Origin of the sequence: Pseudomonas sp. MWU12-3088, assembly GCF_023242405.1 — a bacterium.
Classification (GTDB): domain Bacteria; phylum Pseudomonadota; class Gammaproteobacteria; order Pseudomonadales; family Pseudomonadaceae; genus Aquipseudomonas; species Aquipseudomonas kribbensis.
Window position 1 is genome coordinate 1 of sequence record NZ_JALJEA010000006.1, and the last position, 57,013, is coordinate 57,013.

The following is a 57,013-nucleotide window of genomic DNA, read 5'->3' on the forward strand; positions in this document are numbered from 1 at the left end:
GGTTGGCGGGTGGGTTGAATCAGTACCGGTACGTGCCGAATCCGACGGGGTGGGTGGATCCGTTGGGGTTGAACTCCAATTGTCCGCCGCCGAATAGGCCGGGATGTTCGGTGCCGGATGATGCGAAGGTTGATGAAGGTGAACCTCAAAGTCCCGCACCGAATAGAACACAAAATTATCTTTATCGTGGAGACGAAAGAGATCCGTCAGATATTTTTGTAAACGGCTTCAAAAGTAAGGGAGACAGTAACGATCTACTGCTTCACTCAATAGATAGTGACGATCCCCCCAGCGGTTTTATTAGCACATCGCCATCCCGAGATGTAGCAAAGGCTTTCGCTACCGGTTACTACACAAAACCCGGTTTCTTGTACACTTTGAAAAACGTTCCTGGCTACGATCTAAAAAAAGAGCTAGGCCCACGTTACATATTTGGCAAAGAACAGGAAATTGCGATCCCTAAAATAATAAAAAGCGAGGATATTTTAGGCGCTACAATCATCATCGACGACGGCAGAGAACTCGGTTACTCAATTCCAAATCCGCACAGAAAGATAGACAGATGATCTCAAAATTTGAAATATCTATCGGCATTAATAACAAAATCAAAAAAGTCGAACTACGTTGCGACAACGAGGAAATTTCCATTACCGCAAGCTTTGAAAACAAGCCACCTAAAATATATATCGGAAAAAATTTCTACAATTGCTTCGGACTACTTCGTAAAGCCAATCCCCATATAACTTTTTTCTGTAAAGGCGCAAAAATTAATATTCACCCATCAAGCATGTCCACGCAAATGTCTCTAGGGCTTAAAGCATACGAGCTTGAAATAGGCAAGGAACCATCCATTGCCGATTTGGTTTTCATCTTTGATTATGAGGACCAACAATTGACTAACGACCCTGAGGAGCAGCGAGCTTTCTACCTAAACTGGATAAAATCTAGAATTGGAGAATAAACCTCGAAAGCAGCCTCTCCCTGCTAGAACCAATCAAAAAAAAACAGATGCAGTCCCAAAAAAACCATCCCAACCAACAACGAAAAATTTAAAACTGCACCGCCTCCTCTAGACACTTTCAGACTCTGCGCTTATGAAAACCATAACAATCGATATTGTCAAGAACCTAAAGCGAGAAAAAGCAAATATCGTTATCGATCGAAAAACAAAAAGCCTGACCCTAATCATGAAAAATTGCACACCCAGCACATATACCGCCGCCGACTTATATATTTGCTTCGGGCTAATTAGAGCGAGCTTCCCAAAAACTCAGTTTTTATGCAAAGGCGCCAAAATAAACGTCCACCCCTCCCGTATGAGCTCACAAATGTCAGCAGGTCTTGTCGCCTACGAAGTCAGGATAGGATGCCCGACCGACGGAGAAGACAGCGTTAATATTTTTGACTACGAAGAAAAAAATTTGACGAACGACATACAAGATCAAAAAAAACACTACCAACTGTGGATTGAGTCAATCGCCCCTACCCACAGATCACCGGCATGACACAATACCCACACTAAAAAGAAAAGCCCGGCAGCGCTACCGGGCTTTTTCATTCGATTACCGCTGACGGGCCATGTCGGCCATTGCGACATCTGGTACCTGCGTGGCTACCGCCACGCCATTGATCAGCGGTCCATAACGCCGGCTGAACTCCCAGTTGTACGGCACACGATCCTTGCTGGTGCCGTTGTCCCAGTTTACCGACCAGGTCATCAGGCCCTTGATCGGATGCCCTTTGACCGCCAGGCGTTTCATTGCGTTGCCGACCGCATTCTTGTCGATCACGTAACCGGTGGCAGCGGCGTCAACGTTGGCAGGCAGGCCGATGACGAACTTGTCCGCAGGGATCTTCGTGAACCCGCGAGTGCCGGTCACCAGACTTTCGGTCAGGTAATAGAGGAAGTCCTCTTTCATCGCATCGTTGTTCTGCGCGATCCATGCCCCATTCCCGTTATTGGCCTCGGGGACCCAGACACCGTCACCGCCCTGGTTGTAGAACTGCGGCGCGATGAAGTCGTAGTAGCCTTCCAGTGCCTGCAGGTAGCCGACGTATTTGCCGGAGGTGGTCAGGTATGGAAACTCCGGCGCCATGCTGATGATGAAATGCTTGCCCTGGCCGGCGTAGTGATCCTTGACCAGTTTCAGGGCGGCCGGCAGCACGGTCTTGTTGGCAGCGAAATCAATCGCGCTCTGCTCAAGATCGATGTCCAGCCCGTCGAAGCCGTAGGTCTCCACCAGACGGATGATTTCATTGGCCAGCGGTTGTTCCTGACCGGCACGCAATTCGATGTGCGCATCGGCGCCGCCGAGGGAAATCAGCACCGCCCGTCCCTGACTGTTGAGTACGCCGACCTGACGGCGGAACTCGGCATCGGAAACGTTGAACGGCTTGAAGGTCGGAATCCCGCTGCCCTTCATGAACGCGACCGCAACCACGTTGTAGTCCTTGGGTACGTTTTCCAGAGCGATATTGGCGAACTGACCGCGCTGATAGCCATCGCTCGGGCCCGCAGGCCAGTTGTGCCAGAAGCCCATGAGGATCTTCTTGCCGGCGATGCTCGGCATCAGCGAAGCCGCGTCGCTCGCCTGGTTTTGCATTAACGTGAAGTCGATATTTGACATGTTCTAATCCTTCAGAACGTGTAGGTAGGTGTTGCGGACTTATTTGAAGTCCACATCGAAGGCCTGATAGAAGGCGTTGCCGGTGTTGGCGACGATCCACATCAGGACGATGACGTGACGACCTTGCTTGTTGGCCGGGAGTTTCACCGCGTGATTGACCTTGGCCTTCAGCTCCGCCGAATGACTGTAGTACGGCACTTGCGGATAGAAGTCCTCGGCGAACGGTTTTGCTTCCAGTTGCGCACGGGTGATGCGTTGTTTCGGGTCCCAGCCATCCTTGGTGATCAGCCAGCGGTAACCGCGAGTGGTGTGCGGCGCGGTGTATTCCCATTTCACTTCGAGGGTCTGGCCAGGGGTGACGTTGAGCAGCGGCCAGGTGAACGGGCGACCGAGCTTCTTGCTCATTTCCTCGTCGGTGAAGTTCACACAATCACGGGCGTCGTCCTTGCCGCCGCTGAGAATGTGCCCGTCGGCCGGAGGCACGACACTCGGGTTGTCCGACTCGAAAGGCGCCGGGAACGGGCCGGCCACCAGTGCCGGGAAGTTCTTGCCGCCTTCCATCTCGTTGACCTGCCAGCCACCGAGCAATCCTTGTTCGATGGCCACCGCACCGCGGCTTGCAGGGGAAATGACGCGACCGTGTCGCAGTTGGGTTTGAGCTTGTGGTTGATTCATGTTTTTCACTCCATTGATTTAAGAACTCTCCTTTCCGGGGAGAGGTCTTCAAGCTAACGGAGGGGGATTTTTTGTCCATCGGCGGTTTTGTCGCAGCCCGCCGGGGCAATACCCGAAAAACACCGAAAATACTGGATATAAATACAGTACATTGCGACGACGCTCACCCAACGCATGGCAAAAAGCCTACACGGCGTCATTACAAAAACCTGCATTCAAGCCTTCAGGGCAGTTGCGCCTTGAACTCCTTTTCATACTGCCCGGCGAGCTGTTCTTTCTGCTTGTCGTCGAGCAGCTTGCCGGCCATCTGGAAGAACTTCTGCTCCTCTTCCTTCAAGTGGTGATGGACTTTGTCCGAGAGCTTTTTCGCCGTGGCCAGCCAGGCTGGACTGGACATTTCGGTCTCGTCGAGCTCCTCCATCATTTCGTCCATTTCATGGTGTTCGGCGATGGCGTGGCGACTGAGATCGACGCCGTTGTCGAACTCCATCAACGGGATGTAGAAGTGGCGCTCTTCGGCTGTCTCGTGGGCTTGCAGCTCGGCCTTCAGTTGCTTGTAGGCTTCAACGCGTTCCGGGGTGTCGCCGCTGGTCTTGATCAAGGTCTTGGCATAGCCGCGCTGGCGATCGTGGCTCTCGCGAAGGGCTTCGAAAATGTTCATGGATTCTCCCAGGCAAACGCATTCGGAATGAACGCCTTCAAAGGGCTAGACCCCAACGCTGGAGCGACGGTTCCAACTGTTCGATGCCGGGATGGATCAATTGACCGAGGCGCGATAGGCTGCCGGTTCACTGCCATAAGGATGTTGCACATGAGTTTACGGATCGAGCTGTCGCTGGAATCCACGGAAGAAGAACGCCTGGCCATTCTGGCGCCGCTGCACGCCTATAACGTCGCTCAGGCCGGGATTGCCAAATCGGAGCCGCTCACGCTGCTGGTACGCGATGAACACGACACCATTTTGGGTGGGCTCTATGGCCGGCTGGTCTGCCAATGGTTGTTCGTCGATCTGCTGTCGGTGCCGGAGCAAGGTCGCCATCAGGGGATCGGTTCGAAACTGATGCGCATGGCCGAAGACCTCGCGCGTGAAAAGGGTTGCATCGGGGCCTGGCTCGACACCTTCGATTTTCAGGCGCCTGAATTTTACAAAAAGTTGGGGTACAGCCAGTTTGGCGAGTTGGCGGATTACCCGCCGGGGCACAAACGAATGTTTTTCCAGAAACGTCTGGACGTCTGAGCCCCATGGATCGCCAGGTTTACAGACAGGTCGCCAACGCCGCCAACCGGCGCTTGGCGACAAAGTCGTCCTTCTGCGCGTAGTAGTTCAGCACGGTGCCGGAGGCATCAGTGGTCAAGTCGACGAACGACTCTGCCGAACGGGTATAGACCGTCGAGCCGCCCTTCTTGCCCGGTTGCAGATAGGCCGCCGCATCCACGCCGAACACCGCTTCGTCCTGCCAGGCGAACTGCACACATTCGGCCACGACTTTTTCAGGTTTGTCCGAATTCAGGACCTTGTAAGGAGTTTGAGTGCGGGCGTCTTCCATCACCGAACCCGCGCAACCGGCCAGCAGGGTTGCCGCCAGTGCCACCATCAGCATTCGCATTGCATTCGCTCATTCGGAAAAAAGCGGACTGTATCACCGCAACGGGCAAAATCGTTCTGCTTTACTGCATTTAGAGCGCGACACCCGCCGACAGCTGCGGCACATTAAGGTCATCAGCCCCACAAGGAACCCCCATGGCGCCTACCGACCAGCGACATGAACATGCCCTGAAACTGTTTCTCGACGCACGCCCCGAGCTGCGCGAAACCCTCGACCATCTCAATCCGTTACTGGCCCAGGCCAAGGGCGAAACCCCGGCACAGTACCGCGAGGAACGTCTGCACGAAGCCTTTGAAGCCGAGGCCGAAAGCCAGGGTCTGTTCGCCTGGGAGCTGACGCTGCAACTGACTGCGGCCACTCCCGAGGAATATCAGGCGCAACGCCTGGAAGTGCACCGCGAGGTGGCGGAGATGGCCGGGATGGACTGGTTGGAATATTGCGACCTTTATGGCATAGAACCCTGACCTCTACGCAAGGACCTCTGCGCCAATGCTGCCAACCGCCTCGACTCACCGCGCCAGCCCCGGCCACTTGCACACGCAAAAATGGCGCGGTCGCATAGGGCTGGCAATGGTGGCCGCGCTCTCGGTGCTGGCGGGGATGACCGATGCCATCGGCTTTATGGCCAGCGGCGACTTCGTTTCATTCATGAGCGGCAACACCACACGGCTGGCGGTGGCGATCAGTGATGGCGATGTGAGTCTGACGCTACGGCTGGTGATCCTCGTCGCCACGTTCATCCTGGGCAACGCCCTCGGTGTGGTGATCGGTCGCTTGGGCGGGCGCCGCGCACTGCCGTTGCTGCTGTGCATCGCGACGCTGCTCTGCGGGGCCGCCGCCTGGCCGTCCGATGTGCAACTCCCGGCACTGCTGGCGGCAATCATCGCCATGGGCATGCTCAATGCTGCGGTGGAGGAAGTAAACGGTCTGGCGGTCGGGCTGACCTATGTCACCGGTGCACTTTCACGGTTCGGCCGCGGCCTGGGGCGCTGGATCATGGGCGAGCGACGCAATGGCTGGCGCGTGCAACTGGTGCCGTGGAGCGGCATGTTCATCGGCGCCATCCTAGGTGCCGTGCTGGAGCATCACTTGGAGCTCAAAGCGCTGTACGCCAGCGGCTTGCTGGCTGCGTTGATCGGCCTGGTCTCACTGAAAATCCCTCGGCGCTGGCAGTTGGGTTACATGCCTCGCTGACCTCTGCGGCAACATCGACTTCGCCGCCCCGCCGAGAAAGCTTTATCATGGCCGCAGTTTTGCTGATCGAGTCCGTCATGAAGTTCGCCATCGCACTGTTTTCCGCCGCCCATGCGCCCTCCTCGCGCCGCGCCTTGCTGTTCGCGCAGGCTGCGCTGGCCGGCGGGCATGAAATTGTCCGGCTGTTTTTCTATCAGGACGGGGTCTACAACGCGTCCGACGCCGTGGTCACGCCCCAGGACGAACTGGACCTGCCCAAGCAATGGCGCAACTTCATCGCCGAACAAAACCTCGACGGCGTGGTGTGCATCGCCGCCGCCCTGCGTCGTGGCGTGCTGAATGCCGAGGAAGCCGGGCGTTATCAGCGTGATGTCGTGGCGGTCAGCGCGCCGTGGGAATTGTCAGGCCTCGGCCAGTTGCATGATGCGGTGCAAGACGCTGACCGTCTGATCTGTTTCGGAGGCGCATGACATGGCCAAATCCCTTTTGATCATCAGCCGTCAATCGCCATGGTCCGGCCCCGGTGCCCGTGAAGCGCTGGACATCGTGCTGGCCGGCGGCGCCTTCGATCTGCCAATCGGTTTGCTTTTTCTTGACGACGGCGTGTTGCAACTGGCTGCCGGGCAGAACGCCAAGGCCCTGCAACAGAAAGACCTGAGCGCCAACTTGCAAGCGCTGCCGATGTTCGGCGTCGAAGAGCTGTTCTACTGCGCCGACAGCGCCAGTGCCCGCGGCCTCGGCGATCGTTCACTGGACGAGGCGCAGCCTTTGGCCGCCGAGCAAATCACCGCCCTCATTGACCGTTACGACCAGGTGATCACCCTCTGATGTCGACTTTGCATGTGTTGTCTCATTCCCCGTTCGGCGACGAACGCCTGTCCAGTTGCCTGCGTCTGCTCGGCACTGCCGACGCGCTGCTGCTGTGCGGTGATGCCGCTTATGCGTTGCAACCCGGCACCGCGCCGTTCAATGCGCTGGAAACTCGCCGAGTGAAACTGTTCGTGCTGGCCGAAGATGCGCAAGCCCGCGCCGTGCAGGTTCCGGACTGGGCCGAGGCTATCGATTACCCGGCCTTCGTCGAGCTGTCGATCCACCACGACAAGGTCAATTCCTGGCTATGAATGCGCTGACCGTCGGCGCCCGCGCCATCGAACTGGACAAGGACGGCTTCCTGGTCGACCTCAACGACTGGTCGGCAGAAGTCGCCAGCGCCCTCGCCGCTGCCGAAGACATCGAACTGAGCCCGGAACACTGGGAAGTCCTCGAACTGCTGCGCAGCTTCTATGCCGAATTCCAGCTGTCACCGGCCACCCGGCCGCTGATCAAGTACACCGCGCTCAAGCTCGGCGCGGAGAAAGGCAACAGCCTGCACCTGAACCGACTGTTCAAAGGCACCCCTGCCAAACTCGCCGCGAAACTGGCGGGCCTGCCCAAACCGACGAATTGCCTATGACCGACTATCCAGCGCTGACCCTCGAAACGCCCGCCGAGCATCCGTTCGCCCAGTTCGTGCGCATCCTCGGCAAAGGCAAGCGCGGCGCCCGCGACCTGACCCGCGAGGAAGCCCGGGAAGCCATGGGCATGGTGCTCGACGAAGCCGTCGAAGAAACCCAGCTCGGCGCCTTCCTGATGTTGCTGCGGCACAAGGAAGAAAGCGCCGAAGAGATGGCCGGTTTCACCGAAGCCCTGCGCGAACGCCTGCAGGCGCCGGCGCTGAACGTGGATCTGGACTGGCCGACCTATGCCGGCAAGAAGCGTCACCTGCCGTGGTATCTGCTGGCGGCCAAGTGCCTGGCGCAGAACGGCGTGCGCATCTTCATGCACGGCGGCGGCGCGCACACCGCCGGGCGTTTGTATTCCGAACAACTGCTGGGCGAGCTGAACATCCCGCTGTGCCGCAACTGGCAACAGGTCGGAGCCGCGATGGACAACGGCGGCCTGGCGTTCATGCCGCTGATGGACTGGGCGCCGCAGCTGCAACGGATGATCGACCTGCGCAACACCCTCGGCCTGCGCTCGCCGATCCACTCGCTGGCGCGGATTCTCAATCCGTTGGGCGCACGTTGCGGCTTGCAGAGCATTTTCCACCCCGGCTACCAGGCGGTGCATCGCGATGCCAGCGGCATGCTGGGCGATACGGCGATCGTGATCAAGGGCGACGGCGGCGAAATCGAGATCAACCCGGATGCCGACAGTCACTTGTACGGCACCACTGGCGGCGAGAGCTGGGACGAGGAATGGCCGCAGCTGTCGGCGCAACGTCACGTTAAACCGGCGTCGCTGGATGTCGAGCATTTGAAAGCTGTCTGGCGCGGCGAAGTGGTCGACAGCTACCCGCAAATGGCGCTGATTTCGACCATGGCACTGGCGCTGCGTGGTCTTGGCCAAAGCCGGGAACAGGCGTTCGAAACCGCCGAGCAATACTGGGCTGCACGAAACAAATCGATTTAACCGATCATTAACGCCCGATCTTTGCGCTTTTTGTTCGAACTCATCGGAATAGACTCCACTCCAACGATTATTGGTTTCTGGAGTCTTGATCATGGGTTTACTCGTCGACGGCCGCTGGCAGGACAAGTGGTACGAAAGCAGCAAGGACGGCGCGTTCCAGCGCGAACAGGCGCAGCGCCGCAATTGGGTCACTCGTAACGGCGAGCCGGGCCCGAGCGGTGAAGGCGGTTTTGCCGCCGAAGCCGGGCGTTATCACCTTTACGTCTCCCTCGCCTGTCCATGGGCCCATCGCACGCTGATCCTGCGTAAGCTCAAGGGCCTGGAAAGCCTGATCGACGTTTCAGTCGTCAGCTGGCTGATGCTGGAAAACGGCTGGACCTTCGACCAGAACCTCGGCTCGACCGGCGACAAACTCGACCATTTCGACTTCATGCACCAGCGCTATACCGCTGACACCGCCGACTACACCGGGCGCGTCACCGTGCCGGTGCTGTGGGACAAGAAACTCAAGCGCATCGTCAGCAACGAATCGGCGGAAATCATCCGCATGTTCAACAGCGCCTTCGATGACTTGACCGGCAATGATCTGGACTTCTATCCGGCGCCATTGCGCAGCGAGATCGATGCGCTGAACGAGCGGATCTACCCCGCCGTGAACAACGGCGTATACCGCGCCGGGTTTGCCACCTCGCAGCAGGCCTATGAAGAGGCGTTCGATGATGTGTTCGCTGAACTCGATCATCTGGAACAGGTGCTGGGCGCCAACCGTTATCTCACGGGCGAATACCTGACCGAGGCGGACGTGCGGTTGTTCACCACGCTGATTCGTTTCGACGCGGTGTATCACGGGCACTTCAAATGCAATCTGCGGCGGATCAGCGATTATCCGAATCTGTCGAACTGGCTGCGTGAGATGTACCAGTGGCCGGGCATTGCCGAGACCGTGGATTTCCAGCACATCAAGAACCACTACTACGGCAGCCACAAGACCATCAACCCGACCGGGCTTGTGCCGAAGGGGCCGGAGCAGGACTTTACTGTTGCCCATGACCGGAACCGGTTGGGCGGGAAAGGAGTTTGGCGCAGAGGTTGATAGCAGGATCGTTCCCACCGCGTGGGAACGATCCCTTCAGAGTCAGACCTGACCCTGAGCGCCCTCGAACCACGCCAGTTTCTCGCGCAGTTGCACCACTTCGCCGACGATCACCAGTGTCGGCGCATGCACTTCATGCTCCGCCACCAGACGCGGCAGATCGGCCAGGGTGCCGGTGAAAACCCGCTGATTGACCGTGGTGCCCTGCTGGATCAACGCTGCCGGGGTATCGGCCGCACGACCATGCTTGATCAATTGCTCGCAGATGACCGGCAACCCCACCAGACCCATGTAGAACACCAGCGTCTGCGCCGGCGCGACGAGGTCGGCCCACGGCAGATCCGTGGAACCGTCCTTCAGGTGCCCGGTGACGAAACGTACCGACTGCGCGTAATCGCGATGGGTCAGCGGAATCCCGGCATACGCCGCACAACCGCTGGCTGCGGTGATGCCCGGCACCACCTGAAACGGGATGCCGTGAGCCGCCAGCTCCTCGATCTCTTCGCCGCCACGGCCGAAGATGAACGGATCTCCGCCCTTCAACCGCACCACGCGCTTGCCGGCCTTGGCCAGATCCACCAGTTGCTGGTTGATCTGATCCTGCGGCACGGCGTGATCGGCGCGACGCTTGCCGACGTAGACACGCTCGGCATCACGACGGCACAGCTCAAGAATCGCCGGAGCCACCAGGCGGTCATACAGCACCACATCGGCTTGCTGCATCAGGCGCAAGGCGCGGAAGGTCAGCAGATCCGGATCACCCGGCCCTGCGCCGACCAGATACACCTCGCCGGTGGCCACGGTCGCTTCGCCATCGATTTTCGCCTGCAACAGACGCTCGGCTTCGGCGCCCTGCCCGGCCAGTTGCCGGTCGGCAATCGGCCCTTGAAATACATCTTCCCAGAACGCGCGACGCTGCTGCACATCGGGAAACAGGCCTTTGACCTGATCGCGAAACCGCGCGGCCAGACCGGCCAGATGACCGAAGGTCGAGGGAATCCAGGTTTCGATCTTGGCGCGGATCAGCCGGGCCAGCACCGGCGCATCGCCGCCGCTGGACACCGCAATAATCAGTGGAGAGCGGTCGACGATCGCCGGGAAGATCACGCTGCACAGCGCTGGCGCATCCACCACATTGACCGGCACGCAACGCCGATGCGCATCGGCGGAGACTTGCGCGTTCAAGGCCTCATCGTCGGTGGCGGCAATGATCAGCCCGCAACCGTCCAGATCCGTCTCGGCGTAACCGCGCAACAGGCATTCGCCACCGCTGGTGGCAACCAGTTCGCGCAGTTGCGCTTCGATTTCAGGTGCGACCACCCGCAGCAGCGCACCGGCATCGGCCAGCAGGCGGGATTTGCGCAAGGCAATCTCCCCCCCACCGACAACCAACACACGACTGCCGCGCAGGTTGTGAAACAGCGGCAGATATTTCATTTAGCCGATGACCTCGAGGCCACCCATGTACGGCTTCAGCACGTCCGGTACGCGGATCGAACCGTCGGCCTGCTGGTAGTTTTCCAGCACGGCCACCAGGGTACGACCGACCGCGAGGCCGGAACCGTTCAGGGTATGCACCAGCTCAGGCTTGCCGGTTTCCGGGTTGCGGAAACGCGCCTGCATGCGGCGGGCCTGGAAGTCGCCGCAGTTGGAGCACGACGAGATTTCGCGGTATTTGTCCTGGCTCGGGATCCACACTTCCAGGTCGTAAGTCTTGACCGCGCTGAAGCCCATGTCGCCGGTGCACAGCGCCAGGGTACGGTAAGGCAGACCCAGCAGTTGCAGGACTTTCTCGGCGTTGGCGGTCAGGCCTTCCAGCGCTTCCATCGACTTCGAGGGCTCGACGATCTGCACCATCTCAACCTTGTCGAACTGGTGCTGGCGGATCATGCCGCGAGTGTCACGACCCGACGCACCGGCTTCGCTGCGGAAGCACGGGGTGTGGGCGACGAACTTGATCGGCAGCTGTTTCGAATCGACGATTTCGCCGGCCACGATGTTGGTCAGCGACACTTCGGCGGTCGGGATCAGGTACAGATCGGCTTCGCCTTCGCGACCGATCTTGAACAGGTCTTCTTCGAACTTCGGCAATTGACCGGTGCCTTGCAGCGCAGGAGCCTGAACCAGATAAGGCGTGTAGGCCTCTTCGTAGCCGTGCTCGGTGACGTGCAGGTTGATCATGAACTGCGCCAGTGCGCGGTGCAGACGGGCAATCGGGCCGCGCAGCAGGGCGAAACGCGCGCCGGACAGCTTGGCGGCGGTTTCGAAGTCGAGCCAGCCGAACTTCTCGCCCAGGGCCACGTGGTCCTGAACCGGGAAGTCAAAGGCAGTCGGGGTGCCCCAGCGGCGGACTTCGACGTTGCCGTCTTCGTCTTCGCCGACCGGAACCGATTCGTGTGGCAGGTTCGGGATGCCCAGCAGGATCGAGTCCAGTTCGGTCTGGATCGCGTCCAGCTCGACTTTACCGGCGCTCAGTTCGCCCGCCATGCGCTCGACGTCCGCCATCAGCGGCGCGATGTCTTCGCCGCGCTGCTTGGCCTGACCGATGGATTTGGAACGCGCATTACGCTCAGCCTGCAGTGCTTCGGTGCGGGTCTGGACGGTCTTGCGCTGTTCTTCCAGCGCTTCGATGCGCGCGACATCCAGGGCAAAGCCACGGGAAGTCAGGCGGTCCGCTACGTCCTGGAGGTTGCTACGTAACAGTTTGGAATCGAGCATGTCGGTTTCTCGTTATCAAAGTTTGGTCAGGGACAGGCCGGCCCACGTCGCGAGCAGCCCGCCGAATACGCTGATAGCCGCATAGCCCAGGGCCAGCGGCACTTGCCCGCTTTCCAGCAGGCGCACCGTATCCAGTGAAAAGGATGAAAAAGTCGTCAGCCCCCCGAGGAAGCCGACCATCAACCCGGCACGCACCTCGATGGGCACCTCCGGGCGTATCAAAAACAGGCCGTACAACACGCCGATCAACAGGCAGCCCACGATATTAACGGCCAGCGTCGCGGTATAGAAGTGCCGCGGCCAATTGGCGTTGACCCAATTGCCGGTGGCGAAGCGCAACAAGGTGCCGGCAACCCCGCCGACGGAGACTGCAACGATCAATGGAACCACTATTTTCTCCGCTGCCGGGGGCTTAAACGATCGAGTTGGGCGAGGTGGTTGAGCTTTTCGCCGATCTTCAACTCCAGGCCGCGGGGCACCGGTTGGTAGAAGGGAATCGGGTCGAGTTCTTCCGGGAAATAGTCTTCGCCGGCGGCATAGGCGTCCGGCTCGTCATGGGCGTAGCGGTATTCGTCGCCGTAACCCAATTGCTTCATCAGTTTGGTCGGTGCGTTGCGCAGATGCAGCGGTACTTCCAGCGAACCGTGTTCGGCGGCGGCGCGCAGCGCGGTCTTGAAGCCCATGTACACAGCGTTGCTTTTCGGCGCACAGGCAAGATAGGTGATGGCCTGAGCTACTGCCAACTCACCTTCCGGGCTGCCGAGACGCTCCTGCACTTCCCACGCGGCCAGGCACAGGCTCAGCGCGCGGGGATCGGCGTTGCCGATGTCTTCGCTGGCCATGCGCACCACGCGGCGGGCCAGGTACAGCGGATCGCAGCCGCCGTCGATCATTCGCGCAAACCAGTACAGCGCGCCGTCCGGGTTCGAGCCACGTACCGATTTGTGCAGCGCAGAAATCTGGTCATAGAACGCCTCACCGCCCTTGTCGAAGCGTCGGCGAGTGTCGCCGAGCAGGCTTTGCAGCAACTCGGTGCCCATCTCGCTGTTGTCTTCGGCCAGGTCCGAGGCGTTTTCCAGCAGGTTGAGCAAACGTCGGCCATCGCCATCGGCGGCGGACAGCAGCATCTGGAAGCCTTCATCGCTGAGGGTCAGATGACGCTTGCCCAGGCCACGGTCTTCGGTGAGGGCGCGGTGCACCAGTTTGCGCAACGCCGCTTCGTCGAGACTCTTGAGTACATAGACTCGCGCCCGCGACAGCAATGCGTTGTTCAATTCGAAGGACGGGTTTTCGGTGGTGGCGCCGATGAAAATCAGCGTGCCGTCTTCAACGTACGGCAGAAACGCATCCTGCTGGGACTTGTTGAAGCGGTGCACTTCATCGACAAACAGGATCGTGCGCTTTCCATACTGGCCGGCCTGCTGTTTGGCGATCTCCACCGCCTGACGGATCTCCTTTACGCCGGCCAACACGGCCGACACCGTTTCGAAGTGCGCATCCGAGACTTCCGCCAGCAGCCGCGCCAGGGTGGTCTTGCCCACGCCCGGCGGCCCCCAGAAGATCATCGAATGCAGGGCACCCTGCTCCAGCGCTTCGCGCAGTGGTTTGCCGCGAGCGAGCACGTGTTCCTGACCGACGTACTCATCCAGATTGGTCGCCCGCAAACGGGCGGCCAGCGGCTGGGCAATCGGTGCACTGCGAAACAGATCCATCACGTAGCGTTGAAACCTCTGTGTTTATTCCTGGATCACATCGGCACCCTTGGGGATGTCGAACTTGAACTTCGAGGCCGGAACCGCTTCGTTGGCCTTCACCCCGGTGAACAGGATGTTGGTGCGCTGGCCGACGCTGTCGATCAGTTGCATGTCATTGACCAGACCGTTGCGGAACGACAGGCGCAGGCTGTCGAACAGGGTGTCCTTGGTTTTCGGCTTCAGGGTGAAGTCGATCACGCCGCCCGCCTCTTTCGCGCTGATGTCGAAGCTCTGGCTGATCTTCGATACGTCACCGGACAGCAACAGGGCCGGGGTCTGGGTAAGACGCTCGTCCAGTTTCTTGATGGTGGCCTGCTCCAGGTCCGGGTCCCACAGGGTGACTTTCTTGCCGTCGGAGACCATGGTCTGCTCGGCCGGTGCATTGGTGTGCCAGTAGAACAGGCCCGGACGCTGCAGGGTCATGTCGCCGGTGGTTTCCTGCAACTGGGTGCCGCTGCCGTCGAGGGTCAGCTGGGAGAAATTGGCCGTCAGGGTCTTGGATGTTTCCAGCAATTGGGTCAGGCGAGCCACATCCTTGTCATCGGCGTGAGCCGTGAGGGTGGTCAGAGCCAGTACCGGCAGCAGCATGCGGATAAGACGCATGGGAGTCCTCTTGAATACGCGTGGGAAAGTGGACGGCGCCTCATGCACCGTCCATTGCATTTGAATCAGTCGCGCACCGGGCCAGGGGCCAGGACTTCGCGGGAACCGTTGGTGTTCATGGACGTCACGACGCCGGCCATTTCCATGGCTTCGATCATGCGCGCCGCACGGTTGTAGCCGATCTTCAGCTTGCGCTGTACGGCGGAAATGGAGGCACGACGGCTTTCCAGCACGAACTGCACGGCTTCGTCGTACAGCGCGTCGGCTTCCGGATCATCACCGTCACCACCGCCGCTGCTGCCTTCGAAACCACTGCCCGCCTCTTCGACACCGTTGAGGATGTCGTCGTTGTATTCCGGCGCGCCGCGCAGTTTCCAGGCTTCCACCACCCGATGCACTTCATCGTCGGATACGAAGGCGCCGTGAACCCGGATCGGCAGGCTGGTGCCCGGCGGCATGTAGAGCATGTCACCGTGGCCGAGCAGTTGTTCGGCACCGCCCTGGTCGATGATGGTCCGGGAGTCGATCTTGCTCGATACCTGGAACGCCATGCGCGTCGGGATGTTGGCCTTGATCAGACCGGTGATCACGTCCACCGACGGCCGCTGGGTCGCGAGGATCAGGTGGATACCGGCCGCACGCGCCTTCTGGGCGATACGGGCGATCAGTTCTTCAACCTTCTTGCCGACGATCATCATCATGTCGGCGAATTCGTCCACGACCACGACGATGGTCGGCAGCTTCTGCAGCAGCGGCGCTTCGTCGTGGATGCTTTCGCGCTTGTACAGCGGATCGCTCAACGGCTCGCCGGCGTCCTGGGCTTCCTTGACCTTGGCGTTGAAGCCGGACAGGTTTCGCACGCCCATCTTCGCCATCAGCTTGTAGCGACGTTCCATCTCGGCAACGCTCCAGCGCAGGGCGTTGGCGGCGTCCTTCATGTCGGTCACGACCGGGCACAGCAGGTGCGGAATGCCTTCGTAGATCGACAGCTCCAACATTTTCGGGTCGATCATGATCAGCTTGGCGTCGTCCGGGCCGGACTTGAACAGGATCGACAGGATCATCGCGTTCACACCCACCGACTTACCGGAACCGGTGGTACCGGCCACCAGCAGGTGCGGCATCTTCGCCAGGTCGGTGATGACCGGTTTGCCGCCGATGTCGTGACCCAGGGCCAGCGTGACCGGCGACTTGAAGTTGTCGTACTCGGGGGTCGACAGCACTTCGGAGAAGCGCACGATCTGGCGGTCTTCGTTAGGGATCTCGATACCGACCGTGGTCTTGCCCGGAATCACCTCGACCACCCGCACACTGGTCACGGCCAGCGAACGTGCAAGGTCTTTCGCCAGGTTGGCGATACGGCTGACCTTCACACCGGCAGCCGGCTGGATTTCGTAACGGGTAATGACCGGGCCCGGATGGATCGAGTCCACGGTGACTTCGACGCCGAACTCCTTGAGCTTGATCTCCAGCAAGTGGCCGACCGCTGCCAGGGATTCGGGCGAATAATTGAGTTGTTTCTTTTCCGCAGGATCGAGGATCGAAATCGGCGGCAAGGTGCCTTCCACGGCGCTGTCGACGAACAACGGCACCTGCTTCTCTTTCTGCACGCGCTTGCTCGGCTCCGGCGCCTTGACCGGGGCCGGGGCGATGACCGGCGGAACCTGCTTCTCGCGCTCGGACATGTGTTTGCTCAGGGCCTGCTCGCGCTCGATCAGGCGTTCCTTGACCTTGGCCTGCTCGCGCTTGTCGGTAACGGTCGGCGCGACCACGTCGTGCACCCGGTCATCGACTTCACGCAGTTGCGCCACCAGCTGCTTGCGCTCGGTACGCGCCGACCACCAGCGATTGATCGCGCCCTGGAACAGTTCGAACAGGTCGAGGGTGATTTTGCCGGTGACATCCATCACCTTGAACCACGACAGGTCGGTGAACACGGTCAGACCGAACAGGAACAAGGCAATGAACAGCAATGTGCTGCCCTGAATGTTCAGGGCGTTGCGGGCCAGGTCACCGAGGCTTTCGCCCAGCGCCCCGCCTGCGCCGGCCGGCAATGCGGTGGCCGCATGGAAATGAATGTGCGCCAGCGCCGCGCCGGACAGCACCAGAAACACCAGGCCGATCAGACGCCAGGAAAACAGCCAGCCACTCCACTGCCATGGCTCGTGACGCTGACGGAAGATCTGATATGCCTTGATCGCCAGCAGCAACGGGAAGATGTACGCGAAGTAACCCAGCACCATGAACAGGATGTCGGCGCTGTAGGAGCCCGCCGGACCGCCGAAATTCTGCACGTCGTCGATCTTGCTGTTGTGGCTCCAGCCCGGATCGTCCTTGCCGTAGGTCAGCAAGGCCATCATGAGGAACAGGCACAGTGCGCCGATGGCGATCAATGCACCTTCCTTGAGCCGGTAGTGCAATTGCTGGCGCCAAAGCGGAACGACTGTTTTTGGTGCTTCCGTGGATTTCTTCAAAACGCTTCTTTTCCTGCGCCAGCGGCGCGTCCATCTATTGAATGACGATAAAAAACTGCCCAATCCAGGCAGGTAAAAAATTGACGGGCGCAACTGAGACTACTTTTAACACTGCGCCCGCTCTTTTATAAACACGGCACACTGCGAATATTCTGTAACAGCCCGGCATTGTACGGGTTTGCGCGTTCGATGCCATGCTTCGAACTCCATGTTCAAGCATAGCCAAGCAGACCAAACCTGCGACGCAATTTGAGCATGCATTGTCTTTTGTGACAAAGGCTTATGAGGTGTATTTGATGAACGTAGCGAAGCATGCACCCTCAAGCTCGTCGCCCGTCTACGACCGCATCCTGAAAGGCAAGTTGCAGCAGCGTCGACTTCGCGCAGGTTCGGGAGGACATTCGCGCCATTTAACGGCACACTTTGCAACGGGCCCCGCCGCCCACCGCCCTCCCCTTCTGCAAGCCTGGACGCCATGCTGACTTGGTTACAACGCAATTCACTGACTTTCCCGCCACTGGAAAAGGCCATGCGCGATCCCAACGGATTGCTGGCGGCTGGCGGTGACCTGTCCGCCGATCGCCTGATCCAGGCCTATCGCCACGGTTGCTTTCCGTGGTTCTCCGAAGGACAGCCCATCCTCTGGTGGTCGCCGGATCCGCGCACCGTATTGTTTCCCGACGAACTGCATGTCTCGCGCAGCCTGGGCAAACTGCTGCGCCAGCAACGCTATCAAGTGACCTTCGATCGGGACTTCGAAGCGGTTATCCGCGCCTGCGCCGCGCCACGGGATTACGCCGATGGCACCTGGATCACCGAGGCCATGCAGGATGCCTACATTGAACTGCACCAGCGGGGCTTCGCCCATTCGGTTGAAGTCTGGGACCAAGGCGAACTGGTCGGCGGACTCTATGGCCTGGCGATGGGGCAGTTGTTTTTCGGTGAATCGATGTTCAGCCGCGCCGACAATGCCTCCAAGTACGGCTTCGCCACGCTGGTGCGGCACCTGAAAGACGCGGGTTTCGTGCTGATCGACTGCCAGATGCCGACCGATCATCTGCACAGTCTGGGCGCCCGGGCAATTTCCCGCCCCGCCTTTGCCGAGTATCTGGCCCGCCACCTCGACCGACCCAACCTGGCCACCTGGGTTTGCTGAGCGACTTTTGCGTGCGTGGCTTACACTTAATTCACCAGCTTACCCCTGAGGGTTGATCATGACCGAGTTGGCGCGGTTGAAGTTTTATGCCACTCAGCCTCACTCCTGCAGTTATCTGCCCGAGGAACAGGCCACGACCCTGTTTCTCGATCCGAGCCAGCCCATGGATGTGCATGTCTACGCAGACCTGTCGGAAATGGGCTTTCGTCGCAGCGGCGATCATCTGTACCGCCCGCATTGCCAGAATTGCAATGCCTGCGTGCCTGCGCGCATTCCGGTGGCGCAGTTCAACCCGAATCGCCAACAAAAGCGCATTTTCAAACGCAACGCCGACTTGCAGGTGCGCCCGGTCAAACCGGCCTTCAGCGAAGAGTATTTCGATCTTTATCAACGCTACATCGAACAGCGCCACGCCGACGGCGACATGTACCCGCCGAGCCGTGATCAATTCTCGACTTTTCTGGTTCGCGACCTGCCCTTCTCACGCTTCTACGAGTTTCGGCTCGACGGACGGTTGCTGGCCGTCGCCGTCACCGATCTGCTACCCAATGGCCTGTCGGCGGTCTACACCTTTTACGAACCGGAAGAAGAACGCCGCAGCCTCGGACGCTACGCCATCCTCTGGCAAATCGCTGAAGCCGGACGCCTTGGGCTTGAAGCCGTGTACCTTGGCTACTGGATCAAAAACTGCAAAAAGATGAACTACAAGACCCAATATCGGCCTATCGAACTGCTGATTAATCAGCGCTGGGTCATCCTGAACTGATCGAAAGCCCTAAACCCCTTGGCGTAAACCCCATTTTTCGGGCACAATGCACGCCGCTTTTGCCTGGCGCAGTTGCACCGGGCCATTCATTGGATACCGAGGGCTTTACTGCATGTCGAAAGAAGACAGCTTCGAAATGGAAGGCACTGTCGTCGACACCCTGCCCAACACCATGTTTCGTGTGGAGTTGGAAAATGGGCACGTCGTAACCGCGCATATTTCCGGCAAGATGCGCAAGAACTACATTCGTATTCTTACCGGTGACAAAGTGCGCGTCGAGCTGACGCCCTATGACTTGAGCAAAGGGCGTATTACTTACCGCGCTCGCTAATCAAGTCAATACAAGACGCCCGGCTTAATGCCGGGCGTTTTTGTTTGTCCGGGATTTGGTTCTTTGTGCTTGAGTTTTGGGGGCATATCCGTTGCTTCGGGTGCTGCCGCTGGCGGTTTCGCTCTTACAGCGAGTCACTTTTTTCAAACGCCAAAAAAGTAACCAAAAAGTCTTGGCCCCGGCGTACGGCACTTCGCTTAGGCTCAGTGTTCCCTCGCTACGGTGTCCATCAGGGGGCATCGCCTACGGTTTGCTTCGCTGCACCTCCTCTCGATGTATGCGGCTTCGCCGCACGGCGCTGCGCGCCTACCCCCTGATGAACACCTTCGCTCGGCCTGCCGAAGGGGCAAAAAATCAAAAGCCAGAGCCAGAGCCAGATCAAGAGCCACTCACCACGATGAGCGTTAGCTCGAGTACTGCTTTTGATCGCAAGGCCCGTCGGCAGGCTGAGTGGAGGGATTGATTCGGGGTGGGAGCGAAGCGACCGTTTGGCGAAGCCAAACACATCGAGAGGAGGTGCAGCGAAGCAAACCGTAGGCGATGCCCCCGGATCGATCCCGGAGCGAAGGAACCCCGAGCCTCAGCGAGGGGCCGTACGTCAGGGTAGAGACCTTTTGGTTACTTTTGGGGCGTTTGCCAAAAGTGACCCGCCGTAAGGGCGGAACCATAAGCCGCAGCACCCGAAGAAACGGATATTCACACCCAACAACCAGACAACAAAAAGGCGCCCGAAGGCGCCTTTTCACTTACCAGCCGTCAGGCCATTTCAGCGGTGGTTTCGAAGTCAAACGTCAGCTCACCATCCTTGATGTCGATGTGCACCACACCGCCATGCTCGGCCAGTTCGCCAAACAGAATCTCCTCCGCCAGCGGACGCTTGATCTTGTCCTGGATCAGACGCGCCATTGGGCGGGCGCCCATTGCCGAGTCGTAGCCACCGGCTGCCAGCCAGCTGCGCGCCGCGTCGGTAACTTCCAGCAGAACCCGCTTGTCTTCCAGCTGCGCCTGAAGTTCGGTGAGGAACTTGTCCACCACGCTTTTGATGACCTCGTGACTGAGGCGACCAAATTGAATGATGGTGTCCAGACGGTTGCGGAATTCCGGCGTGAAGCTCTTCTTGATCACTTCCATGGCATCGGACGAATGGTCCTGATGAGTGAAACCGATCGAAGCACGCGCTGCGGTTTCGGCACCGGCGTTGGTGGTCATGATCACGATCACGTTGCGGAAGTCCGCCTTGCGCCCGTTGTTGTCGGTCAGCGTGCCGTGGTCCATCACCTGCAGCAGCAGGTTGAAGACTTCCGGATGTGCCTTCTCGATTTCATCGAGCAGCAATACGCAATGCGGTTGCTTGGTAATCGCCTCGGTCAACAAACCGCCCTGGTCGAAACCGACATAACCCGGAGGCGCACCGATCAGACGCGATACGGTGTGACGCTCCATGTATTCGGACATGTCGAAACGAACCAGCTCGATCCCCAGAGCCTTGGCCAATTGCCGCGCGGCCTCGGTTTTACCGACACCGGTAGGCCCGGCGAACAGGAACGAACCGACCGGCTTGTCCGGCGACTTGAGGCCCGCACGGGACAGCTTGATCGCGGTCGACAGCGAATCGATCGCCGCATCCTGACCAAACACCGTCAGCTTCAGGTCACGCTCCAGGTTACGCAGCAGCTCTTTGTCGGAACTGGTGACGTGTTTTGGCGGAATACGTGCGATCTTCGCCACGATGTCCTCGACCTGCGGCACGTCGATGCGCTTCACGCGCTTGTCGACCGGCTGCAGACGCTGGTAAGCGCCCGCCTCGTCAATCACATCGATGGCCTTGTCCGGCATATGCCGGTCATTGATGTAGCGCGAAGCCAGTTCTGCAGCGGCGCGCAGCGACTCATCGCTGTACTCGATGTTGTGGTGCTGCTCGAAGCGCCCTTTCAGGCCACGCAGGATACCGATGGTGTCTTCCACCGACGGCTCGACCACATCGACCTTCTGGAAGCGACGCGCCAGGGCACGGTCTTTTTCGAAGATGCCACGGAATTCCTGGAACGTGGTCGATCCGATGCAGCGAATGTCACCCGACGACAGCAGCGGTTTGAGCAGGTTCGAGGCATCCATGACACCACCGGACGCAGCACCGGCACCGATGATGGTGTGGATCTCGTCGATGAACAGGATCGCCTGCGGACGTTTTTTCAGCTCACCGAGCAGCGCCTTGAAGCGCTTCTCGAAATCGCCGCGATATTTGGTACCTGCGAGCAAGGCACCCAGATCGAGGGAGTAAACGACGCTGTTGGCCAGCAGGTCCGGCACCTGGTTGTCGACAATGCGCTTGGCCAGGCCTTCGGCAATCGCGGTTTTACCCACGCCCGCCTCGCCTACCAGCAGAGGATTGTTCTTGCGCCGACGCGCGAGAATCTGCGCGACACGCTCGACTTCCGTTTCACGCCCGACCAGCGGATCGATCCGGCCCTGGCGTGCGAGTTCGTTGAGGTTGCTGGCATACGCATCCAGCGGATTGCCTGAAGAGGAAGACTCACCGCCCTCGTCGTCCTGCATATCTTGTTCACCTTCAGAGTGATCGCCATGCCCCGGCACCTTGGAAATGCCATGGGCGATATAGTTGACGACATCGATTCGTGCAACGCTCTGCTGTTTCAGCAGGAACACTGCCTGACTCTCTTGCTCACTGAAGATTGCAACCAGCACATTGGCACCGGTTACTTCGCGCTTGCCCGAGCTCTGTACATGAAAGACAGCACGTTGCAGCACACGCTGGAAGCCCAGGGTTGGCTGGGTTTCGCGATCTTCGTCATGGACGGGGATCAGCGGCGTGGTGGAGTCGATGAACTCCTGCAGGTCGTGCTTGAGTTTGTCGAGGTTTGCGCCGCAGGCACGCAATACGGTGGCGGCAGCCTCATTATCCAATAGGGCCAGCAGCAGGTGTTCGACGGTCATGAACTCATGACGCTTCGAACGAGCCTCCTTGAAGGCAAGATTGAGGGTGACTTCGAGCTCGCGGTTTAACATAGCTTCACCTCATACCCAAGTGGTCGGCGATTAACCGTCCTTCTCGATTTCACAGAGTAGCGGATGCTGGCTTTCCCTGGCGTACTGGTTGACCTGCATGGCCTTTGTCTCGGCGATGTCGCGGGTAAACACTCCACATACTGCCCGCCCTTCTGTGTGGACGGCCAGCATGACCTTGGTCGCCAGCTCGCGATTCAGGTTAAAAAACACCTCGAGCACTTCGACGACGAAATCCATCGGTGTGTAGTCATCATTAAACAAAACCACCTTGTACATCGGCGGCGCCTGTAACGCAGGCTTTGCTTCCTGAACAGCAACGCCTGCCGAATCGTCGTCGTGCTCCTGTGGAAGATCCTTTTGGAGAAGCGGGCGATCCTGATTGAATGTTAGTCGAATCTGGCTGATTGCATGCATGGAAAGAAAGGTTCGTCAGTTGTGCAAATACAGTGGTGGGGGCGGCTTGACACGTTTTCAACTCCGACTGCCCGGTCACCTTGACTATCGGGAAAACGGTGTTACAACCAATAGAACCCACAGTGGGTAAAAAAGATCCGCGGAGTCAATCTTTTTAACGGATTCGACTGCGGATGAATTGGATGATACTCCAGCGATGGAGACTGTTGCAGAGGGATTTGAGCATGGTTGTCGGCAAGGTGAAATGGTTCAACAATGCCAAGGGGTTCGGTTTCATCAACACCGACGCCCGCGAGGGAAAAGATGAGGACGGCAAGGAAATCGATTTCTTTGCGCACTACTCCGCCATTGAAATGGACGGATACAAAACCCTCAAAGCCGGGCAAATCGTCAAATTCGAGATCGTGCAAGGGCCCAAAGGCCTGCACGCCACAAAAATTCAGAATGCCGAGCCTGCGAAAGATACCGTCTCGGCCGCCGCGCAGCATCAATCAGTGACCAGCTGAAGCAACCAGAACACCTGCCAGAAAACAAACCGCCCGGCTCGATCACTCAAGCCGGGCGGTTTCGTTGCAGCTGCCTTTCTTACATGTGCTTGACGATCGCCTCACCGAAGCCCGACGACGACACCAGCGTGGCGCCTTCCATCAGACGTTCGAAGTCGTAGGTCACGGTCTTGGCCTTGATCGCGCCGTTGGTGCCTTTGATGATCAGGTCAGCCGCCTCGGTCCAGCCCAGGTGACGCAACATCATCTCGGCCGACAGGATCACCGAACCCGGGTTGACCTGGTCCTTGCCGGCATATTTCGGCGCAGTACCGTGAGTCGCCTCGAACATGGCCACGGTGTCGGAAAGGTTCGCACCCGGCGCGATACCGATACCCCCCACTTCCGCCGCCAGGGCGTCGGACAGGTAGTCACCGTTGAGGTTGAGGGTGGCGATCACGTCGTATTCGGCCGGGCGCAGCAGGATCTGCTGGAGCATGGCGTCGGCGATGGCGTCCTTGACGATGACTTCGCGGCCGGTTTTCGGGTTCTTGAATTTCATCCACGGGCCGCCATCCAGCAACTCGGCGCCGAATTCATCCCGCGCCACCTCGTAGCCCCAGTCCTTGAAGGCACCCTCGGTGAATTTCATGATGTTGCCCTTGTGCACGATGGTCAGCGACTTGCGATCGTTGTCTACTACGTATTGCAGGGCCTTGCGCACCAGACGCTTGGTGCCTTCTTTCGAAACCGGCTTGATGCCGATACCGCAATCCTGGTCGAAACGGATCTTGGTGACGCCCATTTCCTCTTTCAGGAATTTGATGACCTTGGTGGCCTCAGGGGAACCGGCCTTCCATTCGATACCGGCATAAATGTCTTCGGAGTTCTCGCGGAAGATCACCATGTCGACATCGCCAGGTTTTTTCACCGGGCTCGGTACGCCTTCGAACCAAACCACAGGGCGCAGGCAGACATAGAGATCGAGCTGTTGACGCAGGGCAACGTTGAGGGAGCGGATGCCGCCACCGACCGGGGTGGTCAGCGGGCCCTTGATGGAAACCACGTAATCCTTGACGGCGTCCAGGGTTTCCTGGGGCAGCCAGGTGTCCTGGTCGTAGACTTGAGTTGCTTTTTCGCCAGCATAAACCTCCATCCAGGAAATCTTGCGCTTGCCCCCGTAGGCCTTGGCCACGGCAGCATCAACCACTTTGATCATCACAGGGCTGACGTCGACGCCAATGCCGTCACCTTCAATGAAGGGAATGATCGGGTTATCAGGGACATTGAGAGAATGGTCTGCGTTGACGGTGATTTTGTCGCCGACGGCTGGAACCTGAATCTTCTTGTAACCCATGCTGAACTCCATTGTTTGGATTGAACATCTGGCTTGGTTCGAGCGTAACCCAGTTGAATCAACACGCAAACCCTCTGTTCCGGGCGCGACCACATCTCGTTTCGTACAAGCCTGAAAGCAAAGGGAAAAGCGCCAATCTCAAGCATTCACCGCGACTCTACGCCCCGTCCCGCCCTGCGACCTTTAGACCAATGGACGAGAATCGTTGCATATGAACCATCGGCAGATTGCCAGCTACCTATGTATAATGCCGCCCGCTGACCAAAGGGTCACGACGGCTGGCCTCTCTAGCACGAGACTTTCCGCCTGATTGGTCGGGCTGTTACCGCAGTCCGACTGCTTGACGCTCTACTGATGCACCCAACATCACCGCGAAGATTCTCGACATTCGGTTCATGGATGACTTTGAACGAACGCGCTTACCCGGCGCCCCTCGAGTTTCTGCGCACGCTTTAGCAAAGAAGAGAGAGTTAATCCGAATATGCCCACCCGCTCGAAGATCATCTATACCTTCACCGACGAAGCTCCAGCCCTCGCCACCTATTCCCTGCTGCCGATCATCGAGGCTTACACCGCCTCGGCCGATATCGCCGTGGAAACCCGCGATATCTCTCTTGCAGCACGTATTCTGGCCAGCTTCCCCGAGCAACTGGGCGACAAAGCCGTAGCCGACCACCTCGCCGAACTGGGCGACCTGGCCGTTACGCCTGAAGCCAACATCATCAAGCTGCCGAACATCAGCGCCTCGGTTCCGCAGCTGCAAGCCGCGATCAAAGAACTGCAAGCCCAGGGCTACAACCTGCCGGACTACCCGGAAACCGTGACCAGCGACGCCGACAAAGACGCCAAGGCGCGTTACGACAAGGTCAAGGGCAGCGCCGTGAACCCGGTTCTGCGTGAAGGCAACTCCGACCGTCGTGCTCCGCTGTCGGTCAAGAACTACGCGCGCAAGCACCCGCACAAGATGGGCGCCTGGGCCAAGGACTCCAAGTCCCACGTCGCTCACATGAGCACCGGCGATTTCTACGGCAGCGAAAAAGCTGCCCTGATCGACGCCGCTGACGTCGTGAAGATCGAGCTGATCGCCAAAGACGGCAACGCTACCGTCCTGAAAGAAAAAACCACCGTTCAGGCGGGCGAGATCCTCGACTGCTCCGTGATGAGCAAAAAAGCCCTGCGCGCGTTCATCGCCGCTGAAATCGACAGCGCCAAGCAACAAGGCGTGCTGCTGTCGGTTCACCTGAAAGCCACCATGATGAAGGTCTCCGACCCGATCATGTTCGGCCAGATCGTTGCCGAGTTCTATAAAGACGCCCTGACCAAGCACGCCGACGTGCTGGCCGAGATCGGCTTCAATCTGAACAACGGCATCGGCGACCTGTACGCTCGCATCAAAGCCCTGCCGGCCGAGCAACAAGCTCAGATCGAAGCCGACATTCAAGCGGTCTACGCCGTTCGTCCGTCGCTGGCGATGGTCAACTCCGACAAAGGCATCACCAACCTGCACGTGCCGAGCGACGTTATCGTCGACGCCTCGATGCCAGCCATGATCCGTGACTCCGGCAAAATGTGGGGCACCGACGGCCAACTGCACGACACCAAGGCTGTGATCCCGGATCGTTGCTACGCCACCATCTACCAGGCCGTGATCGAAGATTGCAAAGCCAACGGTGCTTTCGATCCGACCACCATGGGCAGCGTGCCAAACGTTGGCCTGATGGCTAAAAAGGCTGAAGAATACGGCTCCCACGACAAGACCTTCCAGATCAAGGCCGACGGCGTGGTTCGCGTAACCGACAGCAAAGGCACCCTGCTGATGGAACAGGCTGTTGAAGCCGGCGACATCTTCCGCATGTGCCAGACCAAAGACGCGCCGATCCAGGACTGGGTCAAACTGGCCGTCAACCGTGCTCGCGCAAGCAGCACTCCAGCCATTTTCTGGCTGGACCCGATGCGCGCCCACGATGGCGTGGTGATCGAGAAGGTTCAGGCTTACCTGAAGGATCACGACACCGCCGGTCTGGACATCCAGATCATGGCGCCGGTCGACGCGATGAAGTACACCCTGCAGCGCACCCGCGAAGGCAAGGACACCATTTCGGTGACCGGCAACGTACTGCGCGACTACCTGACCGACCTGTTCCCGATCATGGAACTGGGCACCAGCGCCAAGATGCTGTCGATCGTGCCGCTGATGAACGGCGGTGGCCTGTTCGAAACCGGCGCCGGCGGTTCGGCTCCGAAGCACGTGCAGCAACTGGTCGAAGAGAACTTCCTGCGCTGGGATTCGCTGGGTGAATTCCTGGCCCTGGCCGCTTCTCTCGAGCACCTGGGTGTGAACTACAACAACCCGAAAGCGCTGGTTCTGTCCAAGACTCTGGACCAGGCCACTGGCCAGTTCCTCGACAACAACAAGTCGCCATCGCGCAAAGTCGGCAACATCGACAACCGCGGCAGCCACTTCTATCTGGCGATGTACTGGGCTCAAGCCCTGGCTGCCCAGACCGAAGACGCTGCACTGCAAGCGCAGTTCGCAACCCTGGCCAAGACCCTGACCGAGAACGAAGCGACCATCGTCGCCGAGCTCAACGCCGTTCAAGGCAAGCCAGTGGACATCGGCGGTTACTACCACGCCAATGCCGAGCTGATCAGCAAGGCCATGCGCCCGAGCGCAACCCTCAACGCGGCGATTGCTGCGCTGGTATAAGGTTGTAAAGGGAACATCACAAACCCCGGCCATGCGCCGGGGTTTGTGTTTCTGCCTTCCGCCCAGGAGATTCAATCAATGCAATGGCTCCCCCATATCACCGTCGCCACCATCGTCGAGGACAACGGTCGTTTCCTGATGGTCGAGGAACACAAGGCCGGACGTAATGTGCTCAATCAGCCCGCCGGCCATCTGGACCCGGACGAAACCCTGATCGAAGCTGCCGTACGCGAAACCCTCGAAGAAACCGGTTGGGACGTCGAACCCACCAGTGTTATCGGCATTTATCTGTACACCGCACCGAGCAACGGCGTGACTTACCAGCGCGTGTGCTTCAGCGCCAAAGCCGTGAAACACCACCCGGATTATCAACTGGACGACGGCATCGTCGGCGCCAAGTGGCTGACCCGCGACGAATTATTGGTCCAGCGCGACAACTGGCGCAGCGAGCTGATCATCCGCTGCATCGATGATTATCTGGCCGGCAATCGCTTCGGTCTCGAACTGATCCGCCCTTCCCTTTAGCCTTGAGGCCGTGAGCCTGATAGAATCGCGTCCTTTTTCAAGACACTCATTGAATCCCTATGCGTGATCCAGCCCCTTCTGACACATCCAAGAAGCGCGTCATTGTCGGCATGTCCGGCGGCGTGGACTCTTCCGTTTCCGCTCTCCTGCTGATCGAGCAGGGTTATGAGGTGGAAGGCCTGTTCATGAAGAACTGGGAAGAAGACGACGGAACGGAATACTGCACCGCCATGGACGACCTGGCGGACGCCCAGGCCGTGTGCGACAAGATCGGTATCAAGCTGCACACCGCCAACTTCGCCGCCGAGTACTGGGACAACGTGTTCGAGCATTTCCTGGCCGAATACAAGGCCGGCCGCACGCCGAACCCGGACATCCTGTGCAATCGCGAGATCAAGTTCAAGGCGTTCCTCGACTACGCCATGATGCTCGGCGCCGACCTGATCGCCACCGGCCACTACGTGCGCCGCCGCGACATCGATGGCCGTACCGAACTGCTCAAGGGCCTGGATCCGAACAAGGATCAGAGCTACTTCCTGCACGCCGTCGGCGGTGAACAGATCGCCAAGACCCTGTTCCCGGTCGGCGAGCTGGAGAAACCGGAAGTCCGTGCGATTGCCGAGAAATACGAGCTGGCCACCGCCAAGAAGAAGGATTCCACCGGGATCTGCTTCATCGGCGAGCGTCGTTTCAGCGATTTCCTCAAGCAATACCTGCCGGCGCAACCGGGCGAGATCAAGACCACCGAAGGCGAAGTCATCGGCCGTCACCATGGCCTGATGTACCACACCATCGGTCAGCGTCAGGGCCTGGGCATCGGCGGCCTGAAAGACGCCGGCGACGAGCCGTGGTATGTGCTGCGCAAGGATCTGGACACCAACGAGCTGATCGTCGGCCAGGGCAACAACCATCCGTGGCTGTTCTCCAGCGCCCTGCTCGCTTCGGAAATCTATTGGGTCAACCCGATCGATCTGAGCCAGCCGCTGCGCCTGACCGCCAAGGTCCGTTATCGCCAGAGCGACCAGGCCTGCACCCTGGAAAAAACCGCGACAGGCTATCGCGCCGTGTTCGACGAGCCGCAGCGCGCGGTCACGCCGGGCCAGTCGGTGGTGTTCTATGACGGCGAAATCTGCCTCGGTGGCGGCGTGATCGAAGTCGCCGAGCCGTGGAGCGGCCAGGCATGAGCCCGACGCAGGAGCAACTGACGGCTCTGGGCGGCGTGTTTCTCGCCGCCGTTCTGGTGGACCGGATCGCCAAGACCGGCCAGACCAACGAGGCCGGCCTGAGCTGCATGCTCGGCAGCCTGCTGGTTCGCGACCCCAAAGACACGCTGGACGTGTACGGCGGCGACGACATCAACCTGCGCGAGGGTTATCGCGCATTGATCGGCGCCCTCGAGCGCGACCCGAGCACCTTGCAGCGCGAGCCGTTGCGCTACGCCCTGTCGATGCTCGGCCTCGAGCGCCAACTGGCCAAGCGCAACGACATGCTCGACGTGATCGGCAAGCGCTTGCCGCAGATCCAGTCGCAGGTCGAGCATTTCGGCCCGGCCCACGAAAACGTGATCGCAGCCTGCGGTGCGCTGTATCAGGACACCCTGAGCACGCTGCGCCAACGCATTCAGGTGCACGGCGACATGCGCAACCTGCAGCAGCCGAGCAACGCTTCGAAGATTCGCGCCCTGCTGCTCGCCGGCATTCGTTCGGCACGCCTGTGGCGTCAGCTCGGCGGTCATCGCTGGCAGTTGGTGATCAGTCGTCGCAAGCTGCTCAAAGAGCTGTATCCGTTGATGCGCAGCGAGTAAATCGCCGCGCAATAAAAGCTTTGTAGTCTGTAACGCGTAATACGCCGGTCAGTTGGCGACGGACCGGCGGATTTTTTCATGTATGATACGCGCCCCATTTCGTTGCCCGACTGTCCGAGAACACCCCATGCAGCTCTCTTCGCTCACTGCGGTTTCCCCTGTTGACGGCCGCTACGCCGGCAAAACCCAGGCCCTGCGCCCGATTTTCAGCGAGTACGGCCTGATCCGCGCCCGCGTTCTGGTTGAAGTGCGCTGGCTCCAGCGCCTGGCCGCTCACGCCGGCATCCCGGAAGTGCCAGCCTTCTCCGCCGAAGCCAACGCCGTTCTGAACGAACTGGCCGAGAACTTCTCGCTGGAGCACGCCGAGCGCGTGAAAGAGATCGAGCGCACCACCAACCACGACGTGAAAGCGATCGAATACCTGCTCAAGGAGCAGGCGGCCAAGCTGCCGGAACTGGCCAAGGTCAGCGAGTTCATCCACTTCGCCTGCACCAGCGAAGACATCAACAACCTGTCCCACGCCCTGATGCTGCGCGAAGGCCGTGACGACGTGATGCTGCCGCTGATGCGCCAGACCGCCAACGCCATCCGCGAACTGGCCCTGCGCTTTGCCGACGTGCCGATGCTGTCGCGCACCCACGGTCAGCCGGCTTCCCCGACCACTCTGGGTAAAGAGCTGGCGAACGTGGTTTACCGTCTCGAGCGTCAGATCGCTCAGGTCGCTGCCGTTCCGCTACTGGGCAAGATCAACGGCGCTGTCGGCAACTACAACGCTCACCTGTCGGCCTACCCGCAGATCGACTGGGAAGCCAACGCCCGCGCCTTCATCGAAGACGAACTGGGCCTGGCCTTCAACCCGTACACCACGCAGATCGAGCCGCACGACTATATCGCCGAGCTGTTCGACGCCATTGCGCGCTTCAACACCATCCTGATCGACTTCGACCGTGACATCTGGGGCTACATCTCCCTGGGTTACTTCAAGCAGCGCACCATCGCCGGCGAAATCGGTTCGTCGACCATGCCGCACAAGGTCAACCCGATCGACTTCGAAAACTCCGAAGGCAACCTGGGCATCGCCAACGCGCTGTTCCAGCACCTGGCGAGCAAACTGCCGATCTCCCGCTGGCAGCGCGACCTGACCGACTCCACCGTGCTGCGTAACCTCGGCGTCGGCTTCGCTCACAGCGTGATCGCGTACGAAGCCAGCCTCAAAGGCATCAGCAAACTCGAACTGAACGCTGACAAGATTGCTGCCGACCTGGACGCTTGCTGGGAAGTCCTGGCCGAGCCGATCCAGACCGTGATGCGCCGCTACAACATCGAAAACCCGTACGAGAAGCTGAAAGAACTGACTCGCGGCAAGGGCATCAGCCCTGAAGCGCTGCAGACTTTCATCGATGGCCTGGACATGCCGGCCGCGGCGAAAGCCGAGCTCAAGCAACTGACCCCGGCCAACTACATCGGCAACGCTGTAGCGCAAGCCAAACGCATCTGATCGACTGCTTGACCCGTTTGAGACGCCCGGCCGCGCCGGGCGTTTTTATTCCCGTCTGAAAAATGCTTTTTTTCAATAGGTTACATATGAATCCCGATATTCCTCTTCAACTTCTGGGTGGTCTTACGGCGCGCGAGTTCATGCGCGATTACTGGCAGAAAAAACCACTGCTGATCCGTCAGGCGATTCCTGATTTCGAAAGCCCGATCGACGCCGACGAACTCGCCGGCCTGGCCCTGGAAGAAGAAGTCGAATCGCGCCTGGTGATCGAGCACGGCGAGCGCCCATGGGAACTGCGCCGCGGCCCGTTCGCCGAGGACGAATTCAGCAAACTGCCGGAGCGCGAGTGGACCCTGCTGGTGCAGGCCGTCGATCAGTTCGTGCCGGAAGTCAGCGAGCTGCTGGAAAACTTCCGCTTCCTGCCGAGCTGGCGCGTCGACGACGTGATGATCAGCTTTGCAGCACCGGGTGGCAGCGTTGGTCCGCACTTCGACAACTACGACGTGTTCCTGCTGCAAGGCCACGGCAAACGCAACTGGAAAATCGGCCAGATGTGCGATTCCGAGAGCCCGCTGCTGCAACATGCGGATCTGCGCATCCTCGCCGAATTCCACGAGACCGAAGAGTGGGTCCTGGAACCGGGCGACATGCTCTACCTGCCGCCGCGCCTGGCTCACTGCGGCGTGGCCGTCGATGACTGCATGACCTACTCGGTCGGCTTCCGCGCACCGAGCGCCGCCGAAGTGCTGACTCACTTCACCGACTTCCTCAGCCAGTTCCTGACTGACGAAGAGCGCTACACCGACGCCGATGCGAAGCCGGTCAGCGACGATCCGCACCAGATCCAGCACGATGCTCTGGGCCGCCTGAAGGCGCTGCTCGCCGAGCACATGAGCGACGAACGTCTGCTGCTGACCTGGTTCGGCCAGTACATGACCGAGCCGCGCTATCCGGAGCTGGTAGTCGGCCCGGAAGAAGTCGAAGAAGAAGACTTCCTCAGCGCCCTTGAAGACGGCGCCATCCTGATCCGCAACCCGAGTGCACGCCTGGCGTGGTCGGAAGTCGATGACGATCTGCTGCTGTTTGCCAGCGGCCAGAGCCGTTACCTGCCGGGCAAGCTGCGCGAGCTGCTGAAGCTGATCTGCTCGGCTGACGCCCTGCACACCGACAACCTCGGCGACTGGCTGAGCGACGAAGACGGTCGTGGCCTGCTGTGCGAACTGGTCAAACAGGGCAGCCTGGGGTTCGCCGACGATGAATAAGATTCGCGTACGTGTTGCAGACTGGCAAAAGGACAACGCCGAGATCCGCCGCATTCGCGAAACGGTGTTCATTGCCGAACAATCGGTTCCGCCCGAGCTTGAGTGGGACGCCGATGACGCAACGGCGGTGCATTTCCTGGCCTTCGAAGGCGACTTTCCAATCGGCACCGCCCGCCTGCTGCCCGACGGGCACATCGGCCGGGTTTCGGTGCTCAAGGACTGGCGTGGACTGAAGGTCGGCGATGCACTGATGAAGGCGGTCATCGCAGAAGCTGAAACTCACGGGCTGAAGCAGCAGATGCTCAGCGCGCAGGTGCAGGCCACGGCGTTTTATGAGCGCCTGGGCTTCAATCTGGTCAGCGAAGAGTTCCTGGAAGCCGGGATTCCGCATGTCGACATGGTTCGCCATTCGGCATAACGCTTGATGAGCACCACAAAACGCCCCGCCATCTCATGATGCCGGGGCGTTTTGCTGTCTACGATTCAACTTGCCCCACCCCGGGCCGACAAACTGGCAATATCAAGCCTTTCGAAAGCGGAGATAACGGACATGTCCCTACGCACCCTGCTCACCACCCTGCTGCTCGGCTGCAGTTTTTCGGTGCTGGCAGCCACAGAAATCGTGCCCCTCAAGTACCACACCAGTGCCGACATGCTGCCGGTGGCCCAGGACTTCATCGGCAAGGACGGCCAGGTCAGCGCCTATGGCAATCAACTGATCGTCAAGGCCGAGCCGGACAAAATCCAGGAATTGAAAGCCCTGCTCACGCAGCTCGATACCGCCCCCAAACGCCTGCTGATCACCGTCGACACCAACGAAAACAACCAGCAGAACACCGGCGACCAGCAAACCAGAATCATCAACTACAGCACTGCCAGCCGTGACGGTGGCATTCAGCAGATTCAGGCCAGCGAGGGCGCGCCCGCCCTGATCCAGGTCGGCCAGAGCGTGCCGATCACCAGCAGCCAGACCAACTCCTACGGCGATTACAGCAGCCAGACCCAATATCGCAATGTCACTCAGGGTTTCTACGTCACTGCCAGCGTCACCGGCGACACCGTTCACCTGGCAATCAGTACCAACCGTGACCGCATGAGCCAGGAACGTCCCGATGTAGTGAACGTGCAGAGCACCGACACAACTGTCACCGGACGCCTGGGCGAATGGATCACCCTGGCCGGCGTGAACCGCGAGACTCAGGCCGACAAACAGGGTCTGGCCCGCAGCTACTCGACTCAAGGCCGGGATGACATGACGTTGCGGGTGAAAGTCGACACGCTGGACTAAAGCACCAAAAACTGACTGATTAGTCGTATTAGACGAAAGATGTAGTGCTTGAAAAAAAGCACTACAAAACGTTTGACGAGCCAAAAAAGCGAAGGCATGATGGCCTCGCTCCCGCTAATCAGAGGCCCTGGCAAGGGCCTTCGAAGCGATGCTCGCAACCATCCCCGCGAGCCGTTTCGTGTCTGTACCGCCCACAAGGTGTGTTTGACGAGGTTGCCGACTGGAACGAAGTTGTCCCGAGGGACGGAAGCGTAATTAGGTAACCCGGCTTTACACTGCAGTTCGCACAAAGGCCCACGACACCCGAATGCGCCCGCCAGTTCGCCTTTACCTGCTCACTTCCCCTCGAGCCCATCGTTCATCCCGTCGCCTGCCCCGCCGAACCCGACCTGACCACCTAAGCTTCTGGTCAGCGAGCGCAAGGAATTTTCCACCGCAGAACAACTTTTCATAAAGACGCGACGAGGTTTATCTCCATGGCACTGACACGCGAACAGCAAATTGCAGCCCTTGAAAAAGACTGGGCTGAAAACCCGCGCTGGAAAGGCGTGACTCGCAATTACTCCGCTGCTGACGTCGTCCGTCTGCGTGGCTCGGTTCAACCAGAGCACACTTTTGCGAAAATGGGCGCCGAGAAGCTGTGGAACCTGGTCACCCAGGGTGCCAAGCCGTCCTTCCGCCCAGAGAAAGACTTCGTCAACTGCATGGGCGCCCTGACCGGCGGCCAGGCTGTGCAGCAGGTCAAAGCCGGTATCCAGGCAATCTACCTGTCGGGCTGGCAAGTCGCTGCGGACAACAACTCCGCCGAATCGATGTACCCGGACCAGTCGCTGTACCCGGTGGACTCGGTTCCAACCGTGGTCAAGCGCATCAACAACTCGTTCCGTCGTGCCGACCAGATCCAGTGGAAAGCCGGCAAGAACCCGGGCGACGACGGCTACATCGACTACTTCGCACCAATCGTGGCTGACGCTGAAGCCGGTTTCGGCGGCGTACTGAACGCCTACGAGCTGATGAAGAGCATGATCGAAGCAGGCGCCGCCGGCGTTCACTTCGAAGACCAGCTCGCTTCCGTGAAGAAATGCGGCCACATGGGCGGCAAGGTTCTGGTACCAACCCAGGAAGCCGTACAGAAGCTGACCGCTGCTCGTCTGGCTGCCGACGTTGCCGGTGTACCGACCATCATCCTGGCCCGTACCGACGCCAACGCTGCCGACCTGCTGACTTCCGACTGCGACCCGTACGACCAGCCGTTCGTAACCGGCACCCGCACTCAGGAAGGCTTCTACAAGGTGCGTGCAGGCCTGGACCAGGCCATCGCCCGTGGTCTGGCCTACGCGCCGTACGCTGACCTGATCTGGTGCGAAACCGCCAAGCCGGATCTGGACGAAGCCCGTCGTTTCGCCGAAGCGATCAAGAAGGAATACCCGGACCAGATCCTGTCGTACAACTGCTCGCCTTCCTTCAACTGGAAGAAAAACCTGGACGACGCGACCATCGCCAAGTTCCAGCGCGAACTGTCCGCCATGGGTTACAAGCACCAGTTCATCACCCTGGCCGGCATTCACAACATGTGGCACAGCATGTTCAACCTGGCGCACGACTACGCCCGCAACGACATGACTGCCTACGTGAAGCTGCAGGAGCAGGAATTCGCTGACGCCGCCAAGGGTTACACCTTCGTGGCTCACCAGCAGGAAGTGGGCACCGGCTACTTCGACGACATGACCACCGTGATCCAGGGCGGCACGTCCTCGGTGACCGCGCTGACCGGTTCGACCGAAGAAGAACAGTTCCACTGATCGACTTCACCGAGTAAACGGCCTTTGCGGACCGTATAGAAAGCTAACCGCATAGCCGAAAGACTGACGCCCCGACTGGTTCGGGGCGTTTTTTTTGCCTGCGACCTGCTGAACGCTCCAGAGCTGGCACAGCTTTTCAGACAAAAAATTGATCCAGAGCGGTATCCGCGTCACAAAAATCGGATAAAACGGGCGCCGCCGCTACTTGCAGTAACGCGGATATAAGACAACTTCCCAACTGCCCAATCGCAGAACAGTTACAAAACCACTCCAAACGATATTAATTATCATTTAGCAGCAACTATGTTCGTTACATTTCCTACAAAACATAATTCGTGAAATCCCGCCTAATGCCCGCATTGCATGGGCTACAGGGCCATAGAGGTGCGCTATGTCCTTATTCCAATAAATAATTTCGCTATAGGAATTTTACTTGCAGGGTGTTTAGCCATAAAATCAGCGCGATTGATTGCTGCGACATATCGTCACTGCCTTATTTCTTTATCAAGCTCAGAGACCTTTGCTCTCTGTTAAGGATTTCCAGCATGCCCGAAGCGACAGGACTCATGGCCCACAACTGGGGCTTTGCCATTTTCCTTCTGGGTGTAGTCGGCCTGTGTGCCTTCATGCTCGGCGTCTCCAGCCTCCTCGGGTCAAAAGCCTGGGGCCGCAGCAAAAACGAACCGTTCGAGTCCGGCATGCTACCTACCGGTGGCGCCCGCTTGCGGCTCTCAGCCAAATTCTATCTGGTCGCGATGCTGTTCGTGATCTTCGATATCGAAGCCCTCTTTCTCTTTGCATGGTCTGTGTCCGTCCGCGAAAGCGGCTGGACCGGATTCGTCGAAGCTCTCGTTTTCATAGCAATTCTGTTGGCAGGTCTTGTCTACCTGTTCCGAGTGGGCGCCCTTGACTGGGCTCCGGAAGCTCGTCGCAAGCGGCAGGCGAAGCTGAAACAATGAGGCTTTGGCAATGCAATACAATCTCACCAGAATCGACCCCGATGCTCCTAACGAGCAGTATCCGATCGGCCAGCGGGAAACCGTTTCCGATCCGTTAGAAGATCAAGTCCACAAAAACATTTTCATGGGCAAGCTGGAAGACGTGCTGAGTGGCGCGGTCAACTGGGGACGTAAGAACTCCCTGTGGCCGTACAACTTCGGTCTTTCGTGCTGCTACGTGGAAATGACCACCGCCTTCACGGCGCCCCACGACATCGCGCGCTTCGGCGCCGAAGTTATCCGGGCATCACCGCGTCAGGCCGACTTCATGGTTATCGCCGGGACCTGCTTCATCAAGATGGCGCCGATCATTCAGCGTCTCTACGAGCAGATGCTCGAGCCGAAATGGGTTATCTCCATGGGTTCGTGCGCCAACTCCGGTGGCATGTACGACATCTACTCCGTGGTTCAAGGGGTGGACAAGTTCCTGCCCGTGGACGTCTACGTACCTGGCTGCCCGCCCCGTCCAGAAGCATTTCTGCAAGGCTTGATGCTGTTGCAGGAATCCATTGGCCAGGAGCGTCGCCCACTTTCCTGGGTCGTTGGCGATCAAGGCGTTTATCGCGCCGACATGCCTTCGCAGAAGGAACAGCGCCGCGAACAGCGAATCGCAGTCACCAATCTGCGTAGCCCTGACGAAGTCTGATCCAGATCTGTTTCAAAGAAACGAGAAGCTGGCTTCATTCTTTACGTTGACCGAAAGCGAAAAAATAACCATGACTACAGGCAGTGCTCTGTACATCCCGCCTTACAAGGCAGACGACCAGGATGTGGTCGTCGAACTGAACAACCGTTTTGGCGCCGAAGCGTTCACCGCTCAACCGACCCGCACCGGCATGCCGGTGCTGTGGGTGGCCCGCGCCAAACTCGTTGAAGTCCTGACTTTCCTGCGCAACCTGCCCAAGCCGTACGTCATGCTCTATGACCTGCACGGCGTGGACGAGCGTCTGCGCACCAAGCGTCAAGGGCTGCCATCGGGCGCCGACTTCACCGTGTTCTATCACCTCATGTCACTGGAACGTAATAGTGACGTGATGATCAAGGTCGCCTTGTCCGAGAGCGACCTCAGCTTGCCGACCGTCACCAGCATCTGGCCGAACGCCAACTGGTACGAGCGTGAAGTCTGGGACATGTACGGCATCGACTTCAAAGGTCACCCTCACCTGTCGCGCATCATGATGCCGCCGACCTGGGAAGGTCATCCGCTGCGCAAGGACTTCCCGGCGCGCGCCACCGAATTCGATCCGTTCAGCCTGAACCTGGCCAAGCAACAGCTCGAGGAAGAGGCCGCGCGCTTCCGCCCTGAAGACTGGGGCATGAAGCGTTCCGGCCCGAACGAGGACTACATGTTCCTCAACCTCGGTCCGAACCACCCTTCGGCTCACGGTGCGTTCCGTATCATCCTGCAACTGGACGGTGAAGAGATCGTCGACTGCGTTCCGGACATCGGCTACCACCACCGTGGCGCCGAGAAGATGGCCGAGCGTCAGTCCTGGCACAGCTTCATTCCGTACACCGACCGTATCGACTACCTCGGCGGCGTGATGAACAACCTGCCGTACGTGCTCTCGGTCGAGAAGCTGGCCGGCATCAAGGTGCCGGAGAAGGTCGACGTCATCCGCATCATGATGGCCGAGTTCTTCCGGATCACCAGCCACCTGCTGTTCCTGGGTACCTACATCCAGGACGTCGGCGCCATGACCCCGGTGTTCTTCACGTTCACCGACCGCCAGAAGGCGTACACGGTGATCGAAGCCATCACCGGTTTCCGCCTGCACCCGGCCTGGTACCGCATCGGCGGCGTCGCTCACGACCTGCCGCGCGGCTGGGAAAAACTGGTGAAAGACTTCGTTGAATGGCTGCCAAAGCGCCTCGACGAATACACCAAGGCCGCCCTGCAGAACAGCATCCTCAAGGGTCGTACCATCGGCGTTGCCCAGTACAACACCAAAGAGGCCCTGGAATGGGGCGTCACCGGTGCCGGCCTGCGTTCCACCGGTTGCGACTTCGACCTGCGTAAAGCGCGTCCATACTCCGGCTACGAAAACTTCGAGTTCGAAGTACCGCTGGCCGCCAACGGCGATGCCTACGACCGCTGCATGGTTCGCGTCGAAGAGATGCGCCAGAGCGTCAGGATCATCGACCAGTGCCTGCGCAACATGCCGGAAGGCCCGTACAAGGCGGATCACCCGCTGACCACGCCGCCGCCGAAAGAGCGCACGCTGCAGCACATCGAAACCCTGATCACGCACTTCCTGCAGGTTTCGTGGGGCCCGGTCATGCCGGCCAACGAATCCTTCCAGATGATCGAAGCGACCAAGGGCATCAACAGTTATTACCTGACGAGCGACGGCGGCACCATGAGCTACCGTACCCGGATCCGTACTCCGAGCTTCGCCCACCTGCAGCAGATCCCTTCGGTGATCAAAGGCAGCATGGTCGCGGACCTGATTGCGTACCTGGGTAGTATCGACTTCGTTATGGCCGACGTGGACCGCTAAGCATGAACAGCACGCTTATCCAGACAGACCGTTTCACCCTGAGTGAAACCGAGCGCTCGGCCATCGAGCACGAGCTGCATCACTACGAAGACCCGCGCGCGGCGTCGATCGAAGCCCTGAAGATCGTCCAGAAAGAACGCGGCTGGGTGCCGGACGGCGCCCTGTACGCCATCGGCGAGATCCTCGGCATCCCGGCCAGCGACGTTGAAGGCGTGGCCACGTTCTACAGCCAGATCTTCCGTCAGCCGGTCGGCCGTCACATCATTCGCGTCTGCGACAGCATGGTCTGCTACATCGGCGGCCACGAGTCGGTGGTCAGCGAAATCCAGAACAACCTGGGTATTGGCCTGGGTCAGACCACCGCCGACGGTCGTTTCACCCTGCTGCCGGTCTGCTGCCTCGGCAACTGCGACAAGGCACCGGCGCTGATGATCGATGACGACACCTTTGGCGATGTCCAGCCTGCCGGCGTCGCCAAACTGCTCGAGGGCTACGTATGACCCTGACTTCTTTCGGTCCGGCCAACCGCATCCAGCGTTCGGCCGAGACTCACCCGCTGACCTGGCGCCTGCGTGACGACGGCGAAGCCGTATGGCTCGACGAGTACCAGGCCAAGAACGGTTACGCCGCTGCGCGCAAGGCCTTTGCCGACATGGATCAGGACGCCATCGTCCAGACCGTGAAAGACGCCGGCCTCAAGGGTCGCGGCGGTGCGGGCTTCCCCACTGGCGTGAAGTGGGGCCTGATGCCCAAGGACGAATCCATCAACATCCGCTACCTGCTGTGCAACGCGGATGAAATGGAGCCGAACACCTGGAAAGACCGCATGCTGATGGAGCAACTGCCCCATCTGCTGATCGAGGGCATGCTGATCAGCGCCCGCGCGCTGAAAACCTACCGTGGCTACATCTTCCTGCGTGGCGAGTACACCACCGCCGCCAAGCACCTGAACCGTGCCGTGGAAGAAGCCAAGGCAGCGGGCCTGCTGGGCAAGAACATCCTGGGCAGCGGCTTCGATTTCGAGCTGTTCGTCCACACCGGCGCCGGGCGTTACATCTGCGGTGAAGAAACCGCACTGATCAACTCCCTCGAAGGCCGCCGCGCCAACCCGCGCTCCAAGCCGCCCTTCCCTGCCGCCGTTGGCGTGTGGGGCAAGCCGACCTGCGTGAACAACGTTGAAACCCTGTGCAACGTGCCGGCGATCATCGCCGACGGCGTGGACTGGTACAAATCGCTGGCCCGCGACGGCAGCGAAGACATGGGCACCAAGCTCATGGGCTTCTCCGGCAAGGTCAAGAACCCGGGCCTGTGGGAACTGCCATTCGGCGTGACCGGTCGCGAGCTGTTCGAAGACTACGCCGGCGGCATGCGCGACGGTTACAAGCTCAAGGCCTGGCAGCCAGGCGGCGCCGGTACCGGATTCCTGTTGCCGGAACACCTCGACGCCCAAATGTACGCCGGCGGCATCGCCAAAGTGGGCACCCGTATGGGTACCGGCTTGGCCATGGCGGTGGACGACAGCGTCAACATGGTGTCCCTGCTGCGCAACATGGAGCAGTTCTTCGCTCGCGAATCCTGCGGTTTCTGCACCCCTTGCCGTGATGGCCTGCCATGGAGCGTCAAGCTGCTGATGGCCATCGAACAAGGCCGCGGCCAGCCAGGCGACATCGAGACCCTGCTGGGTCTGGTCAACTTCCTCGGCCCGGGCAAGACCTTCTGTGCTCACGCACCGGGTGCCGTGGAGCCGTTGGGCAGTGCCATCAAATACTTCCGTCCAGAGTTCGAAGCCGGTATCGCGCCTGCAAGCGCCGCCGTCCCGCCTCTGGCGAAGCCGATCGTAGTCGGCGCGTAAACGCTTAAAAAAGGCGAAGGGTCCGTGCCCTTCGCCTTTCGTCCGATGACGCCTTTCGGGGCTGACTGGATTCGGACGGATAACAAGATTCCATTAGCCACGCCCGCTGACACCGGGCCAACGAAGACCTTTGAACCATGGCCACTATCCACGTAGACGGCAAAGCGCTCGAAGTCGACGGGGCAGACAACCTTTTACAGGCATGTCTGTCGCTGGGCCTCGACATCCCTTATTTCTGCTGGCACCCCGCGCTTGGTAGCGTCGGGGCCTGCCGCCAGTGCGCGGTCAAGCAGTACACCGACGAGAACGACACCCGTGGTCGCATCGTCATGTCCTGCATGACCCCGGCCACCGACAACACCTGGATCTCCATCGACGATGAAGAATCCAAGGCGTTCCGCGCCAGTGTCGTCGAATGGCTGATGACCAACCACCCGCACGACTGCCCCGTGTGCGAGGAAGGCGGTCACTGCCACCTGCAAGACATGACCGTGATGACCGGCCACAACGAGCGCCGTTATCGCTTCACCAAACGCACCCACCAGAACCAGCAACTAGGCCCGTTCATTTCTCACGAAATGAACCGCTGCATCGCTTGCTACCGCTGCGTGCGTTTCTACAAGGACTACGCCGGCGGCACCGACCTCGGTGTGTACGGCGCCCACGACAACGTGTACTTCGGTCGCGTTGAAGACGGCACCCTCGAAAGCGAGTTCTCCGGCAACCTCACCGAGGTCTGCCCGACCGGTGTGTTCACCGACAAGACTCACTCCGAGCGCTACAACCGTAAGTGGGACATGCAGTTCTCGCCGAGCATCTGCCATGGCTGCTCCAGCGGTTGCAACATCTCCCCGGGCGAGCGTTACGGCGAACTTCGTCGCATCGAAAACCGTTACAACGGTTCGGTGAACCAGTACTTCCTGTGCGACCGTGGCCGTTTCGGTTATGGCTACGTCAACCGCACCGACCGTCCACGTCAGCCACTGTTGGCCGACGGAACCAAGCTGAGCCTGGACGACGCGCTGGATAAAGCCGCCGACCTGCTGCGCGGTCGCAACATCGTCGGTATCGGTTCGCCCCGTGCCAGCCTCGAAAGCAACTATGCGTTGCGTGAACTGGTGGGCGCCGAGCACTTCTACTCCGGTATCGAAGCCTCCGAGCTGGAACGCATCCGTCTGGTCCTGCAAGTGCTGAAAGATAGCCCGCTGCCAGTGCCGAACATGCGCGACATCGAAGACCACGACGCCGTGTTCGTCCTCGGTGAAGACCTGACCCAGACCGCCGCCCGCATGGCCCTGGCCCTGCGTCAGTCGGTAAAAGGCAAGGCCGAAGACATGGCCGAAGCCATGCGCGTCCAGCCTTGGCTCGACGCCGCGGTGAAGAACATCGGTCAGCACGAACTGAACCCGCTGTTCATCGCCAGCCTGGCTGAAACCAAGCTCGACGACATCGCCGAGGAGTGTGTACACGCCGCTCCTGACGATCTGGCCCGCATCGGTTTCGCCGTGGCTCACGCCCTGGACGCCAGCGCACCGGCCGTTGAAGGTCTGGACGCCGAAGCCCTGGAACTGGCCAAGCGCATCGCCGACGCCCTGCTCGCTGCCAAGCGTCCGCTGATCATCGCCGGTACTTCGCTGGGCTCCAAAGCCCTGATCGAAGCGGCTGCCAACATCGCCAAGGCCTTGAAGCTGCGCGAGAAGAACGGTTCGATCAGCCTGATCGTGCCGGAAGCCAACAGCCTCGGCCTGGCCATGCTCGGTGGCGAATCGGTTGATGCCGCGCTGCAAGCGGTCATCGACGGCAAGGCCGACGCCATCGTCGTGCTGGAAAACGATCTGTACACCCGTACCGCCAAGGCCAAGGTCGATGCGGCACTGAACGCTGCGAAAGTCGTGATTGTTGCCGACCATCAGAAGACCGCCACCAGCGACCGCGCGCACCTGGTTCTGCCAGCCGCCAGCTTCGCTGAAGGCGACGGTACGCTGGTCAGCCAGGAAGGTCGCGCCCAGCGCTTCTTCCAGGTTTTCGACCCGCAATACATGGACGCGAGCATTCTGGTCCACGAAGGCTGGCGCTGGCTGCACGCCCTGCGCGCCACCCTGCTGAACCAGCCGATCGACTGGACGCAACTCGACCACGTCACCTCCGCCGTTGCTTCGAGCACCGCGCAACTGGCCGGCATCGTCGACGCTGCACCGTCCGCCGCGTTCCGCATCAAAGGCATGAAACTGGCCCGTGAACCGCTGCGCTACTCCGGCCGCACGGCAATGCGCGCCAACATCAGCGTTCACGAACCGCGCACTCCGCAAGACAAAGACACCGCGTTCGCCTTCTCGATGGAAGGTTACTCGGGCTCCGCCGAACCACGTCAGCAAGTGCCATTCGCCTGGTCGCCGGGCTGGAACTCGCCGCAAGCCTGGAACAAGTTCCAGGACGAAGTCGGTGGTCACCTGCGCGCTGGCGATCCGGGCACCCGCCTGATCGAAAGCACCGGTGATTCGCTGAACTGGTTCGCCAGTGTTCCGCGCGCGTTCAACCCGGCCCAGGGCACCTGGCAAGCCGTGCCGTTCTTCCACCTGTTCGGCAGCGAAGAGAACTCTTCGAAAGCCGCTCCGGTTCAGGAACGCATCCCGGCGGCCTACGTTGCTCTGGCCAAGTCCGAAGCCGATCGTCTGGGCGTCAACGACGGCGCACTGCTGAGCCTCAACGTTGCCGGCCAGACCCTGCGTCTGCCGCTGCGCATCAATGAAGAGCTGGGCGCAGGTCTGGTGGCATTGCCTGCGGGCATCGCCGGCATTCCACCGGCATTCGCCGGCGTATCCGTTGATGGTCTGCAGGAGGCAGCGCAATGACCTGGTTCACCCCTGAAGTGATCGATGTGATCCTGACGGTCATCAAAGCCATCGTGATCCTGCTGGCCGTTGTGGTCGCAGGTGCGTTGCTCAGCTTTGTCGAACGTCGCCTGCTGGGCTGGTGGCAGGACCGTTACGGTCCGAACCGCGTCGGCCCGTTCGGCATGTTCCAGATCGCTGCCGACATGCTGAAGATGTTCTTCAAGGAAGACTGGACCCCGCCGTTTGCCGACAAGGTGATCTTCACCCTGGCACCGGTGGTGGCCATGTCCGCCCTGCTGATCGCGTTCGCGATCATCCCGATCACCCCGACCTGGGGCGTGGCGGACCTGAACATCGGCCTGCTGTTCTTCTTCGCCATGGCCGGTCTGTCGGTCTACGCGGTGCTGTTCGCCGGCTGGTCGAGTAACAACAAGTTCGCCCTGCTGGGCAGCTTGCGTGCCTCGGCACAGACCGTGTCCTACGAAGTGTTCATGGGCCTGGCCCTGATGGGCATCGTGGTGCAGGTCGGCTCGTTCAACATGCGCGACATCGTCGAGTACCAGGCGCAGAACCTGTGGTTCATCATTCCGCAGTTCTTCGGCTTCTGTACCTTCTTCATCGCTGGCGTGGCCGTGACTCACCGTCACCCGTTCGACCAGCCGGAAGCGGAACAGGAACTGGCCGACGGTTACCACATTGAATACGCCGGTATGAAATGGGGCATGTTCTTCGTCGGTGAATACATCGGCATCATCCTGATCTCGGCGCTGCTGGTCACCCTGTTCTTCGGTGGCTGGCACGGTCCGTTCGGCATCCTGCCGCAACTGTCCTTCGTCTGGTTCGCACTGAAGACCGCGTTCTTCATCATGCTGTTCATCCTGCTGCGCGCTTCCATCCCGCGTCCGCGTTATGACCAGGTGATGGATTTCAGCTGGAAATTCTGCCTGCCACTGACCCTGATCAATTTGCTGGTGACCGCTGCAATCGTGTTGTGGAACACGCCTGCGGTTGCGGTTCAGTGAGGATTTGACCCATGTTCAAATATATTGGCGACATCGTTAAGGGTACCGGTACCCAGTTGCGCAGCCTGGTCATGGTCTTCGGCCATGGTTTTCGCAAGCGCGACACCCTGCAATACCCGGAAGAACCGGTCTACCTGCCGCCACGCTACCGTGGCCGCATCGTCCTGACCCGCGACCCCGATGGCGAAGAACGCTGCGTAGCCTGCAACCTGTGCGCCGTGGCGTGCCCGGTGGGTTGCATCTCGCTGCAGAAAGCTGAAACCGAAGACGGTCGCTGGTACCCGGACTTCTTCCGTATCAACTTCTCGCGCTGCATTTTCTGCGGTCTCTGCGAGGAAGCCTGCCCGACCACCGCGATCCAGCTGACGCCGGATTTCGAGATGGCCGAGTTCAAACGTCAGGACCTGGTGTACGAGAAAGAAGATCTGCTGATCTCCGGCCCCGGCAAAAACCCTGATTACAACTTCTATCGTGTTGCAGGTATGGCCGTTGCGGGCAAGCCGAAAGGCGCCGCACAAAACGAAGCCGAGCCGATCAACGTGAAGAGCTTGCTGCCTTAAGGAAGAACGATGGAATTCGCTTTCTATTTCGCATCGGGTATCGCTGTTGTGTCCACACTGCGTGTGGTCACCAACACCAATCCTGTGCACGCCCTGCTCTACCTGATCATTTCGCTGATCTCCGTGGCCATGACCTTCTTCGCTCTCGGCGCTCCGTTCGCTGGCGTGCTGGAAGTGATCGCCTACGCCGGCGCCATCATGGTGCTGTTCGTGTTCGTGGTGATGATGCTGAACCTGGGGCCTGCCTCGGTTCAGCAGGAACGCACCTGGCTCAAGCCCGGCATCTGGGCAGGACCGGTGATTCTCGCCGCCCTGCTGCTGGCCGAACTGCTGTATGTGCTGTTCGCTCACCAGAGCGGTCAGGCCATCGGTCAAACCACCGTGGACGCGAAAGCCGTGGGCATCAGCCTGTTCGGTCCGTACCTGCTGGTGGTCGAACTCGCCTCGATGCTGCTGCTCGCTGCAGCCGTCACGGCGTTCCATTTGGGCCGTAACGAGGCGAAGGAGTAAGACATGCCTGCTATCCCTCTCGAACATGGACTGGCGGTTGCCGGCATCCTGTTCTGCCTTGGTCTGGTCGGCCTGATGGTCCGCCGCAACATTTTGTTCGTGTTGATGAGTCTGGAAGTGATGATGAACGCCTCTGCACTGGCCTTCATCGTCGCGGGCGCCCGCTGGGCGCAACCGGATGGACAGATCATGTTCATTCTGGTGATCAGCCTGGCAGCCGCCGAAGCCAGTATTGGCCTGGCGATCCTGCTGCAACTGTATCGCCGCTTCCACACGCTCGATATCGACGCTGCCAGTGAGATGCGCGGATGAACCTACTCTTTCTGACTTTCGTATTCCCTCTGATCGGGTTCCTGTTGCTGTCGTTCTCGCGCGGCCGCCTCTCGGAAAACCTGTCGGCGCTGATCGGTGTCGGCTCCATCGGCCTGTCTGCCATCGTCGCGGCTTACGTGATCTGGCAGTTCAACGTCGCTCCACCGGAAGGTGGCGTGTACGTCCACGTACTGTGGAAGTGGATCTCGGTGGAAGGCTTCCAGCCTAACTTCGCCCTGTACCTGGACGGCCTGTCCGTGACCATGCTCGGTGTGGTGGTCGGCGTGGGTTTCCTGATCCACCTGTTCGCCTCCTGGTACATGCGCGGTGAAGCCGGTTACTCGCGCTTCTTCGCCTACACCAACCTGTTTATCGCCAGCATGCTGTTCCTGGTCCTTGGCGATAACCTGCTGTTCATCTACTTCGGTTGGGAAGGCGTGGGCCTGTGCTCGTACCTGTTGATCGGTTTCTACTACAGCAACCGCAACAACGGTAACGCCGCACTGAAAGCCTTCATCGTCACCCGTATCGGCGACGTGTTCATGGCGATCGGCCTGTTCATCCTGTTCCAGCAACTGGGCACGCTGAACGTCCAGGAACTGCTGGTGAAGGCGCCTGAGCACTTCAAGGTCGGCGATTTCTGGATCGTGCTGGCAACCCTGATGCTGTTGGGTGGTGCGGTCGGTAAATCGGCTCAACTGCCGCTGCAGACCTGGCTTGCGGATGCGATGGCCGGTCCTACCCCGGTTTCGGCACTGATCCACGCTGCAACCATGGTTACTGCGGGTGTCTACCTGATCGCCCGTACCCACGGTCTGTTCGCCCTGGCGCCGGACATCCTGCACCTGGTCGGCATCGTTGGTGGTGTGACCCTGGTTCTGGCAGGTTTTGCCGCACTGGTGCAAACCGACATCAAACGTATCCTCGCCTACTCGACCATGAGCCAGATCGGCTACATGTTCCTGGCGCTGGGCGTGGGTGCCTGGGAAGGCGCGATCTTCCACCTGATGACCCACGCCTTCTTCAAGGCACTGCTGTTCCTTGCTTCCGGTGCGGTGATCGTTGCCTGCCACCACGAGCAGAACATCTTCAAGATGGGCGGCCTGTGGAAGAAACTGCCGCTGGCCTACGCCAGCTTCATCGTCGGTGGTGCCGCTCTGGCTGCCCTGCCGCTGGTGACCGCAGGTTTCTACTCCAAGGACGAAATCCTCTGGGAAGCGTTCGCCAGCGGCCACAACGGTCTGTTGTACGCCGGTCTGGTCGGTGCGTTCATGACCTCGCTGTACACCTTCCGCCTGATCTTCATCGCGTTCCACGGTGAAGCCAAGACCGAAGCCCACGCCGGTCACGGCATCGCTCACTGGCTGCCACTGTCGGTGCTGATCGTGCTGTCGACTTTCGTCGGCGCCATGATCGTTCCACCGCTGCACGGCGTACTGCCGGAAAGCGTTGGCCATGCCGGTGGCGAAGCCAAGCACAGTCTGGAAATCGCCTCGGGCGCCATCGCCCTGGCCGGTATCCTGCTGGCGGCCCTGCTGTTCCTCGGCAAGCGTCGCTTCGTGACCGCGATCGCCAACAGCGGCATCGGCCGTCTCCTTTCGGCCTGGTGGTTCGCTGCCTGGGGCTTCGACTGGATCTACGACAAACTGTTCGTGAAGCCGTACCTTGCGATCAGCCACATGCTGCGCAAAGACCCGCTCGACCAGACCATCGGTCTGATCCCGCGCATGGCCAAGGGGGGTCACACCGCCCTGAGCCGTACCGAAACCGGTCAACTGCGTTGGTACGCTGCTTCGATGGCTGCTGGTGCCGTACTGGTAATCGGCGCTGTCGTGCTGGTAGCGGTCTGATATGAACCTTGCGAATTTGCGAAAGGAAACGAGCCCGTCATGATTCTGCCTTGGCTAATCCTGATCCCCTTCATCGGCGGCCTGCTGTGCTGGATGGGTGAGCGCTTCGGCGCTACCCTCCCCCGCTGGATTGCGCTGTTGACCATGACCCTGGAACTCGCCCTCGGCCTCTGGCTGTGGGCCCACGGTGACTATTCATTTGCTCCGGCGCCTGGCGCCGATCCGACCTGGGCGCTTGAGTTCAAGCACGTCTGGATCCAGCGCTTCGGCATCAACGTGCATTTGGCCCTCGACGGCCTGTCGCTGCTGATGATCCTGCTGACCGGTCTGCTGGGTATCCTGTCGGTACTCTGCTCGTGGAAAGAGATTCAACGTCACGTTGGCTTCTTCCACCTGAACCTGATGTGGATCCTGGGCGGCGTTGTCGGCGTGTTCCTCGCCCTCGACCTGTTCATGTTCTTCTTCTTCTGGGAAATGATGCTGGTGCCGATGTACTTCCTCATCGCGCTCTGGGGTCACAGTTCTTCGGACGGCAAGAAAACCCGTATCTACGCAGCGACCAAGTTCTTCATCTTCACTCAGGCTTCCGGCCTGATCATGCTGGTGGCGATCCTGGGTCTGGTCCTGGTCAACTACAACAGCACCGGCGTGATCACCTTCAACTACGCCGACCTGTTGAAGACCAAGATGTCGATGACCACCGAGTACATCCTGATGCTCGGCTTCTTCATCGCCTTCGCGGTCAAGCTGCCGGTGGTTCCGTTCCACTCCTGGCTGCCTGACGCTCACGCCCAGGCACCGACTGCAGGTTCCGTCGACCTCGCCGGTATCTTGCTGAAAACCGCGGCCTACGGTCTGCTGCGTTTCGCCCTGCCGCTGTTCCCGAACGCCTCGGCCGAGTTCGCGCCGATCGCCATGACCCTCGGTCTGATCGGGATCTTCTACGGTGCGTTCCTGGCGTTCGCACAAACCGACATCAAGCGTCTGATCGCCTTCTCGTCCGTTTCCCACATGGGCTTCGTACTGATCGGCATCTACTCCGGCAGCCAACTGGCGCTGCAAGGTGCGGTGATCCAGATGCTGGCCCACGGTCTGTCGGCGGCGGCACTGTTTATCCTGAGCGGTCAGCTGTACGAGCGTCTGCACACGCGTGATATGCGTGAGATGGGCGGTCTGTGGTCGCGTATCGCTTACCTGCCGGCGATCAGCCTGTTCTTCGCAGCCGCCTCCCTGGGTCTGCCGGGCACCGGTAACTTCGTCGGCGAGTTCCTGATCCTGATCGGCACCTTCGCCAGTGCGCCATGGATCACCGCGATTGCCACCTCCGGTCTGGTGTTCGGTTCGGTCTACTCGCTGATCATGATCCACCGCGCTTATTTCGGTCCGTCCAAATCGGATTCGATCCTGCACGGCATGGACGGTCGCGAACTGATCATGGTGCTGGGCCTTGCGGTGCTGCTGATTTACCTCGGCGTCTACCCGCAACCGTTCCTCGACACTTCTGCCGCCACGATGCATGGCGTGCAGCAGTGGCTCGGCACCGCCTTCACTCAACTCGCTTCGGCCCGGTAAGAGCGCTATGGAATTCACGATTCAACACTTTATTGCGCTAGCGCCACTGTTGATCACCAGCCTCACCATTATCGTGGTGATGCTGGCAATCGCCTGGCGCCGCAACCACTCGCAGACCTTCCTGATTTCGGTGGCAGGTCTGAACCTGGCCTTGCTGTCGATCCTGCCGGCCCTGAAAGTCGCGCCTCTGGCCGTGACTCCATTGCTGCAGATCGACACCTTTGCCTGCCTGTACATGGCGCTGATCCTGGTCGCCACCCTCGCCTGCGTCACCCTCGCCCACGCCTACCTCGGCGATGGCGGTTCGGGTTACCCGGGCAACCGTGAAGAACTGTACCTGCTGATCCTGATGGCCGCCGCCGGTGGCCTGGTTCTGGTCAGCGCGCAGCACCTGGCCGGGTTGTTCATCGGTCTGGAACTGCTGTCGGTGCCGGTCTACGGTCTGGTGGCCTACGCCTTCTTCAACAAGCGTTCGCTGGAAGCCGGCATCAAGTACATGGTGCTGTCGGCCGCCGGTTCGGCGTTCCTGCTGTTCGGTATGGCGCTGTTGTACGCAGACTCGGGCTCCCTGAGCTTCGTCGGTATCGGTCAGGCACTGGCTGCGACCGGTCTGCCAAGCTCGCTGGCGCAACTGGGCCTGGGCATGATGCTGATCGGTCTGGCGTTCAAACTGTCGCTGGTACCGTTCCACCTGTGGACGCCGGACGTGTACGAAGGTGCTCCGGCACCGGTGGCCGCGTTCCTCGCCACCGCGTCGAAAGTGGCCGTGTTCGCGGTAATGGTTCGTCTGTTCCAGATCTCCCCTGCCGCCAGCAGTGGCGTTCTGAGCAACGTGCTGACCATCATCGCCATCGCCTCGATCCTGTTCGGTAACCTGCTGGCCCTGACCCAGAGCAACCTCAAGCGTCTGCTCGGTTACTCGTCCATCGCGCACTTCGGCTATCTGCTGATCGCATTGGTGGCGAGCAAAGGTCTGGCGGTCGAAGCCATCGGCGTTTACCTGGTCACCTACGTGATCACCAGCCTCGGCGCCTTCGGCGTGATCACCCTGATGTCCTCGCCGTACAACGGTCGTGACGCAGACGCGCTGTACGAGTATCGCGGCCTGTTCTGGCGCCGTCCGTACCTGACCGCCGTACTGACCGTGATGATGCTGTCCCTGGCCGGTATCCCGCTGACTGCAGGCTTCATCGGCAAGTTCTACATCATCGCCACCGGTGTCGAGTCGCACCAATGGTGGCTGGTAGGTTCGCTGGTACTGGGCAGCGCCATCGGCGTGTTCTACTACCTGCGCGTGATGGTCACCCTGTACCTGATCGAACCGAACCTGCGCCGCCACGACGCCCAGTTGCACTGGGAACAGAAGGCAGGCGGCGTAATGCTGCTGGCCATCGCCGTGGTCGCGTTCTTCCTCGGTGTGTACCCGCAACCATTGCTGACCCTGGTTCAGCAGGCGGGCCTGGCGGGCTGATTGCTCTGCTGGAATGGCTACAAACAGAAACGGCACCTTCGGGTGCCGTTTCTGCGTTTGGGGAATTCATTACAAGTGCCCTGCCCTTCCTGCTGAAACTCCAGAAAGCTCCCGCTGAATTGTCGGTTTCGTCCTACAACCCGTATACGGCTCTTAGAGCTATCGTGTGTGAGCGGGATAAAGCAGCTTCGCAGGCACACTGAATACACTTGCCGATCGACAGGACACAGGGAAATCATATTGAACATTCACAACATACATACCACTTACGAAAAAATGTATGCATATGAAGAAGAGATAAAAAACAGCATTTCAATAAAAACCCAAATAATATTTACAGCCATATTCGCCCTTGCTTCAGCAACCATCTATCTCGCGCGCTTTCTAGACTTCACCTTCAACCCTAAAATTGCATATGTTATTTCCTTTTTCATAGCAACAACCTTAGTAATCTCAGCAATATCCACATATTTCAATTGCAAAGCTTTTAGCGGTTCCGAATTTAACCGGATGCCATACGCAGAAAAAATCAAGGAATACTACGAAAGCCAAATCGAATACAACGATGAGCTCGCCAAATATAATGTCCAGGTAGCTCAACACGAACAAATACCCTTGATCAATCCTGCCAAAGAAACCGCGAGCTTTATATCAAACACCTACATTAGCTGCTCTACACATAACGCCCTAGTCAACGAAGAGCGATCCCGCTGGGTGTTTAAAGCGTTGTCAACTTTTCTGATGGCCTGCATCCCCCTCGCCATAGGCAGCTTGCTATTTGTTCTCTTTGACATGGACACCTCCTCACCCAGGAAAAATTTTGCAATAAAAGATACATACGTAGGAGATCAAATAGCCGCTTTAAAAACTCAGCTGTTAAATGACTCTAAATCTGACGCTGTAGCAGACCTGAAAAAAAGGACTATAATCCTCGAAAATATAGTTCTTGAAAAAGGGGCAGAAAAATTGAGCGAACCTAATAAACCAGCATTGAGCGAACACAAAACTCTGCCCCAAGCACCTGTAAAACCGTCTGCTCCACCATCCAGAAAGACGTACGACGATGTTAACGGTGGTCCCAATAGGAATCAGAAATGAAAGCGACCAACGGCCCGTCCAAACCAGAAAACCCTACTAGACCGACACCACCAAAAAAACCTTCTGCACCAGTGGTACGCCGTGTTGTCAACGAGAGAGTTATCAATAGAAAGGAAATAGCGCTAGATAACAGGTGACCATCAATCGAAGCCATTCGACCAATATCTATCACTCAAAACAACGGCATCTTCGGATGCCGTTTTTTTTCTGCAGTTTCACTTCAAAAGTCTCTGGCATCGGCTGAACCCTGCATCTGGGCGGCTGAGTTTCTGTAGGAGTTGACGAAGGTAGCGATCCCTTAATCGTAAACGCCACACTCTCCTTAGGAGTTTTCCTGCAACTCACTGGGCAATGTATGACATTCGAAAGGAGCCATTTTCCAGTAAATTCGAAGATCAATTTTCAAGAGGAGATGGCGGACCATGAATCGAGATATTTTTTCAGACTTGATGGACGGCCTCGAGACATTAGCCGAAGAACGCAAAGGCAAAGTCACCTTGAAAAAAACGCGCGCCCAACGGATCGGAACCATGAAGGGCAAACTCACACTTCCCAAAGACATCGACACTTCTCTTCCAGAGGATTTGCTGGATACCTTCGAAAGGTAGAAGCGCACCTCTGCATACATGGAACGATCAGACCCACCCTGTGGTGAGTTTTGCCCGCATCCACTTAACGAAATTGTAATCCCCCGATCACCTTGGCGTTATCCGCAGCCTGCAACGATGTCACCCGGCGACTCTCCCGGCGGGCCCTTGCCCGTCGAACAATAAAACCCACGCCGAAGCACGTTCCCGTTCTGCCGAACTCAGGAGTGATTGATGGTTAACAACACAAAAATATCGATGGCCGCTTTAGCAGTGGTTGTCGGCGCCGGGCCGTCCATGGTGTTTGCAGAAGACAAACCCGAAGGGTTTATCGAAGGCAGCAGCCTGACGGTGCTCAACCGCAACTTCTATTTCAATCGTGATCACCGCAACGGCCAGTCCAGTCCCACCGGCAATGGTTATTCCGAGTCCTGGGCCCATGCGGTCATCAGCAAGTTCGAATCCGGTTTCACCCAAGGCACCGTTGGGGTCGGTGTCGATGCGTTTGCCATGATCGGTCTGAAACTCGACACCGGTGACGGCCGCAACGGTGGCCACAGTTCGTTCGATGTGTTGCCGGTCGACAGCGAAGGCAAAGCACGGGACGAATACACCAAGGTCGGTGGGGCCGCCAAAGTGCGGGCCTTCGATACGGTGGTGAAAATCGGCGATGTGTTCCCGGCCAACCCGGTGGTTGCGGCGGGTGACTCGCGATTGCTGCCGGAAAGCTTTCGCGGTGTGACGGCGACCAACACCAGCATCGAGGGGCTGTCGATCCAGGGTGGCCGACTGCATGCGATGAGCCAACCGGTGTCCAGCGACATGCGCGAAAACTTTGCAACCTTCTATGCCGGCCCGGTCAACTCGCCCTGGATCGCTTACGGCGGCGGCGATTATGCGCTGAACAAAAACCTCAGTTTCAGCCTGTACACCAGTCGCCTGAAAGATGCCTGGAACCAGTACTACGCCGGCACCGCCTGGACGTATCCGCTGTCGGATGACCTGTCGCTGTTCGGTGGCCTGAACTATTACAAGGCGGTCGATGAAGGCAAACAGTTGCTCGGCAAGTTCGACAACAACATCTGGAGCGGCCGCGTCGGAGTGAAACTCGGCGCCCACTCCGTCACCCTCTCCCACCAGCGCAACAACGGCAACGACGACTTCGATTACCTGCGCCAGTCCGACTCGATCTTCCTCGACAACTCGATCCAGTACAGCGACTTCAACTCACCCAAAGAGCGTTCATGGATGGCGCGCTACGACCTCGACATGAGCACTTACGGCGTGCCGGGCCTGTCATTCATGACCCGCTATGCCCGCGGCACCGACGCCGATTATTCCAACGCCAACGCCGTGTACATGCGCCGCGATGCCGAAGGCAATCCGCTGACTGACCAGAAGCGCTGGGAGCGTGACATCGAAGTCAAATACGTGGTGCAAAGCGGTTCGATGAAAGACCTGTCACTGCGCCTGCGCCAGGCCACCACCCGTGCCACGGCGTTCGAGTCGGATCTGGATGAAGTACGGGTGATTGTCGAATACCCGCTGGCGATTCTCTGAGTTTCACGAGCAACACATTCACCTTTAGAAGCTCCTTGCTCCTTTGGTAAGAGGTGAATTTTTTGGCGTCCTTCGGGGCGCCTTTTTTATGCCTGAAAAAAAGCCCGACTCACTGAACATGAACCGGGCGCTTGTGCCGCGACAGGCGCTATCCACCCTGTTGACGGCAGGTCCCCATGACGCTGTACGTGACGGTGTTGAGTTGTCCTTTGGAGTCTTCATAAGTCATCGCAGCCGGCACCACCGCGCATTCATTTTTCGGCCGGACAACGCTCACCACTTTCTTCACATCCAGCTTCATTCCGTACGTATATTCCTTGACCACCGGCGCCGCTTTGCCCTGGGCCGCCGCGTACTGCTCCATGGCCTGGGCATTGGCGCTGAGCGCCCGGTCGAACGTTCTGTCGCCACCGCCTTCGGCCAACGCATTCAAGGACATCGCCATGACACCGGTGAATGCCAACCACTTCAGAAATTTCATATCCAGCTCCTTCAAATCACGACTCATAAAAAAGCCCACCATCGATGCGCGATGACGGGCTCATTCACTGGCGGCACGCTTACAGGTCTTGGGTCTGTTCGGCCTTCTTGTCGTTCACGACAACGGGATCACGGGCCTTTTCCTTGGCAACGAACAGCTCCATGGAGCGGTCATTGTTGGTCATCATCCGGTCGAAAGTGCGGTCGCCGCCACCTTCGGCCATCGCCAGGGAAGACACCGCCAACGCCAACAAAAACGCACCGATCTGTACAGGTTTCATGTTTGATTCCTCATTTAAGTAACTGACGGGATCAAGGTAACAATCCGAACCTTTCGTGACGGTGGCGCCGAAATTACATATCCGTTATGTAGAAAGGCCCGCATTTGCGGGCCCGTTTTTGAACCAAGAAGCGACTAAACAGCAGCGGGCGATTCCTCGTCCCGGCGATGCGCAATCTGATACAGCGCCGGCAGGATCAGCAGCGTAAGAATGGTCGAGGACAGAATTCCGCCGATCACCACAGTGGCCAGCGGTCGCTGCACCTCGGCCCCGGTGCCGGTTGCAAGCGCCATCGGAATGAAGCCCAAGGACGCCACCAGAGCAGTCATCAACACCGGTCGCAACCGTGTCAGCGCGCCGACGTTGATTGCCTCGGACAGCGAACGCCCCTCCTCCCGCAGATTGCGGATGAACGCGATCATCACCAGCCCGTTGAGTACCGCCACACCGGACAAGGCGATAAACCCGACACCCGCCGAAATCGACAACGGAATGTCCCGCAGCCACAACGCCATGACCCCGCCGGTCAACGCAAACGGAATCCCGGTAAACACCAGCAAGCCGTCCTTGAGGTTGTTGAACATCATGAACAGCAACCCGAACACCAGCAGCAACGCCACCGGCACCACGATCTGCAAGCGCTTGGCCGCCGATTGCAGTTGTTCGAACTGCCCGCCCCAGGTGGTCCAGTAACCCGCCGGCACCTGCACGTCGCGCTCGATCACTTCGCCCGCCTCGGCGACGAACGAGCCGATATCCCGCCCACGCACGTTGGCACTGACGATCACCAGGCGCTTGCCGTTTTCGCGGCTGACCTGGTTCGGCCCCAGCACCAGATCGAGGCTCGCGACGTCCTTGAGCGCAATGAAACCGATCTGACTGGCTGCATCACCTCCAGCCGCCGGCACTGGAATCAGCAGCGCAGACAAACCTTCGATGTCCTTGCGCATGGCGTCGGACAAACGCACGACCATGTCGAAGCGCCGGTCGCCCTCGTACATCGTCCCGGCCTTCTGCCCGCCGACGGCCACCGCAATGGTGTCCTGCACATCGCCGACGTTGAGCCCGTAACGCGCTGCCTTGTCGCGGTCGATGTTGATGGTAAGCACCGGCAGGCCGGTGGTTTGCTCGACCTTGACCTCGGACGCACCATTGACCTTCTGCATGGCAGCGGCAATCTTCGCCGCCGTGGCGTTGAGCACATCCATGTCATCGCCGAACACCTTGACCGCCACATCGCTACGCACGCCGGAGATCAGCTCGTTGAAGCGCAACTGGATCGGCTGCGACAGTTCATAGTTGCTGCCCGGCAGCGTCGCGGCGGCCTGTTGCAGCTCGGCCATCAGGGTTTCCCGGGACTTGCCCGGATCCGGCCATTGGTCCTTGGGCTTGAGCATCACGTAGCTGTCGGAGATGTTCGGCGGCATCGGGTCGGAGGCGATTTCCGCCGTGCCGGTGCGGGCGAACACGCGCTCGACTTCCGGCACTTTATTAAGGATCAGCGTTTCGAGCCGCTGCTGCATGTCCACCGATTGCGTCAGGCTGGTGCCCGGCACGCGCAGCGCCTGCAAGGCAAAATCGCCTTCGCTGAGACTCGGCACAAACTCACTGCCCATGCGGCTGGTGACCACGCCACTGAGCACGATCACAGCCAACGCCGCGCCGACCGCCACAGCACGGCGCGACATCACCCAGGCCAGCGCCGGTGCATAAACGCGACGTGCGCCGCGCATCACTACGCCCTCTTCTTCCTTGACCTTGCCGGTCACGAACAGCGCAATCGCCGCAGGCACAAAGGTGACGGACAAGAGCATGGCGCCAAGCAACGCGATAACCACGGTAAACGCCATCGGATGGAACATTTTCCCTTCGACGCCGCTCAGGGCAAAGATCGGCAGGTACACAAC

The 57,013-nt window shown here is 59.4% G+C and carries 55 protein-coding genes and 2 pseudogenes (1 of these 57 cut by a window edge); 41 read left to right on the plus strand and 16 right to left on the minus strand.

The window, feature by feature from the left end; translation table 11 throughout:
* From M5B98_RS15510 to M5B98_RS15520, 3 genes and pseudogenes are all read left to right on the plus strand, one after another.
* Nucleotides 1-566: pseudogene (locus M5B98_RS15510) on the plus strand (type IV secretion protein Rhs); the annotation flags it as partial.
* Nucleotides 563-961, plus strand: coding sequence for a hypothetical protein (locus tag M5B98_RS15515; protein WP_248743171.1), 399 nt, complete (start codon nt 563-565; stop codon nt 959-961). The pseudogene M5B98_RS15510 and the gene M5B98_RS15515, both read left to right, overlap by 4 nt.
* Before the next feature lie 133 nt (nt 962-1,094).
* Nucleotides 1,095-1,505, plus strand: a complete 411-nt coding sequence (locus M5B98_RS15520; RefSeq protein ID WP_248743172.1) for a hypothetical protein — start codon at nt 1,095-1,097, stop codon at nt 1,503-1,505.
* A 120-nt stretch (nt 1,506-1,625) separates the two neighbouring features.
* On the opposite strand, the pseudogene M5B98_RS15525 reads toward M5B98_RS15520, so the two are convergent.
* The 3 genes and pseudogenes from M5B98_RS15525 to M5B98_RS15535 form a co-directional block, all read right to left on the minus strand.
* Nucleotides 1,626-2,627 (minus strand): annotated as a pseudogene (locus M5B98_RS15525) (chitinase); the annotation flags it as partial.
* 39 nt (nt 2,628-2,666) lie between these two features.
* A complete protein-coding gene (locus M5B98_RS15530; protein ID WP_248743173.1) occupies nt 2,667-3,302 on the minus strand; it encodes a lytic polysaccharide monooxygenase auxiliary activity family 9 protein in 636 nt (211 codons plus the stop codon).
* Between the two features lie 223 nt (nt 3,303-3,525).
* The gene (locus M5B98_RS15535) at nt 3,526-3,963 is read right to left on the minus strand and encodes a hemerythrin domain-containing protein (RefSeq protein WP_085712365.1); all 438 of its coding nucleotides are present in this window, start codon (nt 3,961-3,963) and stop codon (nt 3,526-3,528) included.
* 150 nt (nt 3,964-4,113) lie between these two features.
* Here M5B98_RS15535 and M5B98_RS15540 point away from each other — a divergent pair, with 150 nt between their 5' ends.
* Nucleotides 4,114-4,539 (plus strand): GNAT family N-acetyltransferase, encoded by a 426-nt coding sequence (locus M5B98_RS15540; protein WP_248743174.1) that lies wholly within the window; start codon nt 4,114-4,116, stop codon nt 4,537-4,539.
* 19 nt (nt 4,540-4,558) lie between these two features.
* Here M5B98_RS15540 and M5B98_RS15545 read toward each other — a convergent pair whose 3' ends face one another.
* The gene (locus tag M5B98_RS15545; protein ID WP_085712367.1) at nt 4,559-4,909 is read right to left on the minus strand and encodes a hypothetical protein; all 351 of its coding nucleotides are present in this window, start codon (nt 4,907-4,909) and stop codon (nt 4,559-4,561) included.
* Between the two features lie 134 nt (nt 4,910-5,043).
* Between M5B98_RS15545 and M5B98_RS15550 the strand changes: the two genes are divergently transcribed.
* The 8 genes from M5B98_RS15550 (at nt 5,044) to M5B98_RS15585 (ending at nt 9,647) form a co-directional block, all read left to right on the plus strand.
* Entirely contained in the window at nt 5,044-5,373 is a 330-nt protein-coding gene (locus M5B98_RS15550; RefSeq protein ID WP_085712368.1) for a DUF6388 family protein, read from the plus strand.
* A 25-nt stretch (nt 5,374-5,398) separates the two neighbouring features.
* On the plus strand, nt 5,399-6,103 hold the full coding sequence (locus tag M5B98_RS15555) for a YoaK family protein (RefSeq protein ID WP_248743175.1): 705 nt from the start codon (nt 5,399-5,401) through the stop codon (nt 6,101-6,103).
* Between the two features lie 77 nt (nt 6,104-6,180).
* Entirely contained in the window at nt 6,181-6,573 is a 393-nt protein-coding gene (gene tusD / locus M5B98_RS15560) for a sulfurtransferase complex subunit TusD (protein WP_248743380.1), read from the plus strand.
* 1 nt (nt 6,574) lies between these two features.
* Nucleotides 6,575-6,931: a sulfurtransferase complex subunit TusC gene (tusC, locus tag M5B98_RS15565; RefSeq protein WP_007958208.1), complete on the plus strand. Its 357-nt coding sequence runs from the start codon at nt 6,575-6,577 to the stop codon at nt 6,929-6,931.
* The gene (tusB, locus tag M5B98_RS15570) at nt 6,931-7,224 is read left to right on the plus strand and encodes a sulfurtransferase complex subunit TusB (protein ID WP_248743176.1); all 294 of its coding nucleotides are present in this window, start codon (nt 6,931-6,933) and stop codon (nt 7,222-7,224) included. Before tusC ends, tusB begins: the two co-directional genes overlap by 1 nt.
* Nucleotides 7,221-7,556: a TusE/DsrC/DsvC family sulfur relay protein gene (locus M5B98_RS15575; protein ID WP_007958196.1), complete on the plus strand. Its 336-nt coding sequence runs from the start codon at nt 7,221-7,223 to the stop codon at nt 7,554-7,556. The genes tusB and M5B98_RS15575 overlap by 4 nt, the downstream gene beginning before the upstream one ends.
* A complete protein-coding gene (locus M5B98_RS15580; protein ID WP_248743177.1) occupies nt 7,553-8,554 on the plus strand; it encodes a glycosyl transferase family protein in 1,002 nt (333 codons plus the stop codon). Before M5B98_RS15575 ends, M5B98_RS15580 begins: the two co-directional genes overlap by 4 nt.
* A gap of 91 nt (nt 8,555-8,645) precedes the next feature.
* Nucleotides 8,646-9,647: a glutathione S-transferase family protein gene (locus tag M5B98_RS15585; RefSeq protein ID WP_248743178.1), complete on the plus strand. Its 1,002-nt coding sequence runs from the start codon at nt 8,646-8,648 to the stop codon at nt 9,645-9,647.
* A gap of 42 nt (nt 9,648-9,689) precedes the next feature.
* On the opposite strand, the gene cysG is transcribed toward M5B98_RS15585, so the two are convergent.
* The 6 genes from cysG to M5B98_RS15615 form a co-directional block, all read right to left on the minus strand.
* Entirely contained in the window at nt 9,690-11,084 is a 1,395-nt protein-coding gene (gene cysG, locus M5B98_RS15590) for a siroheme synthase CysG (RefSeq protein WP_248743179.1), read from the minus strand.
* Nucleotides 11,085-12,365 carry a serine--tRNA ligase gene (gene serS / locus M5B98_RS15595; protein ID WP_248743180.1) on the minus strand — a complete coding sequence of 427 codons (1,281 nt, stop codon included), beginning with the start codon at nt 12,363-12,365 and terminating at the stop codon, nt 11,085-11,087.
* A 15-nt stretch (nt 12,366-12,380) separates the two neighbouring features.
* Entirely contained in the window at nt 12,381-12,755 is a 375-nt protein-coding gene (gene crcB, locus M5B98_RS15600; RefSeq protein ID WP_085712376.1) for a fluoride efflux transporter CrcB, read from the minus strand.
* On the minus strand, nt 12,755-14,077 hold the full coding sequence (locus M5B98_RS15605) for a replication-associated recombination protein A (protein ID WP_114884005.1): 1,323 nt from the start codon (nt 14,075-14,077) through the stop codon (nt 12,755-12,757). Before M5B98_RS15605 ends, crcB begins: the two co-directional genes overlap by 1 nt.
* A 24-nt stretch (nt 14,078-14,101) precedes the next feature.
* On the minus strand, nt 14,102-14,722 hold the full coding sequence (lolA, locus tag M5B98_RS15610; RefSeq protein ID WP_007958184.1) for an outer membrane lipoprotein chaperone LolA: 621 nt from the start codon (nt 14,720-14,722) through the stop codon (nt 14,102-14,104).
* 65 nt (nt 14,723-14,787) lie between these two features.
* Nucleotides 14,788-17,196: a DNA translocase FtsK gene (locus M5B98_RS15615; RefSeq protein WP_085712378.1), complete on the minus strand. Its 2,409-nt coding sequence runs from the start codon at nt 17,194-17,196 to the stop codon at nt 14,788-14,790.
* Nucleotides 17,197-17,671: 475 nt separating this feature from the next.
* Here M5B98_RS15615 and aat point away from each other — a divergent pair, with 475 nt between their 5' ends.
* From aat to infA, 3 genes are all read left to right on the plus strand, one after another.
* Nucleotides 17,672-18,352 (plus strand): leucyl/phenylalanyl-tRNA--protein transferase, encoded by a 681-nt coding sequence (gene aat / locus M5B98_RS15620; protein ID WP_248743181.1) that lies wholly within the window; start codon nt 17,672-17,674, stop codon nt 18,350-18,352.
* A gap of 58 nt (nt 18,353-18,410) precedes the next feature.
* On the plus strand, nt 18,411-19,118 hold the full coding sequence (locus M5B98_RS15625; protein WP_119427033.1) for an arginyltransferase: 708 nt from the start codon (nt 18,411-18,413) through the stop codon (nt 19,116-19,118).
* A 112-nt stretch (nt 19,119-19,230) separates the two neighbouring features.
* Nucleotides 19,231-19,449 (plus strand): translation initiation factor IF-1, encoded by a 219-nt coding sequence (infA, locus tag M5B98_RS15630; protein WP_002553999.1) that lies wholly within the window; start codon nt 19,231-19,233, stop codon nt 19,447-19,449.
* A gap of 756 nt (nt 19,450-20,205) precedes the next feature.
* Here infA and clpA read toward each other — a convergent pair.
* Together clpA and clpS are read right to left on the minus strand one after the other, a co-directional pair.
* Nucleotides 20,206-22,476: an ATP-dependent Clp protease ATP-binding subunit ClpA gene (gene clpA, locus M5B98_RS15635; protein WP_085712381.1), complete on the minus strand. Its 2,271-nt coding sequence runs from the start codon at nt 22,474-22,476 to the stop codon at nt 20,206-20,208.
* A 30-nt stretch (nt 22,477-22,506) separates the two neighbouring features.
* Entirely contained in the window at nt 22,507-22,890 is a 384-nt protein-coding gene (clpS, locus tag M5B98_RS15640) for an ATP-dependent Clp protease adapter ClpS (RefSeq protein ID WP_011334948.1), read from the minus strand.
* A gap of 224 nt (nt 22,891-23,114) precedes the next feature.
* On the opposite strand from clpS, the gene M5B98_RS15645 reads away from it, so the two are divergent.
* Nucleotides 23,115-23,396 (plus strand): cold shock domain-containing protein, encoded by a 282-nt coding sequence (locus M5B98_RS15645; protein WP_248743182.1) that lies wholly within the window; start codon nt 23,115-23,117, stop codon nt 23,394-23,396.
* Nucleotides 23,397-23,475: 79 nt separating this feature from the next.
* Here the strand turns inward: M5B98_RS15645 and icd are convergent, their stop codons facing one another.
* A complete protein-coding gene (gene icd / locus M5B98_RS15650; RefSeq protein ID WP_085712383.1) occupies nt 23,476-24,732 on the minus strand; it encodes an NADP-dependent isocitrate dehydrogenase in 1,257 nt (418 codons plus the stop codon).
* 481 nt (nt 24,733-25,213) lie between these two features.
* On the opposite strand from icd, the gene M5B98_RS15655 reads away from it, so the two are divergent.
* The 25 genes from M5B98_RS15655 to M5B98_RS15775 all read left to right on the plus strand — a co-directional run bounded on the left by M5B98_RS15655 (nt 25,214) and on the right by M5B98_RS15775 (nt 54,345).
* Nucleotides 25,214-27,439, plus strand: coding sequence for an NADP-dependent isocitrate dehydrogenase (locus tag M5B98_RS15655; protein WP_248743183.1), 2,226 nt, complete (start codon nt 25,214-25,216; stop codon nt 27,437-27,439).
* Between the two features lie 78 nt (nt 27,440-27,517).
* Nucleotides 27,518-27,964 (plus strand): NUDIX hydrolase, encoded by a 447-nt coding sequence (locus M5B98_RS15660; protein WP_248743184.1) that lies wholly within the window; start codon nt 27,518-27,520, stop codon nt 27,962-27,964.
* A gap of 59 nt (nt 27,965-28,023) precedes the next feature.
* Nucleotides 28,024-29,148, plus strand: a complete 1,125-nt coding sequence (mnmA, locus tag M5B98_RS15665) for a tRNA 2-thiouridine(34) synthase MnmA (protein WP_007951446.1) — start codon at nt 28,024-28,026, stop codon at nt 29,146-29,148.
* Complete coding sequence (gene hflD / locus M5B98_RS15670; RefSeq protein WP_064380694.1) at nt 29,145-29,768, plus strand: high frequency lysogenization protein HflD; 624 nt, start codon at nt 29,145-29,147, stop codon at nt 29,766-29,768. The genes mnmA and hflD overlap by 4 nt, the downstream gene beginning before the upstream one ends.
* Before the next feature lie 127 nt (nt 29,769-29,895).
* A complete protein-coding gene (purB, locus tag M5B98_RS15675; RefSeq protein WP_085712387.1) occupies nt 29,896-31,266 on the plus strand; it encodes an adenylosuccinate lyase in 1,371 nt (456 codons plus the stop codon).
* 86 nt (nt 31,267-31,352) lie between these two features.
* Nucleotides 31,353-32,528 carry a cupin domain-containing protein gene (locus tag M5B98_RS15680; protein WP_114884016.1) on the plus strand — a complete coding sequence of 392 codons (1,176 nt, stop codon included), beginning with the start codon at nt 31,353-31,355 and terminating at the stop codon, nt 32,526-32,528.
* Complete coding sequence (locus M5B98_RS15685; protein WP_248743185.1) at nt 32,521-32,946, plus strand: GNAT family N-acetyltransferase; 426 nt, start codon at nt 32,521-32,523, stop codon at nt 32,944-32,946. Before M5B98_RS15680 ends, M5B98_RS15685 begins: the two co-directional genes overlap by 8 nt.
* Before the next feature lie 132 nt (nt 32,947-33,078).
* On the plus strand, nt 33,079-33,816 hold the full coding sequence (locus M5B98_RS15690) for a secretin N-terminal domain-containing protein (RefSeq protein ID WP_085712390.1): 738 nt from the start codon (nt 33,079-33,081) through the stop codon (nt 33,814-33,816).
* 476 nt (nt 33,817-34,292) lie between these two features.
* Nucleotides 34,293-35,618 (plus strand): isocitrate lyase, encoded by a 1,326-nt coding sequence (gene aceA, locus M5B98_RS15695; RefSeq protein WP_007951455.1) that lies wholly within the window; start codon nt 34,293-34,295, stop codon nt 35,616-35,618.
* A 545-nt stretch (nt 35,619-36,163) separates the two neighbouring features.
* Nucleotides 36,164-36,577 carry an NADH-quinone oxidoreductase subunit A gene (locus M5B98_RS15700; protein ID WP_003223812.1) on the plus strand — a complete coding sequence of 138 codons (414 nt, stop codon included), beginning with the start codon at nt 36,164-36,166 and terminating at the stop codon, nt 36,575-36,577.
* 10 nt (nt 36,578-36,587) lie between these two features.
* Entirely contained in the window at nt 36,588-37,262 is a 675-nt protein-coding gene (locus M5B98_RS15705; protein WP_007951456.1) for a NuoB/complex I 20 kDa subunit family protein, read from the plus strand.
* Nucleotides 37,263-37,332: 70 nt separating this feature from the next.
* Nucleotides 37,333-39,117: an NADH-quinone oxidoreductase subunit C/D gene (nuoC, locus tag M5B98_RS15710; RefSeq protein ID WP_248741016.1), complete on the plus strand. Its 1,785-nt coding sequence runs from the start codon at nt 37,333-37,335 to the stop codon at nt 39,115-39,117.
* 2 nt (nt 39,118-39,119) lie between these two features.
* Entirely contained in the window at nt 39,120-39,617 is a 498-nt protein-coding gene (gene nuoE / locus M5B98_RS15715; RefSeq protein ID WP_003223804.1) for an NADH-quinone oxidoreductase subunit NuoE, read from the plus strand.
* Entirely contained in the window at nt 39,614-40,969 is a 1,356-nt protein-coding gene (gene nuoF / locus M5B98_RS15720; RefSeq protein WP_064380702.1) for an NADH-quinone oxidoreductase subunit NuoF, read from the plus strand. The genes nuoE and nuoF overlap by 4 nt, the downstream gene beginning before the upstream one ends.
* A 137-nt stretch (nt 40,970-41,106) precedes the next feature.
* Nucleotides 41,107-43,821 carry an NADH-quinone oxidoreductase subunit NuoG gene (gene nuoG, locus M5B98_RS15725; RefSeq protein ID WP_248743186.1) on the plus strand — a complete coding sequence of 905 codons (2,715 nt, stop codon included), beginning with the start codon at nt 41,107-41,109 and terminating at the stop codon, nt 43,819-43,821.
* Nucleotides 43,818-44,825, plus strand: a complete 1,008-nt coding sequence (nuoH, locus tag M5B98_RS15730; RefSeq protein WP_007951460.1) for an NADH-quinone oxidoreductase subunit NuoH — start codon at nt 43,818-43,820, stop codon at nt 44,823-44,825. The genes nuoG and nuoH overlap by 4 nt, the downstream gene beginning before the upstream one ends.
* A gap of 11 nt (nt 44,826-44,836) precedes the next feature.
* Nucleotides 44,837-45,385 (plus strand): NADH-quinone oxidoreductase subunit NuoI, encoded by a 549-nt coding sequence (gene nuoI, locus M5B98_RS15735; protein WP_007951461.1) that lies wholly within the window; start codon nt 44,837-44,839, stop codon nt 45,383-45,385.
* A 9-nt stretch (nt 45,386-45,394) separates the two neighbouring features.
* Nucleotides 45,395-45,895: an NADH-quinone oxidoreductase subunit J gene (gene nuoJ, locus M5B98_RS15740; RefSeq protein ID WP_085690004.1), complete on the plus strand. Its 501-nt coding sequence runs from the start codon at nt 45,395-45,397 to the stop codon at nt 45,893-45,895.
* 3 nt (nt 45,896-45,898) lie between these two features.
* On the plus strand, nt 45,899-46,207 hold the full coding sequence (gene nuoK / locus M5B98_RS15745) for an NADH-quinone oxidoreductase subunit NuoK (protein WP_003180046.1): 309 nt from the start codon (nt 45,899-45,901) through the stop codon (nt 46,205-46,207).
* Complete coding sequence (nuoL, locus tag M5B98_RS15750; protein WP_085712395.1) at nt 46,204-48,057, plus strand: NADH-quinone oxidoreductase subunit L; 1,854 nt, start codon at nt 46,204-46,206, stop codon at nt 48,055-48,057. Before nuoK ends, nuoL begins: the two co-directional genes overlap by 4 nt.
* Before the next feature lie 39 nt (nt 48,058-48,096).
* Nucleotides 48,097-49,629: an NADH-quinone oxidoreductase subunit M gene (gene nuoM / locus M5B98_RS15755; RefSeq protein ID WP_007951464.1), complete on the plus strand. Its 1,533-nt coding sequence runs from the start codon at nt 48,097-48,099 to the stop codon at nt 49,627-49,629.
* 7 nt (nt 49,630-49,636) lie between these two features.
* Nucleotides 49,637-51,100: an NADH-quinone oxidoreductase subunit NuoN gene (nuoN, locus tag M5B98_RS15760; protein WP_169430947.1), complete on the plus strand. Its 1,464-nt coding sequence runs from the start codon at nt 49,637-49,639 to the stop codon at nt 51,098-51,100.
* Nucleotides 51,101-51,340: 240 nt separating this feature from the next.
* Nucleotides 51,341-52,198: a hypothetical protein gene (locus M5B98_RS15765; protein ID WP_248743187.1), complete on the plus strand. Its 858-nt coding sequence runs from the start codon at nt 51,341-51,343 to the stop codon at nt 52,196-52,198.
* Nucleotides 52,199-52,620: 422 nt separating this feature from the next.
* Nucleotides 52,621-52,806, plus strand: a complete 186-nt coding sequence (locus tag M5B98_RS15770; protein ID WP_248743188.1) for a hypothetical protein — start codon at nt 52,621-52,623, stop codon at nt 52,804-52,806.
* Between the two features lie 213 nt (nt 52,807-53,019).
* Nucleotides 53,020-54,345: an OprD family porin gene (locus tag M5B98_RS15775; RefSeq protein WP_248743189.1), complete on the plus strand. Its 1,326-nt coding sequence runs from the start codon at nt 53,020-53,022 to the stop codon at nt 54,343-54,345.
* A 148-nt stretch (nt 54,346-54,493) separates the two neighbouring features.
* Here the strand turns inward: M5B98_RS15775 and M5B98_RS15780 are convergent, their stop codons facing one another.
* From M5B98_RS15780 to M5B98_RS15790, 3 genes are all read right to left on the minus strand, one after another.
* Nucleotides 54,494-54,826, minus strand: a complete 333-nt coding sequence (locus M5B98_RS15780) for a DUF2790 domain-containing protein (RefSeq protein ID WP_248743190.1) — start codon at nt 54,824-54,826, stop codon at nt 54,494-54,496.
* A gap of 79 nt (nt 54,827-54,905) precedes the next feature.
* Complete coding sequence (locus tag M5B98_RS15785; RefSeq protein WP_248743191.1) at nt 54,906-55,106, minus strand: co-regulatory protein PtrA N-terminal domain-containing protein; 201 nt, start codon at nt 55,104-55,106, stop codon at nt 54,906-54,908.
* Between the two features lie 134 nt (nt 55,107-55,240).
* Nucleotides 55,241-57,013, minus strand: the 3' portion of a protein-coding gene (locus tag M5B98_RS15790; protein ID WP_248743192.1) for a CusA/CzcA family heavy metal efflux RND transporter. It continues 1,380 nt past the right edge of the window; only the last 1,773 of its 3,153 coding nucleotides appear in the window; its start codon lies beyond the right edge, outside the window; it ends in the stop codon at nt 55,241-55,243.

Bases quoted from the DNA above. Each gene is read 5' to 3' on its own strand.
- infA (WP_002553999.1), top strand. From the start codon at position 19,231: ATGTCGAAAGAAGACAGCTTCGAAATGGAAGGCACTGTCGTCGACACC.
- M5B98_RS15550 (WP_085712368.1), top strand. From the start codon at position 5,044: ATGGCGCCTACCGACCAGCGACATGAACATGCCCTGAAACTGTTTCTC.
- nuoN (WP_169430947.1), top strand. From the start codon at position 49,637: ATGGAATTCACGATTCAACACTTTATTGCGCTAGCGCCACTGTTGATC.
- hflD (WP_064380694.1), top strand. From the start codon at position 29,145: ATGAGCCCGACGCAGGAGCAACTGACGGCTCTGGGCGGCGTGTTTCTC.
- nuoI (WP_007951461.1), top strand. From the start codon at position 44,837: ATGTTCAAATATATTGGCGACATCGTTAAGGGTACCGGTACCCAGTTG.
- M5B98_RS15780 (WP_248743190.1), bottom strand. From the start codon at position 54,826: ATGAAATTTCTGAAGTGGTTGGCATTCACCGGTGTCATGGCGATGTCC.
- M5B98_RS15605 (WP_114884005.1), bottom strand. From the start codon at position 14,077: ATGGATCTGTTTCGCAGTGCACCGATTGCCCAGCCGCTGGCCGCCCGT.
- M5B98_RS15680 (WP_114884016.1), top strand. From the start codon at position 31,353: ATGAATCCCGATATTCCTCTTCAACTTCTGGGTGGTCTTACGGCGCGC.
- aat (WP_248743181.1), top strand. From the start codon at position 17,672: ATGCTGACTTGGTTACAACGCAATTCACTGACTTTCCCGCCACTGGAA.
- M5B98_RS15530 (WP_248743173.1), bottom strand. From the start codon at position 3,302: ATGAATCAACCACAAGCTCAAACCCAACTGCGACACGGTCGCGTCATT.
- M5B98_RS15770 (WP_248743188.1), top strand. From the start codon at position 52,621: ATGAATCGAGATATTTTTTCAGACTTGATGGACGGCCTCGAGACATTA.
- M5B98_RS15585 (WP_248743178.1), top strand. From the start codon at position 8,646: ATGGGTTTACTCGTCGACGGCCGCTGGCAGGACAAGTGGTACGAAAGC.
- M5B98_RS15685 (WP_248743185.1), top strand. From the start codon at position 32,521: ATGAATAAGATTCGCGTACGTGTTGCAGACTGGCAAAAGGACAACGCC.
- M5B98_RS15655 (WP_248743183.1), top strand. From the start codon at position 25,214: ATGCCCACCCGCTCGAAGATCATCTATACCTTCACCGACGAAGCTCCA.
- M5B98_RS15660 (WP_248743184.1), top strand. From the start codon at position 27,518: ATGCAATGGCTCCCCCATATCACCGTCGCCACCATCGTCGAGGACAAC.
- M5B98_RS15625 (WP_119427033.1), top strand. From the start codon at position 18,411: ATGACCGAGTTGGCGCGGTTGAAGTTTTATGCCACTCAGCCTCACTCC.
- icd (WP_085712383.1), bottom strand. From the start codon at position 24,732: ATGGGTTACAAGAAGATTCAGGTTCCAGCCGTCGGCGACAAAATCACC.
- M5B98_RS15520 (WP_248743172.1), top strand. From the start codon at position 1,095: ATGAAAACCATAACAATCGATATTGTCAAGAACCTAAAGCGAGAAAAA.
- nuoF (WP_064380702.1), top strand. From the start codon at position 39,614: ATGACCCTGACTTCTTTCGGTCCGGCCAACCGCATCCAGCGTTCGGCC.
- tusB (WP_248743176.1), top strand. From the start codon at position 6,931: ATGTCGACTTTGCATGTGTTGTCTCATTCCCCGTTCGGCGACGAACGC.
- nuoH (WP_007951460.1), top strand. From the start codon at position 43,818: ATGACCTGGTTCACCCCTGAAGTGATCGATGTGATCCTGACGGTCATC.
- purB (WP_085712387.1), top strand. From the start codon at position 29,896: ATGCAGCTCTCTTCGCTCACTGCGGTTTCCCCTGTTGACGGCCGCTAC.
- M5B98_RS15785 (WP_248743191.1), bottom strand. From the start codon at position 55,106: ATGAAACCTGTACAGATCGGTGCGTTTTTGTTGGCGTTGGCGGTGTCT.
- M5B98_RS15700 (WP_003223812.1), top strand. From the start codon at position 36,164: ATGCCCGAAGCGACAGGACTCATGGCCCACAACTGGGGCTTTGCCATT.
- nuoE (WP_003223804.1), top strand. From the start codon at position 39,120: ATGAACAGCACGCTTATCCAGACAGACCGTTTCACCCTGAGTGAAACC.
- lolA (WP_007958184.1), bottom strand. From the start codon at position 14,722: ATGCGTCTTATCCGCATGCTGCTGCCGGTACTGGCTCTGACCACCCTC.
- M5B98_RS15545 (WP_085712367.1), bottom strand. From the start codon at position 4,909: ATGCGAATGCTGATGGTGGCACTGGCGGCAACCCTGCTGGCCGGTTGC.
- nuoG (WP_248743186.1), top strand. From the start codon at position 41,107: ATGGCCACTATCCACGTAGACGGCAAAGCGCTCGAAGTCGACGGGGCA.
- M5B98_RS15645 (WP_248743182.1), top strand. From the start codon at position 23,115: ATGGTTGTCGGCAAGGTGAAATGGTTCAACAATGCCAAGGGGTTCGGT.
- nuoK (WP_003180046.1), top strand. From the start codon at position 45,899: ATGCCTGCTATCCCTCTCGAACATGGACTGGCGGTTGCCGGCATCCTG.
- tusD (WP_248743380.1), top strand. From the start codon at position 6,181: ATGAAGTTCGCCATCGCACTGTTTTCCGCCGCCCATGCGCCCTCCTCG.
- M5B98_RS15775 (WP_248743189.1), top strand. From the start codon at position 53,020: ATGGTTAACAACACAAAAATATCGATGGCCGCTTTAGCAGTGGTTGTC.
- M5B98_RS15555 (WP_248743175.1), top strand. From the start codon at position 5,399: ATGCTGCCAACCGCCTCGACTCACCGCGCCAGCCCCGGCCACTTGCAC.
- M5B98_RS15580 (WP_248743177.1), top strand. From the start codon at position 7,553: ATGACCGACTATCCAGCGCTGACCCTCGAAACGCCCGCCGAGCATCCG.
- M5B98_RS15515 (WP_248743171.1), top strand. From the start codon at position 563: ATGATCTCAAAATTTGAAATATCTATCGGCATTAATAACAAAATCAAA.
- nuoJ (WP_085690004.1), top strand. From the start codon at position 45,395: ATGGAATTCGCTTTCTATTTCGCATCGGGTATCGCTGTTGTGTCCACA.
- cysG (WP_248743179.1), bottom strand. From the start codon at position 11,084: ATGAAATATCTGCCGCTGTTTCACAACCTGCGCGGCAGTCGTGTGTTG.
- clpS (WP_011334948.1), bottom strand. From the start codon at position 22,890: ATGCATGCAATCAGCCAGATTCGACTAACATTCAATCAGGATCGCCCG.
- nuoM (WP_007951464.1), top strand. From the start codon at position 48,097: ATGATTCTGCCTTGGCTAATCCTGATCCCCTTCATCGGCGGCCTGCTG.
- M5B98_RS15690 (WP_085712390.1), top strand. From the start codon at position 33,079: ATGTCCCTACGCACCCTGCTCACCACCCTGCTGCTCGGCTGCAGTTTT.
- M5B98_RS15540 (WP_248743174.1), top strand. From the start codon at position 4,114: ATGAGTTTACGGATCGAGCTGTCGCTGGAATCCACGGAAGAAGAACGC.
- nuoL (WP_085712395.1), top strand. From the start codon at position 46,204: ATGAACCTACTCTTTCTGACTTTCGTATTCCCTCTGATCGGGTTCCTG.
- serS (WP_248743180.1), bottom strand. From the start codon at position 12,365: ATGCTCGATTCCAAACTGTTACGTAGCAACCTCCAGGACGTAGCGGAC.
- M5B98_RS15535 (WP_085712365.1), bottom strand. From the start codon at position 3,963: ATGAACATTTTCGAAGCCCTTCGCGAGAGCCACGATCGCCAGCGCGGC.
- nuoC (WP_248741016.1), top strand. From the start codon at position 37,333: ATGACTACAGGCAGTGCTCTGTACATCCCGCCTTACAAGGCAGACGAC.
- mnmA (WP_007951446.1), top strand. From the start codon at position 28,024: ATGCGTGATCCAGCCCCTTCTGACACATCCAAGAAGCGCGTCATTGTC.
- tusC (WP_007958208.1), top strand. From the start codon at position 6,575: ATGGCCAAATCCCTTTTGATCATCAGCCGTCAATCGCCATGGTCCGGC.
- M5B98_RS15575 (WP_007958196.1), top strand. From the start codon at position 7,221: ATGAATGCGCTGACCGTCGGCGCCCGCGCCATCGAACTGGACAAGGAC.
- clpA (WP_085712381.1), bottom strand. From the start codon at position 22,476: ATGTTAAACCGCGAGCTCGAAGTCACCCTCAATCTTGCCTTCAAGGAG.
- M5B98_RS15705 (WP_007951456.1), top strand. From the start codon at position 36,588: ATGCAATACAATCTCACCAGAATCGACCCCGATGCTCCTAACGAGCAG.
- aceA (WP_007951455.1), top strand. From the start codon at position 34,293: ATGGCACTGACACGCGAACAGCAAATTGCAGCCCTTGAAAAAGACTGG.